Here is a 57,671-nt window from a genome sequence, read left to right as displayed (position 1 = left end):
TTATTCACTCGCACGACACCGCTGGCATGGCCACCATGTGCCAACTCAAGGCCATCGAAAACGGTGCCGATCACATTGACACCGCGATCTCCAGCTTCGCTTCCGGTACCAGCCATCCGGGCACCGAATCGATGGTCGCTGCTCTTAAAGGCACCGAATATGACACCGGCCTGAACCTGGAGCTGTTGCAGGAAATCGGCTTGTACTTCTACGCCGTGCGCAAGAAGTACCACCAGTTCGAAAGCGAATTCACCGCCGTCGATACCCGCGTTCAAGTCAACCAGGTACCGGGCGGGATGATTTCCAACCTGGCCAACCAGTTGAAAGAGCAGGGCGCCCTGAACCGCATGAGCGAAGTGTTGGCGGAGATCCCGCGGGTTCGCGAAGACCTCGGCTTCCCACCGCTGGTGACCCCGACCTCGCAAATCGTCGGCACCCAGGCGTTCTTCAACGTGTTGGCCGGCGAGCGCTACAAGACCATCACCAACGAAGTGAAGCTCTACCTGCAAGGCGGCTACGGCAAAGCGCCAGGCACCGTGAACGAAAAGCTGCGTCGCCAGGCGATCGGCAGCGAAGAAGTGATCGACGTGCGTCCGGCCGACCTGCTCAAGCCGGAAATGACCAAGCTGCGTGCCGAAATCGGTGCCGTGGCCAAGTCTGAAGAAGACGTGCTGACCTACGCCATGTTCCCGGACATCGGTCGCAAGTTTCTCGAAGAGCGCGCAGCCGGCACCCTCACACCAGAGGTGCTGTTGCCGATTCCGGAAGCGGGCGGCGTGGCGTCGGTCGGCGGTGAAGGCGTGCCGACCGAGTTCGTCATCGACGTTCACGGCGAAACCTACCGCGTCGACATCACCGGTGTCGGCGTCAAGTCGGAAGGCAAGCGCCACTTCTATCTGTCCATCGACGGCATGCCGGAAGAAGTGGTGTTCGAACCGCTCAACGAATTCGTCAGCGGTGGCAGCAGCAAGCGCAAGCAAGCCACAGCACCGGGCCACGTCAGCACCACCATGCCGGGCAACATCGTCGATGTGCTGGTCAAGGAAGGCGACACCGTGAAAGCCGGCCAGGCCGTGCTGATCACCGAAGCGATGAAGATGGAAACCGAAGTCCAATCGGCCATCGCCGGCAAAGTCACCGCCATCCACGTGGCCAAGGGCGACCGGGTGAACCCGGGCGAGATCCTGATCGAGATCGAAGGCTGAGTTAACAGCCTCGATAGACCGTTTTAAACCTCGGGGGGGCATGTGCTCCCCTTTTTTCGCCCGGGATTCCACCTGCCAAATGTGGGAGCGAGCCTGCTCGCGATAGCGGAGTATCAGCCAACCATGATGCTGAATGTCACACCGCATTCGCGAGCAGGCTCGCTCCCACAGGTTCTGCATCAAGTCAGTGGCTTTATCAGAATGCCATTCGCCATTGCCCCATCACACCATGACTGCGGCCGTCATGGCCGATCTCTCCGTTGTAACCGACACCCAACGTATGCCGTGTCGAAACAGCCAGCTCCAGCCCTGCATCAAGCGTCAGGCTGTCGCGATCCAGAGCGGCGCCTTCGACGGTATAAGTCCTGCCGCCGGTTACTAGTCTTTGATGAGTCCTGCTGTCGACATCACCGTAGGTGTGTTTCCAGCCGGCACTGAATCGTGGCGTCAGTTGCATGCCGTTATCCAGCGTATTGAGCTGTGCCAGGCGCAGGCCGAAGGTGCTGCTGACATTGTGCTGCGTTTGCCCGTGGACCTGCAGTGCCGCTGCACCTCCTTTCTCGGTATAGCTGTTGCGCTGATAACGCTGGTATCCGAGGTTGGCAAAGGGTTCGGCGCTGATATTGCCGCTGCCGAGGTTGTAACCGATCTCTGTAAAGGCTTGTTGAGTGCTGGCGTCGTAACTGCCTTTCGGGCGATCGCTGAAACCGTTGAACGCTACCCGCCGTTTGGTGCTGCCATCATGGTTGCTGTGAGTTGCGCCCAGGCGCAATGCCAGCGGACCGCCTTGGCGCAGGGCGTAGGCACCCAGGTGCCAGCTGTCCAGGTCGCCGTTCAGTTGGCTGCCGTCCAGACGGGTCAGCGATTTACCGCCGATCACGCCCACTCGCCACTGCTCATCGACTGCCCAATCCGCGCCGAGCACCAAACCTTTGGTGGAGTGTTGCAGAGTGCTGCCGCCCCGGTTGCGATCCAGCGTGCCTGCACTGCCCAACGCTTGAACCCAGAGCCGGCCGCTGGTTTCGCTGTCTGCCGCAGCACGCGGCACTAGCGCACTTAGACCATCGGGGTTATCCAGTTGGCGCATGGCTGCCAACATGCTGGCGCTGACCGGATGAACACTGCTTAACGTGGCATTGGCCAGATTGGCGTTGCTGCCTGCGGCCAGTTGTTCAATGGCCCGGGCGGCGGTGGCTTTGTTGGCGCCAAGCAGGGCATTGATAGCGGCGTTCGTCGAGGAGGGAGGCATGACAGCTACGACAGTGGGCTGGGGGGCAGGAGATTGCGCCTGAGCAGTGCCGGATGGTTCGCTGGCAGGCGGTGCAAGCGAAGCGGTGATGGACGTTTGCGCGACGTTCAGGCGGGTGACGGCAGTTTCGGTAGCAGGAGTAGGAACAGTGGCTGCATTTTCAATGTCAGGTGGTGAATTTGGAGCAGTGCCGGAGGCTTCAACGACATAGGTCAGATCCGGAGCAGTGCTGACGTTGTGTATCGTGTCAGATGACAACTCTGCTTGTGGAATCTCTTTTGGCTCATCAATGCTGTTGGCGAATTCCCGGCCGTTTTCGGTTCTGGCGGCGCTTTCAAGCGGCACCTTATTACGAGTGAGGATAAAGCCAACAGTCTTTTTCTCGTATTGAAAGGTTGGGGCCATGAAGGCCAAGTCATTGATAACCTTGCCAAATTCGCCTTCGATTTTGTCGGCCTTAATAATGGTGTGCTGGCTACTCAATGGGTATTCACCCGGCACAGTGACGATTTTCAGTGTGGCATTGCCAAGTTTGGCGGTGCCGTCGACCTGGATCGTTTCGCTGTGACCATCGGCATTCACCTCGTAGGCCAGTTCGGCAGTGTTTTGCAGATCGAGATTGCCACTTATCCGCGGTGCACCGTGCATCGCATTGACCTCAAGCCGACCGGCGACCAGCAAGTGACCGACTTGCCCATTGCCGCGAAAGGTCGCTTTTTTATCAACCGACACTTGGCCGAAAATGTGCCCGCGATTAGTTAACGCAGCTTTCTCCTTCACTATGGCGCCTTCGGAGAAGTCACCTGTCCCCGTCAGAGTCCACTCGCCTCGATTGACGTGCAGGTAGTTAAAATTCCGGCTTTCCCCCAGTTCGCCACCGCTTATGACATCGAGTTGCAATGCGTTGGTACCGCCGCCGCCATCGACCACCCCATTGAAGCGTCCGCGTCTGCTGACCGTGACCAGATCATTGGAATCACCCAGTTTTAATGCGACACCGTCAGAACCTGATTCTGTCTTGGTTACCGGTGTTTTAACGGTGACTGGATCATTGATGAGTGTCTCGATCCGTGCCATGTGGTCAGCGAGTGACGGCGGGATGGTGGTTGGCTGTTGAGCATTCGCGGAAGTGGCGTGGCCGAGGGCGAGGGAAATCGCCAGAGCCATGTAATGCGGTCGAAAAGTGTGTCGGATGGGCATCGGGTTCAGCCTCTCGTAAAGGAGACCAAACTCTAAAATCGATGCCAATGCCCGGATGCCGGGCATTTCCGAGTGTTGCGCAAGGCGCAGAGACGTCGCTTGTAGCCGAATCAATAACGGGCTTTGATCCTGTACTGATTCACCCGTCCATCAGGCGTCTTTCCTTACAGCACTTCAGGACGTGTCCGTTGGCGAAATATCAAAAGCTCGTCTAGCACTGCCCAATCAATCCGCGGCGGTGGGTTGGATGCGCTGAATTGGAGGGAAAATTCGGCACTGGTGCATCAACCTCCGGCCATTCAACTTAAACCCTGACAGGCTTGTAAGGCATAAAACCGCTTGGCTGATTCATTAGCACTCCGCCCATAAAGCTGTATATTTATACAGCTTTATGGGCTTTCGATATCTGGGCATTTTCTCTAACCGGATCAATTGCCAATTGTTGAATATCTTTTTTTAACGCAACATCGCGTAACAGCGATAGGCGGGACGCCTGGACCTTCAAAGCAAGGTAGAATCGCGACCCGCAATGGGGGGTGTATGGCAAAAGAGGCGCAAATCACATTCGCTGAGTTGGATGATCCATTCGCTTTGGAGGCGCCGATTCAATCATTGGCGGCTGCTCGGACGATGGCTCGTACAATGTCGAACACCTTTCCAGCAGACAATCAGCTTGTCTTGGCCAGAACCTTTGGTGCTCGAGTTATTGAGGCTTGGTGGCGTGGTCTTACCGAGCATGAGATCGTTCCTCAAGAGCTTCGAGCACCCATCGCTGCATTTGAGACTTCATCGCTCTCTGACTCCGCCAGTTTTCTAGCGGAACAGATTGGTTTGGCTGCAGCCAAGTTTGATGCTGAGACGGCGGCTTACCAAATCGGTCTCACCTACACCAGCATGCTTCCTGTGGAACACCGTGGTGAGTACGGTATTTTCTACACTCCGCCAGCTTTGACCTCCCGGCTCATAGATCAGGCTTCATCGGCTAATGTTGATTGGGCTAAATGTCGTGTTCTGGATCCGGCGTGTGGCGGCGGTGCATTCCTTGCGCCGATCGCGCAGCGAATCATGGAGACGCTTGCTCATTGCAGTCCAAAGTTGCTGTTGCAAAGCATTGGTAACCGTTTGCACGGCTTTGAAATTGATCCGTTCGGTGCCTGGCTGAGCCAAGTTGCGCTAGACGCTGTGTTGCTGCCAATCAGTCGTCCTTCTGGCCTACGGCTCCCAGTCATGGTCACTGTTTGTGATTCATTGCGCCATAGTCCAACCAAAGACGGGTTTGATTTGGTCATTGGGAATCCCCCGTATGGTAGAGCGAAACTTGATGCCGAGACACGAGAGCTATACAAACGCTCGCTGTACGGACATGCCAACCTCTACGGCCTATTTACTGATTTTGCGATTCGCCAAACCAAGCCTGGTGGTTTGATCGCTTATGTCACACCGACTTCATTTCTTGCGGGAGGTTATTTCAAAAATCTTCGTGCGTTGATAGGCCAGGAAGCACCTCCAATTGCAATTGATTTTGTCGCTGCTCGCAAAGGCGTGTTTGATGATGTACTACAGGAAATGGCACTCACTACCTATCGCAGAGCTGGAGAGGCAGTACCAGTCGCGGTTTCTGAGATCACGTCGTCTGAAGGAGTGATCAAAGCTAGAGATACGGGTTCGATTACTCTCCCGAAAAATCTCACCCTGCCATGGTTGCTGCCCAGAAACTCTAGTCAAACTGAGCTTGTAGCGAAGCTTGTTAATATGCCTTACCGCCTTGCTGATTGGGGGTATGGGGTCAGCACAGGTCCATTGGTCTGGAATCGTCATAAATCACAATTGACCTATCAACCGGGCAGTAACCGGTTACCACTGATTTGGGCTGAAGCCATTACTGCCAATGGCGAATTCATTTTCCGCGCAGAAAAAAAGAACCATGCTCCGTATTTCGAGCTGAAACCATCGGATCAGTGGTTGGTAACGACTCAACCTTGTGTTCTCTTGCAACGCACTACAGCTAAAGAGCAGAGCCGTCGTCTCATTGCGACAGCCTTACCCATCGCGTTCTTGCAGGCACATGGTGGTGTTGTTATCGAGAACCACATCAATATGGTCAGACCGGTAACTGACGCTCCAAAAGTTAAAGCTTCAGTGCTTGCCGCTTTTCTAAATAGCGGGGCGGCTGATCGTGCGTTTCGTTGTGTTAGTGGTTCCGTGGCAGTTTCAGCTTATGAGCTGGAATCATTGCCGCTGCCCGCGCCGTCAGCCTTGAAGGAATTAACGAGGCTAGTGGAGTCCGGTAGTTCAAAGGAATCCATCGAATCTGCTTGCTCCAAGCTTTTTTAAGGAAGAAATAGTGTTACCACCCTATGTCTCACGAGCATTGATATCTGAAAGGTTGCCTCTGATCTTTCCGGAAGGAACGCCTAACCGTTCTTATTGCACACGCGAGCTGGCGGCGAGCACAGTTTTCGCGATGCTTTACATCGGGGCAGTTGAGGGTGCAGATGTCTGGCTTGGACCTGTACATGTTTACCGAATGACGGATATGCAGGCGGAAGATTGCTGCGAGGCTGCTCGTCTGAATTATCGTGCGAATTTGCGAAAAAAAGCCTTTCAGATCCCGGGTAACCGTTGGTACGCCGACAATACTCGTGAGCCTATTCGCGACGAAACTTTGCGGGAAGGTTTATTGGTAGTGGGCGCTGTACTCGAGCGCGCGGATGTACCTACGACATCAGGGGTTCCTCGCTATGCGCTCAAGACTGACCTGGCAGCTCTTTTTGATCCAGGCCTTGTAGAAGAGGATTTGAGCGCCGCTATTTTGTCGTGGCAGGGAAAACATCTCTCCCGTAGCGCAAGAGCACGTGTATCGCTAATGCGGGCAGGGACATCAGGGAAGGAAGGAGTCTTGGTCTACTTCCCGAATGGGGACACTCGTCGCTTAGTGTCAGGACCTAGCTCTGATATCTCGAAAGCAGTTGTTGAGGTTTTTGCTACTAAGTTCTTGGAAAGTCCGGGTGTCATCTGGCTCAGTGAATCAGGAAATAAGGTTGCCCATCCTGATCTCAAGCTGGCATCAATGATTGGCCTCGATATAGAAGCTCAAAAAAATCTACCGGACTTGATTCTGGTAGATCTTGGTCCGGTCGAACCATTGATCGTATTTGTTGAAGTCGTGGCCAGTGACGGAGCCGTTACGCCGCGCAGGCAAGACGCGTTGTATGCGATCACTGACAAAGGTGGGTTCAGTCGATCACAAGTCGCTTTTGTTACCGCTTATGCGGATAGGGAAGCCGCCGGGTTCAAAAAAACAGTAACCGGTTTGGCTTGGGGATCTTTTGCATGGTTTATGTCTGAGCCCGAAAATCTCGTACTGCTACAAAATGGCGTGAGTCGACTATCGAGCCTTAACGTATTCGTCACTGAACCAATATAGTCTCAGAGGACATTCGCTTGCGCGGGACACAGAATCAATAGTGGGGAGTTCTACTCCCCCTGTTTCAATTGATCACGGTTTATTTTTGCGGTCTGACAACTCAGCGCTTATGCAAATACGCCTTCCCATAATGCCGCTCCATCCGCGCTTGAATCAGCTCCAACCCAATCGACATCACCCAATAAATAACCGCCGCCGTCGTCAGCATCTCGATATAGCGATAGCTCGAGCGCCCATACGATTGTGCCAAAAACATAACCTCCCAAACCCCCATCACCGAAATCAATGACGAGTCCTTGAGCATGGAGATGAATTGGTTGGTGGTGGGCGGGATGATGGTGCGCATGGCCTGGGGCAGGGTGACGCGCCAGAAGATCACGGTTTCGCGCATGCCCAGGGCCAATGACGCTTCACGTTGGCCGTGGGGGACACCGAGGATGCCGGCGCGGAAAATTTCACTCAGGTAGGCGCCGTAGTTCAGCGACAGGGCGATGATGCCGGCGGCGATGGCGCCGGGCACGATACCGAGTTGCGGCAAGCCGAGGTAGATCAGCAGGATCTGGATCAGCAGCGGTGTGCCGCGAAAGAATGAGGCATAGAAGCTCGCGATACCGAATGCCACCGCGCTTTTCGATAGCCGCGCCAGTGCAGTAATGAAGCCCAGCAGCGATGACGTCACGATTGAGCACAGGCACAAGAACAACGTCAGCGCTGCGCCTTGAAGAAAGCCGTTGGGTGCCAGGTGCAGGCCGATCAGGTTCGGCAGTTTGTCGAGGATGATCGAGAACTTCAGGTCGAAGCTCAGGAAGAAACTCGCGAACAAGCCAAACATGGCTGCCCAGGTCAGGTACAGCCGAGTACGGAATCCGAAAATCCGTTGCAGCAACGACTCAGCCACCGGTTGCGGCGGCTGAGGTGGTTTGGGGAAAGAAGTCATTTGCTGATGTCGGCGCCGATCCATTTTTGCGACAGTTTGCTCAGGGTTCCGTCTTGTTTCAACTGAGCGAAAACTTCACGCACTTTGGCGTCCCACTGGGCGTCGCCTTTTTCGATGGCAACCGAGTTCGGCTCCGAGTACAGCGGCTGGCCGGCGAGTTTGAAGCGCTTGTCTTCATTCAGGCGTGGTTGGGCGGTGACAAGGTTGGTGAGGATCGCATCCAGACGCACTCCCGCACCCAGGCCCAAATCCTGGAAGGCCACGTTGTCGGTGTCATACGGGGCGATCTGCACGTTCTCGAACGGGTACTGCAGTTGGGTGTCTTCGGCGCCTTCGATTACCAGGTTTTTGTTCAGGTAGCTTTCATAACTGGAGGCGCTGGTGAGGCCGACTTTTTTGCCGCTCAGGTCCTTGGCGTTGTGAATGCTGTCGTTCTTGGCGTTGACCACGATCACGGCAGGGGACGCGTAGTATTCAACCGGGAAGTCGAAGACTTCGGCGCGGGCCTTGCTCGGGGTCATGGAGCAAATGCAGATGTCATAACGCCCGCTCCAGCGACCGGCGGCGATCACATCCCAGGACGGCGTTTCGAGACGCAGCTTGACGCCCAGTTTGTCTGCCACGGCTTTGGCCACATCGACGTCGAAACCGTCGAGTTGGTTTTGATCGTTGAGGAACGAGAAGGGCGGATAGCTTTCCATCAACACGCCCACCAGTTCTTTCTTTTGCTCGATGCGATCCAGAGTAGCGCCCGCAAAGGCTTGGGTAGAGGCAGCCAAAATCGTCAGGCCCAGGGCCAGCAGTGGTTGAAATTTCACAGTTGATCCCTGAAAAAAAAGAGGTTGTTATTAACCGGGTGGTGCGTATTAAATAGTTATAAGAACGACTCTGATAGTGAGTTATTTTCATAAGCTTATGAGTGAAAAGCATATGGGCGCAAATGCGGTAATTCTGGATGGCGGCATGGGTCGTGAGCTGCAACGCCGCGGGGCGCCGTTCAGGCAGCCCGAATGGTCGGCGCTGGCCTTGAGCGAGGCGCCGCAAGCCGTAGAGGCGGTGCACGCGGCCTATATTGAAAGCGGTTCTAACGTCATCACCAGCAACAGTTACGCGGTGGTGCCGTTCCATATAGGCGAAGAGCGTTTTGCGGCTGAAGGCCAGGCGCTCGCGGCGTTGGCCGGTGAACTGGCCCGTCGTGCAGTCGATGCGGCAGGCAAACCGGTGCGCGTGGCCGGTTCATTGCCGCCATTGTTCGGCTCCTACCGCCCCGACCTGTTTGACGCCGCGCGGGTGACTGAACTGCTGACACCTCTGGTCAATGGCCTGGCGCCCCATGTCGACCTGTGGCTGGCCGAAACCCAGAGCTCGATTGTCGAGGCACGGGCGATCCATGCCGGACTGCCAAAGGACGGCAAGCCGTTCTGGCTGTCGTTTACCCTGAAGGATGAAGACACCGACGAAGTGCCGCGTCTGCGTTCGGGTGAGCCCGTGGCCGAGGCCGCTGCGGCGGCAGCTGAGTTGGGTGTCGAGACCTTGCTGTTCAATTGCAGCCAGCCCGAAGTGATCGGCGCGGCGATTGATGCGGCGCGGGAAACTTTCGAACGCTTGGGGGTGACGATTCACATCGGCGCGTACGCCAATGCCTTCCCGCCGCAGCCGAAAGAGGCCACGGCCAATGACGGCCTGGACCCGTTGCGCGACGATCTCGACCCACCGGGTTATTTACAGTGGGCGGCAGATTGGCAGAAGCGCGGAGCCAGCCATTTGGGCGGTTGCTGCGGGATCGGGCCGGAGCATATTGCGGTGCTCGCCCAGAAATTGGCGTGATGCCATTCGCGAGCAGGCTCGCTCCCACATAGATCTTCAGTGAACACGTGTATTGTGTTCGACAACGTTCCAAGGTGGGAGCGAGCCTGCTCGCGATGGCGTCCGTCCGGGCGCCAAAGATTACTGGCGGCACTCCGCCAACGTTTTCAACTGCCCCGATTCCGTCTGGTTTTCATCGGACAGCCACCGCTCGAACCCAGCGCCAATCGCCGGCCATTCCGAATCCAGAGTCGAATACCACGCCGTGTCTCGGTTCTGACCCTTGACCACCATGTGCTGGCGGAAAACCCCTTCAAAACTGAACCCCAATCGCTCGGCCGCGTATTTGGAGCGGGCATTGCCGTTATTGCATTTCCATTCCAGACGCCGGTAACCCAAGGCAAAGGATTCCCTGGCCAGCAGGTAAACCGCTTCGGTACTTTTTGGTGAGCGTTGCATGGCTGCGCCGAAGGTCACATGGCCGATCTCGATGCGGCCCTGAGCAGGGACAATCGACATCAGGCTGAGAATACCTTGCACCTCGCCGCTGGCGCGGTCGATCACCGTGAAGAAATACGGGTCGCTGTTGGCCGCGTGGTTGTTCAGCCAGTCGTTGAACGCGCTGCGCTCCGGGAATGGACCGTAAGGCAAATAGTCCCAGAGTTTCGGATCCGAGCCCGGGCCTTCGAGGGCTTTCCACAAGCCGTCGGCGTGACGGGGCGGGTCAAGTTTTTCCAGGCGAATGAAACGCCCTTCGATCAGCTGAACCGAGGGCGGCGGAACGCCTTTCCAGTCCGCGAGTGAAGTCGACATGCTGCTCTCCTTGAACCTTATAGGGCGTGGCGAAACTGGATGAAGCCGGGACGCTCGGCGATGCGCTCATAGAGCTGGATCGCGGTGGCGTTGGTTTCGTGGGTCAGCCAATGAACCTTGCAGCAGCCATCGGCCTTGGCCGTGGTGTAGACGAATTCGATCAGTTGCCGACCGACACCGGTGCCACGGGTTTCTGGCGTCACCAGCAAGTCTTGCAGATAACAGGAGTTCTCGATGCTCCAGTTCGAGCGGTGGTAGATGAAATGCACCATGCCCACCGCTTTGCCATTGGCCCAAGCCAGCGCCCCATGGGTCGGTTCACTCGGGTCGAGCAGGCGCTGCCAGGTGCTCTGGGTGACTGCATCGGGCAATTCGGTGTTGTAGAAGCGCAAGTAGGCTTGCCACAACGGCAGCCAGGCAGCGTGATCGTCGGCGGTGACCTGGCGGATGTCGATCTGACTCATGTGGGTTCCTTAAGGCATCAAGTGGGCGAGGGCCTGGTCGTGCACATCAGGGCTGGCGGCCAGCCCCTCGCGCACACCGGCGATGTCTGCAGCATTGCGGTTCTGGCTGAGCTTGCGTTTGCCCTCCAGACGCTGGATCGGCAAGGCAAAACCGACGATGGCCTTGAGCATGCCATCAATGTAGTCGGTGGGGGCATCGGCGACTTTCCATGGATTTGTGCGACCCGACTCATGGCGATCAGTCAGCGTGCTGACCAGATTGCGCAGGCGATCGGCGTCAGTGAACACTTCGGCCATGCCATAGGCATGCACGGCGACGTAGTTCCAGGTCGGCACGACTTTGCCGTGTTCGGCTTTGCTCGGGTAAAACCCCGGGCTGACGTAAGCATCCGCACCGGCAAAAATCACCAGCGCCTCGGCGCCGTTTTGCAATTCCCGCCATTGCGGATTGGCCCGGGCGAAGTGGCCGTATAGGGTGCCATTCGGGCCTTGATCAACATTGAGCAGCAAAGGTAAATGACTGGCTTGCAGGCCTTGCTCACCGTGGGTGACCAAGACCGCGAGACGAGTCCCGAGAATCTGCTGATGCAGTTCATTCAAATCATCGATGGCGAAAGAACCGGGCGTGTACATGGAAGTTTTCCTTGGCGAATGCCTGCATCCTAGGCAGGCTATTGGTCTGTTGTAAGAGCCATTAATGACCAATTTCATAGGTCCATTATCATGTCGAACACGCCACTTCCTTCTTCATTCAACCCCGCGGGTATCGAGCTTGACCGCCGTCAGGGCCTGAGTCGTCAGCTCTATCAAGCGCTGCGGGTGCGAGTGCTCGACGGACGATTGACCAGCGGCACACGACTGCCAGCCAGTCGCGATTTGGCGGCGGCGTTATCGATTTCCCGTAACAGCGTGGTCCGTGCCTACGATCAGCTTTACGCTGAGGGCTTCATCGAGGGGCGCGTGGGTGACGGGACTTATGTCGCGCAATTGCCTCAAGCCGCGGTATCGGTGAAAAAATTATCCACAAAAGTATCCACAGGGTTTTCAACAGGGTTACCCACAGCCTTACCCACAAATTGGCTGGATTTACCTGTGGTTTCATCCAGTAAAGTTATCCACAGTGGTGCTTTGGGCAGGGTTGAAAAGAATCATTTGGCCTTGCCTCCCAGTGGTCCGCCTCGGGCATTTCGGGTTGGCGTTCCGGCCTTCGATCTATTTCCTTTCGAGGTCTGGGCCAAGCTGAACGCGGCTTTCTGGCGTAAGCCGGATTTACAGCAACTGTGTTATGGCGATCCGGCGGGTGATGAACGCTTGCGCGGATTGATTGCGGCCTACTTGCGCAGCTCAAGGGGCATGCAGTGCTCGGCTGAGCAAATAGTGATCACCAGTGGCGCGCAACAGGGGATTAGCCTTTGTGCACAGTTGCTGGTGGAGCCTGGCGATGGAGTGGGCATTGAAAATCCGGGGTATCAAGCGGCGGGTCATGCCTTCGCTGTAGCCGGCGCGCGATTGCACGGGATTGCGGTGGACAGTGAGGGCATTGATTGTGCCGAACTGGCCGGGATTGAGAATTGCCGTCTCGCTTATGTCACGCCATCCCATCAGTACCCGACCGGTGTCGTCATGAGTCTCGCGCGACGCCTTGAATTGCTGGCTTGGGCCGAACGCACGCAAGGCTGGATCATTGAAGATGATTACGACGGTGAATACCGTTACAGCGGCGCGCCTCTAGCACCTTTGGCTGCACTGGATCGTCACGCCCGGGTGCTTTATGTCGGGACTTTCGGCAAGGTTGCGTTCCCGGCGTTGCGGCTGGGGTATCTGGTATTACCGATGGGGCTGGTCGAGGCATTTTCCCGGCGGCGTGCGGTAGACGTGCGGCATTCGGAAGTCAGCACGCAAGCGGTCATGGCCGAGTTCATGGCGACTGGACATTTTCAACGGCACATACGGCGTATGCGGCGTGCGGCGTTGATCAGACGCAACGCATTGCTTGCCGGCTGGCCTCGAGATATTCCTGGTGTTGGTGTTCCGCCGAATGTCGCCGCAGGTCTGCATTTGACGATAGCGGTCAACTCTCAAGCTCGGGAGCAGGAGTTGATCGAGCAGGCCGCCAGTGTCGATGTTGAAATCAATGCACTAAGCAACTACTGGTTACCGGATTCGCAGCGTCCGGTGGACCAGCGTGCAGGACTGGTGCTGGGTTTTGCGGCGGTGCCCGAGGCGACAATCAATGCAGCGCTCGGGCGTTTGGTCAAAGTCTGGCGTTCATAGCGTGACAATAACGTTCCACGCTTGCCCTTCAGCGTTCTTGCACAGGCTCAAGATCCAGAAACAGTTTGCGCAGGACCGGATCGTCTATTTTTCGCAGTACGCCATCGATCGGTTCGAAGGTACTCAACGCTACTTGCTGGTCGGGTGTAAGTGTCTTGAGATAGTCATCTGAGACTTTCAGATGGGCTGTACTGGGGTTGTCGGCCGGGCTATTGACGGTAGGGTAATGGAAGTGCGCGACCCAAATGGGCTGATGGGTATTGGCCTTGTCGAAAATCCGGTATTCCTGAAAATAATCTCCCAGTTGTTTGGTGCGGATCCGCCCTTGTTCATTGCGACTGACATCGATCTGCTTATTCTCTTGCATCCATTTGAAGCTGCTTTGTGTGGGCTTGCGTTGTTTATAAAGGTTCGCTCGAACACTGACCCCTGCTTTACGCATTCTGTTGGCATCGTCAATCAGTTCTCTGCTCAGTGTGGCGACGGGGGGCGTAGTTCCCGTGGCAGCTTTGATTCTGGTCATGGCTTGTTCCACGCTTGCAGCGGTTTGTTCAAGTCTCAGGGCTTGCTGATCGAATAGATCCTGCATGTCAGCGGGTATACGCCTGGGCCGAAAAGCGTCTTTACGGGTACGTTCAATAAACTGATTACTTTCCAGGTTCACATCAAGAGCGCTGGCGATGATCTCCATGTCTTTCAAGGGTTGTAGCGGCTGTTTGGGGATTACAGGTATGAATGGCTTTAGCGGATCTTCCGTGGCTTTTGCTGCTTCATCGTCGCCAGGCTTGCGCGGCCGGCTCTTGCTGACCTTGACTGTCTGGCGCGAGGGGGCTGGACGGTTTCGCCTTGACGGATTCTGCTGTGGCTCAAGCGCTTGTTCCGGCAACAAAGACTGGATCTGACTGTGTGCCAATTGTGCAAACTCTTCGATAAGACTTCGCAGATGGTCGATTTGATTTCGCTTAAGCAGGTCAGGGTAGGTGTCCGGTAACTCCTGGAGGCGTTGCTCTGCATCGGCAAACACTTCGACAAAGGAATGGAGTTCTTCGATGCGAACCTTCAAGTCAATACTGGCGTCTGTACCTTTTACCAGCTGGGCGACTTGATGAGCGGCCCGGCCGGCACTCACGACAATGTCGCCGATGGCATTACGCGCTTCGGGCATCGCTGGACTCGCCTGTTCTTGCAGGCAAAGTTCCTGCGCCATGCCGATCTCATTGGCTTTCAGTTCCAGTGCCGTGAAAGAAGGTAGCAGTTTGCGAATATGTAGAGCCTCGGTAATACCAGGCCTTCCTGCGGCTTTCATCCCTTCAAGTACGGTGTGCGAAATCGACAGTTTGTTGACCATTTCGTGGCTCAAATCTGTCGCCAGCTGAATGGTGTCGACATAGGTTTGCTGCGAAACGACCGCTTGGTCTGCGGCCTGAGCCAGTTTTTGGGTGGCCTCGATATATCGATTTTTCTTTGTGACGAACCAGAGCGACAGATGCCTCTCCAATTCGGTGCTCAGACGCAGCAAGTCATAGGTGTAACCTGTCGTCCCGCCGAGGTTGCGCCACTCTTGCAATTGAGTGAGTGCTTGCTGATACGTATCAATCATTGCTTCAAGTTTTTGCGAGTACAGCTCCGATATCCGATCGAAGTCGGCACCCTTGGCTTCGAGTACCTCCGCTTGCACTTTTTCCATCTCGATTTTGTCCAACGCTTCCTGGGTTCTGAATGACTGCAAGGCTGTTTCCAGTTCATGCTTGCGCCGTTCTTTTGCGGCTTTGAGGGCTTTAAGACGACCTTTCGGTGACCCTCCTCGTAAACGCAATCTCAGGTCCAATACCCACTGGCCAGTTCCAGTGCGGGCCAGTAGCGGGCCATCCCGGTAGGGTTCATCGAGGGCCACAATGGTGACCTGGTCGTCGCCGTCCACCAGGACGTTGAACCAGCGCTCACCCACTTGTGCGTAATTCCTGTCGTTAAGCTGGTAGAGATAGGGAACGGCTTCGTTCACGATTGCCAGGTCGGCGTCGGCGAGGTCGGGCGGCGTGACTTTGAGCGTGTCCAGATAGGAGCTCAATGCGGAAGGGCTGCGCCGTGGGACCGACCCAGATACTTCGAGCGAAGTGCAATGGTCCATTGGCAGTTCTCCTGAAAGCGGCACAGGGTTGAACGTGACAGTTGCGTGAGCGGGCTCGGGCTGAATCTCCTTTTCTATCGATAACTTCTCGATTCGCGGTTTATCGGAGAGTGTTCTGCGTCGCATCACCGCATGATGGGTGAGGATTATCCCGATGGTCAGCAGAACGTCTCCGATTGAGGTCCATTCAACGAAACGATCACCTCGTTCACGGGCATCGAGTGCCTGTTGTATCGCATTGATGGATTGCCAGACCCAGATAGCAGTGCCTATCGCGCCGCTGAACATGTTCGTGATGACCTCGAACAGAGCCCAACTGCTGTCTTTCAGCAAGCTCCAGCGTCGTTCGGCATTTGACTGCGCTTGCCGATCGGCCAGATCGACCAACGCCTTGGCATTGCTATTGAACAGCGTCGACAGGATGTCGCCGGTTATTTCGATATTTTCAAAAACCACACGCCCGAAGCTGTCCAGTCGTTGCAACGGGTTGATGACCTGTTCGGCGATTAGCCACGGAGAAGGCAGGCCGACCGGGAATACGTATTGAGCATATTCAAAACTCAATGTTTTATCAGGCAGCCAGGCGAGCACCGAGTCTCTGAGTTCGCCGGGTTGGTGCAGCGCATACAACAGATTTTGTCGGGAAGGAAACTGAAGCAAGGGTTGATCCAGCAACGGACGATACAGTAGGCAGGGGTCGTTTTCGGCCTCTCGAGGGCTGATGATGAACATGTTCGTGACGCTGTCGCTGACGCTGATCAGGCGATGCTGTGGCGTCATCGATAGCGGATATATCGCAATGGACTGCACGGTGTCAGTGTCAGGATTAAACAGTTCGCAAATGTACCGATAGCCCTGTTCATCGATTCCCGCTTCTTTTTTGACCTTGCCTTCAAGCGCCAACAGCGGCAGCAATAATTGCAGCTGATCGCGATAGAAATCTTTCTGACGTCGGGATTCGACAGGATCGTCTATCAACTTGCGTTTGATCAATTCGGGATAGGCCTTGCCGATGTTGACCTGGGTCGACATGTCCGTGAGGAACTCGGATGTTAGCCAGTCTGGAACTTGCTCTCCCTGTTTGAAAAAAACGGTGGCCCTATAGGGCGCTTCGTTCTCCAGGGCAAATTCGGCAAGCGTTTCTGTGCGTTGATCCAGAGGGTTGGGCAGTATGAGGTTATCGACGGTGAAGCTATTGGTAACTTTGATCCGCAGTTCATTCAGTGAAAGGTTCGCGGCCCCCACCGCACGAGAATCCTTGATGATCGCTTCACACATCCGGCGCTGGGCATAATCGGTAATGGCAGGAATCTCGCCTTTGGCCGCCTTGCTTTCGGGGCGGCGATATAACTTGCCCAATGCCGTGATGTAACGTCCGTAATCTTGTATATCGTCAACCGATGCCTCGCGCAGCCAGTCAGGAATCGCTGTTTCCAATTGCTGGTATCGTGCATGCTCGGTTTTATCGAGCCCGGATTCGGTCTCTTCAATGGCCGTTGGATCAAGGAACCTTAGCGTATCAATGGCATCGAGCTGCGATGACACCAACGCCCAGGCCATGTGATCGAAGATGTTACCGTCGGGCTCGTATAGTCGCCATTTCGGAGTGCGCCCTGCCAGTTGTGCTCCCAGGCGAGCGGGAAGCAAATCACCCAATTGCGCCATCGAGCTGAACGACTCGTAACCGCCCTCGATCGTGTACAGCACTAACAATTCACGCTGGCGATACGTTGCCTTGAGCACCAAGGCGCCTCCGATCAAGAGATGGCTGGCCACTTCATTCTCCAAGGCATCGACATCGATCAAACACGCCTGGATTGCTGAAAAGTCGCTGTTTACATGCTTGCGCGTGGCTTTGTCGGGATCGATGAAAACTTCGCGGGCCATGGCGCACTCATCAGCGTCCCAGCCTTTGACTTTCCGCACATTCAGGGCTTTGCGCAACGAATTGGAAAGCTCCTCCCAGCGAGCGATTTTGTGTCCTTTGCTGTTCCAGAAATCCAGTTGCCGGGCTTGAAGTTCGACAAACAGCAAAGGTGCCAAATCGTTGAGCATTCCGGCAACTTCCTCAATGCTCACCGCAAGATGAACGGGGTTTCGGGCCTCTGGCTCAAGCGTGAGAAAGTGTTCTCCTTCGATGTAATTGGCCCTTGCTCCATAAAGACCTTGGTGAACCAGTGCATGCGTGAGTGATTCGAGTGTTGTGGGGCCGGCCTCGACCTGATGGTCCACTACACGCCATTGCGGTGTGGCGACGAGGGTGGTGTCGGGATCGATATCCAGTTTTGGATAAAGCATTTTCAATGACTGGCGTAGTTGGTGCGAAGCCACTTCATTGAGCGTTGGGCCGTGGCTGATCTGGCTGACAAGTTCACTTTTTTCCAATAGTGGCGTTGTATCGTTGGGCAGTTTGTTTTCGGTCATGGTCGCTTCTTCGATGCTGGGTTTCAGGACGAACAAGGTCCTGGCTGGCAACGAAAATAAGGCGCGTCAGGTACGACCGTGCGGTAATTAATTATCGGCAGGCCAAAAAAAGACCCGCACACAGACGGGTCTCGAATGGAGTCGGGTGAAGGTTTCAAGTGCCGGATTTTATTTTGGTCCAGGCCCGGGTCCGCGCCCGCTCGGCATCGCGAGGCAATGGTTGCAGGGTGTAGAGCGTGCTCATTGCCGCTTCGGTCGGGTACAGGTTCGGGTTGTTGCGAATCGCCGGGTCGACCATTTCCGTGGCGTCCTTGTTCGGGTTCGGGTAGCCGACGAAATCGCTGACCGGTGCGATGACCTGGGGTTGCAGCAAGTAGTTGATGAAGGTGTAGGCGTCTTCCGGGTTTTTCGCGCCTTTCGGGATGGCGAGCATGTCGAACCAGATCGGCGCGCCTTCTTTGGGCAGGCGCATGTCGACGATCACGCCATTCTTGGCTTCCTTGGCACGGTTGGCGGCCTGGGAGAAGCTGCCGGAGTAACCGACCGCGACGCAGATGTCACCGTTGGCAATGTCGGCCATGTACTTGGACGAATGGAAGTAGGTGATGTACGGGCGAATCTTCATCAGCAGCGCTTCAGCCTTGGCGTAGTCCGCCGGCTTCTTGCTGTTGGGGTCCAGGCCCAGGTGTTGCAGGGCCAGCGGCAGGATCTCGGACGGCGAGTCGAGCAGGGCCACGCCGCACTGCTTGAGCTTGCTGATGTTCTCTTCCTTGAAGATCAGGTCCCAGGTGTCCACCGGTGCGTTGTCGCCCAAAGCCGCCTTGATCTTGTCCGGGTTGAAGCCGATCAGGATGGTCCCGTACATGTATGGCACGGCGAATTTGTTACCCGGGTCGTTGGCTTCGATCAACTTCATCAGCTTCGGATCGAGGTGATTCCAGTTCGGCAGTTTGCTGCGGTCCAGCGGCTGGAACACCCCGGCTTCGATCTGCTTGGCGAGGAACACGTTGGACGGCACCACCACGTCGTAACCGGAGTTGCCGGTCAGCAGCTTGGCCTCCAGCGCTTCATTGGTGTCGAAGATGTCGTAGACCAGTTTGGTCTGGGTGTTTTGGGCTTTGAAGTCTTCCAGCGCTTTGGGGGTGATGTAGTCGAACCAGTTGTACACCCGCAAGGTGCGTTCTTCAGCGTGAACAGCACCATTGAGTAACGTGGCGCATAACACTGTGGGGAAGAGCACCGGCGCGATAAAACGCTTGAGTCGGTTCATTTGTTCTAATTCCTCTGGGCACTTTCAAAACCTTCGAGAACGTTCACGGCATTGATGCCGATTTCTTCCACCGCGTAACCGCCTTCCATCACGAACAGCGTCGGCTTGCCGAGGCCCGCGATGCGCGCGCCCATCGCCAGGTAATCGGGGCTGTCGAGTTTGAATTGGGAGATCGGGTCGTCCTTGAATGTATCCACACCCAGGGACACGACGATGATGTCGGCGCCGTACTTTTCGATCTCTTTGCAGGCCTGCTCCAGCGCCGCGCTCCAACTGTCCCAGCCTGATCCGGCGGGCAAAGGATAGTTGAAGTTGAACCCTTCGCCAGGGCCCTCACCGTGTTCATCTTCGTAGCCGAGGAAGAATGGAAACTCGGCTTCCGGATGGCCGTGGATCGAGGTGAAGAGCACATCGCTGCGCTCGTAGAAAATCGATTGGGTACCGTTACCGTGGTGGTAATCGACATCGAGGATCGCGACCTTTTTGTGGCCTTGATCGAGGAAAGCCTGAGCGGCGATGGCGGCGTTGTTGAGGTAGCAATAACCGCCCATCAAGTCGCTGGCGGCATGGTGCCCGGGTGGACGGCACAGGGCGAAGGCACTGCGCGCTCCACGCTGGATCACCGCTTGAGCCGTGAGGGCAACTTGCGCCGCGCTATACGCCGCTTGCCAGGTGCCGGCGGTAATCGGTGCGCCGCCGTCGAAGCTGTAATAGCCGAGCTGGCCGTGCAGGCTGGTGGGCATGATCCGGCGCAAGGTGCGGGCCGGCCAGGTATAGGGCAGCAAGTCGCCGTCTGTTTTGAGTTCGGTCCAGCGCGCCCAGGCCCCTTTGAAGAAGTCGAGATAGTCGCGGCTATGGATGCGCTCGATCGGCCCGAGGCCGAAATCCTCCGGCGCCTCGACCGGGCCGAGACGGCGGTACTGCACGCGTGCCAACACATGGTCGGCGCGCGAGGGCATTTCGAAGCACGGCATCAATTGCCCGTCCATCAATTCACAACGGCCGTGGTGCAGGTGGTGATCGTCCGAGTAGATCGTCAGCATTCTTGTTCTCCGCAGGCAGATTCGGTTGCATACAGTCTTGCGGCGGGCAGCGTTTGGGAGAACGGCAGGAAAGGCCAAAAGGGGATCGATATGGCCAAAAGATTTGACCGAAATTCGCCCCTTAATGGCACGCCGGCACTTCAACATTGGGCTTGGAAATGCCGAACCTGTGGGAGCGGGCTTGCCCGCGAAAGCGGTGGTCCAGTCAATGGAGATGCGTCGAATGTACTGGCCTCTTCGCGGGCAAGCCCGCTCCCACAGGGGTTATCGGTGTGGCCGGAACTGGCTGGGCGCCACACCACTCCAGCGCACAAACGCATGGCGGAAGCTCGCGGTCTCGCTGAACCCCAACGCCTCGGCAATCCGATAGATCGGCAATTGATCTTCGCAGAGCATTCGCTTGGCCTGCTCGAAGCGCAACTCATCGAGCAGTTCCTGATAGCTGCAACCCAGGCCCTTCAGATGTCGACGCAGAGTGCGCGCCGAGCAGTTCAGCTGTTCCGCCAGCCCATCCAGACCCGGAGCCGCGCTCAGTTGCGCCGCGAGTAGTTGGCGGATACGCCCGAGCCAGGCCTGACGCCCGGTGAATTCGGTGTTTTGCTTGCGGCAACGCTCGGCCATGGCCTGATGCGTAATGGCGTCGGCCAGAGGCAGGGGTTGTTCGAGCCAGTGTTTATCGAAGGCAAAGGCATTGGATACAGCATCGAACTGCAAGGGGCAGTCGAAACGCTCGGCGTAGCGCGCGTGATAGTCCGGCGCCGGGTGTTCGAAGCGGGCGCCGAGCAGAGGCAGAGGGTGGCCGAGCAAGTCTTCGCAGGTGACTTTCATCGAGACCAGGCAAAACTCGACATTGAACGGTGCCAGCGCCGGATTTTCCCGATAGTCGCCGGCAGTGAGCCAGATGCGTTCGCCATCTTCTTCCAGGCTCAACTCGAACAGTGTTCCCAATAGCGCCGGATAGTGCAGCGCCAACCGCAAGGCGTCACCTAAAGTGGCGCTGGTGAGTAAGGCATACCCGAGCATGCCATAGGAAGAAACGTGCATCCGCCGGCCCAACTCCAGGCCGATATCGTGGCGTAACGCGACGGCGTTGGCGCAAACCAGCATCTCTTGGTTGGTGGTAATACGCGTATCCGCCCGGCTCAGATCCGCCGCATTGATGCCGCTGCCGGCCAGCAATGCATCACTCGAAAGGCCTTCGGCCTTGAAGGTGTTGAGCACCAGGGAGACGGCGTTGAGGGTGGTGAGATGGGAGTGGAGCATGGGGGCTTCCCGCGTTGGGCGTGCCGGAATGGGAGCAAGTTATATGCCGGTATGACCCGACCCTGTAGGAGCGAGGCTTGCCCGCGAAGCTTTTGGCGCACTTGAGGACGCCTTCGCGGGCAAGTCTCTCTCCTACAAATTGTTGTGTTGTGTCAGCTGAGTTCGCCGCACAGGTCGAGTTCAACCAGCCGCCGCACTTCAGTGGTCTCAAGCCCTGCACCCAGCAGCCCATGCAACTTGCCAAACGCCGCCTCGCGAGTCATGCCGCCACCGGACAACACACCGGCGTCACGCAAGCGGCTGCCTGCCTCGTACACGTCGAGCTGCACGCCACCTTCATGACATTGCGTCACCGCGACCACCACCACACCTTTGTCCCGCGCCCGTTCCAGGCTGGCGAGAAACTCGGGGTTGTCGCTTGGCCCGGTACCGCTGCCATAACATTCCAGCACCAGACCCTGAATACCACTGTTGAGCAGGCCATCCAGTTGATCGGCACCGATGCCTGGGAACAGCGGCAGCACCGCGACCTTCGCCAGCTGTTTAGGCTGGTTGTAGTTCAGCGGCTCAGGTATCGAAGACGCTTTCACGCCACCACCCTGACGCTCCAGCCGCTTGAACGGATGACGACCGAAGCTGCGCACTTTCGCGCAACGGGTCGGGTCGAGCAGTTCGCCGTGGAAGTACAGATGAACGCCCGGTGCGAGGCCTTGGCCAAGAGCAACCAACGCACCGCTGAGGTTTTCCCAGGCATCGCTGTCGGTCACGCCGGCCGGCAGCATCGAACCGGTGAAGCACACGCGGGCGTGCAGACCGAGCAATTGAAAGCTCATGGCCGCGGCGCTGTAGGCCAGGGTGTCGGTGCCGTGCAGGATCAACACACTGTCGCAGCCCTGCACATCAACGGCATCGACCACCGCTTCACGCAGTTGCTGCCAGTAGGCGGGCGTCATGTTGGCGCTGTCGATCAGCGGCGACATCTCGCGAAAGCGCCACTGCGGTACCACCAGTTCGGGTTGGCTGTGCAGATACTCGCGCATCTGCGCTTCGAAACCGGACGCCGGGGCCAGGCCGTGAGCACTGGCTTGCATGCCGATGGTGCCACCGGTGTACAGCACCATGACGTGCTGGGCAGCAGGAAAAGTCGAAGGGTTCATGGAGGTTCTCCGAAAACGATGTGGGAGCGACGGTGCGACGATTCGACCTGCTCGCGATGGACCGGGGTCGCGCTCGACTGATGTGGTCTCAAGCTCGAACCAAAACGGCAGCATCAAAAAAGCTGCCACAACATACGACCGAGCATGACGCCGGTCGCAAGCTGTGTCACGCCGGGCGCAGGGGATGCGCCCGGTTTTTTACCGATCAGCGTTGCGCTGCGGTCACGCCTTGCGGCTCGGCTGCGGCCGTAGGAGCGGCGGCTGGCGGATTGGCTGGCCAGGCTTTCAGGTCCAGGTCCAGATCCGGGAACTTGCTCGAATCGAACACTGGGGTCTTGATGCCGGCAGCACGCTGGTCATCGTAGTCACGCAGGATGCGCATGCCGACCTTGAACAGCAGGAACAGCGCAATCAGGTTCACGAACGCCAGCAGGGTCATGGTGATGTCGGCGAACGCGAACACTGTGCTGAGGTTTTCGATGGCACCCCAGAAGATCAGTACCAGTACCAGCGCGCGATAGGCGATCAGTGCCTTGCGGTTTTCGCCGATCATGAAGCGCAGGTTGTTCTCGCCCAGATAGTAGTTGTAGAGAATCGAGGTGAATACGAACAGCGCCAGAGCCACGGAGATGAACATCCGACCCCACTCACCGACTACGGCAGCCAGGGAGTTCTGGGTCAGGGCAATGCCGTCGCCTTCGAAGCCCGGGGTGTAGAAGCCCGACAGCAGGATCAGCAACGCGGTGCAGGTGCAGATCACGAAGGTGTCGAGGAACACGCTGAACGCCTGAACCACACCTTGCGAAACCGGATGCTCGACCGAGGCCACAGCGGCGACGTTCGGCGCACTGCCCAGGCCTGCTTCGTTGGCGAACACGCCGCGCTTCACGCCCATGACGATGGCGCTGCCGATCAGGCCGCCGAACGCCTGGTCCAGACCGAAGGCGCTTTTGACGATGGTCATCAACATGCCCGGAACGTGGTCGAACTGCAGCACGATCACGTAGATGGTCACGCCGATGTACACCAGGGTTTTCACTGGTACCAGCAGGTCAGCGACCTTGGCAATCCGCTTGATACCGCCGATGAACACCAGACCCAGCAATACCGCCAGGCCCAGCCCGGTGTATGTGGTGTCGAGGCCGAAGGCATTGTTCAGCGAGTGGGTTACGGCGTGGGCTTGCAGGCCGTTGAAGGCAAAGCCAAAGGTGATCAGCAGCAGGAACGCCATGATCATCCCCAGCCAGCGTTTCTGCAGGCCGTGCTGAATGTAAAAGGATGGGCCGCCGCGGAACTGACCTTCGGAGTCGCAGCGCTTATAGAGCTGGCCGAGGGAGCATTCGAAGAAGCTGCTGGACATGCCGACCAGCGCGGTCACCCACATCCAGAACACCGCACCGGGGCCACCAAGGGTCACGGCAATACCGACACCGGCGATGTTACCCGCACCGACGCGGCCGGCGAGGCTGAGCATCAGGGCCTGGAATGAGCTGAGCTGGCCAGCGCTGCTTTTCAGGCTGTCACGGAAGACCGCGAACATGTGAAAGAAATGGCGGAACTGAACGAAACGCGAGCGGATCGTGAAGTAGCTACCGAGCCCGACAATGAGCACGATCAGTACTTTCCCTGAGAGGAAGTCGTTGATGACTTCGAGCATGGATTTTTCCTCGCTGTTTTTTGTGGGTGCAGATGCTGGAGGGTCCGACATATTGCGTTACACCCGCTTGCGCGTGGCTCAGCAGGTGGATCGACGTTCGTTCCGGTTCCATATCGCGGGATTGTTATTAGTTCGGGTTTCGCATGGGTTTGGGCTCGTTAACGACGAGCACTCACGCGAAGAGGGCCGGCACTATACATAAGGAGAGTGCCGTCCGTCTGCACGATTGTGGTGCAAGCGACGAAACGAGAGCGCTGCAAAATAAAAAAATTGCAGCCTTCGGCAGCTTCTACAGAGGGTCTCAAACCCCGGGGAAGCTGACGAAGGCTGCGATCTTGGTGGCACTTAAAACATTCAACATGTTCGGAAAATCCGCGAGAGGGTTAAAAAAAAGGGCTTGAGGGAATAAATCCCCAAGCCCTCAAAAGGTGAGAGGTGTCTAGTCCCTCGACCTGGTGAGCGTGGCTCTTCAAAAGAGCCTGCGTTTGGTTAAGCCTTCAGAGGCACCAGACGCGGAGCAATCATGTTTTCCGGGCGCAGGATGTCGGCGAGCATTTCGTCGTCGAGCAAGCCTTCTTCGCGCACCAGTTCCAGCACGCCGCGGCCGCTTTCGAGGGCGATACGGGCGATGCGGGTGGCGTTTTCATAGCCGATGTACGGGTTCAGCGCGGTGACCAGGCCAATCGAATGCTCGACCAGTTCACGGCAGCGCTCTTCGTTGGCGGTGATGCCGACGATGCAGTGTTCGCGCAGCATGTCCATGGCGCGTTGCAGCAGGCGGATCGAGTCGAAGATCTTGAAGGCGATCAGCGGTTCCATCACGTTCAGTTGCAGCTGACCGCCCTCGGCAGCGATGGTCAGTGCCAGGTCGTTGCCGATGATCTGGAAAGCAACCTGGTTCACGGCTTCCGGGATAACCGGGTTGACCTTGCCTGGCATGATCGAACTGCCTGGTTGACGTGCTGGCAGGTTGATTTCGTTGATGCCGGTGCGTGGGCCGCTGGACAGCAGACGCAGGTCGTTGCAGATTTTCGACAGCTTGACTGCGGTGCGCTTGAGCATGCCGGAGAACAGCACGAAGGCGCCCATGTCGGAGGTGGCCTCGATCAGGTCGGCGGCCGGCACCAGCGGTTGACCGCTGATCGTTGCCAGACGCTGAACGGCCAGTGCTTGATAACGCGGGTCGGCGTTGATGCCGGTACCAATCGCGGTGCCGCCCAGGTTCACTTCGGTCAGCAGTTCAGGCGCCAGGGTTTTCAGACGCGCCAGGTCTTCGCTCAGGGTGGTGGCGAAGGCGCGGAATTCCTGGCCCAGGGTCATCGGCACGGCGTCTTGCAGTTGGGTACGACCCATCTTCAGAACGTGGCTGAATTCTTCACCTTTGGCGGCGAACGACTGGATCAGGCTGTCGAGGCTGGCCAGCAGCGCGTCGTGACCCAGCAGCAGACCCAGACGGATCGCGGTCGGGTAGGCGTCGTTGGTCGACTGCGCCATGTTCACGTCGTTGTTCGGATGCAGGTACTGATATTCGCCTTTGCTGTGGCCCATGGCCTCCAGCGCGATGTTGGCGATGACTTCGTTGGCATTCATGTTGGTTGAAGTGCCAGCGCCGCCTTGAATCATGTCTACCACGAATTCTTCGTGGAAATCACCGCGGATCAATCGGGCACAGGCTTCGCTGATGGCAGCGTGCTTGGCGTCGCTCAGGTGACCCAGCTCGCGGTTGGCGTCAGCGGCGGCCTGTTTGACCATCGCCAGACCGACAACCAGTTTCGGGTAATGCGAAATCGGAACGCCGGAGAGGCGGAAGTTGTTCACCGCTCGCAGGGTCTGGATACCGTAATACGCTTGAGCAGGTACTTCGAGTACGCCAAGCAGGTCTTTTTCTGTGCGGAAAGATGCAGCGGAGGACATGATAGAAATCATCTCGATAGGGACCCGGTCTGTGCCGGAACACTGCAAATGCTAGGCTGGTGAACTATTTTGGGCCAATGCTGTTAAACACTAGCCTATGCACATTCGGCATAATGCCCGTGTGACGCCGCGTGTACCGCGAGCGTGTGACCTAAATTGGTGCGTGTCCGGGAGGGCGTGATGAATCTGGAAAGTAAATGGCTTGAAGACTTCAGTGCTCTGGCCGCCACCCGTAGCTTCTCCCAAGCGGCTGAACGACGCTTCGTGACCCAGCCTGCATTCAGCCGGCGGATCCGCAGCCTCGAAGCCGCGCTGGGGCTGACACTGGTCAATCGCTCCCGCACACCCGTCGAGTTGACAGCGGCGGGTCAGCTGTTTCTCGTTACTGCGCGTACTGTGGTCGAACAATTGGGTGAAGTGTTGCGCCATCTTCATCACCTGGAAGGCGGGCAGGGCGAGGTGATACAAATCGCTGCCGCTCACTCCCTGGCGTTGGGTTTTTTCCCGCGCTGGATCGCACAATTGCGCAACGAAGGATTGAATATAGCCACGCGGCTGGTGGCCACCAACGTCGGCGATGCGGTGCATGCGCTGCGTGAAGGCGGATGTGATGTGATGCTGGCGTTCTATGACCCGGACTCGGCGATGCAAATGGACCCGGAGATTTTCCCGTCACTGCATCTGGGCGATACTGAAATGCTCCCGGTCTGTGCGGCCGATGCCGACGGCAAGCCGTTGTTCGACCTGGAAGGCGAAACCAGCGTGCCTTTGCTGGCCTATAGCGCCGGGGCATTTCTCGGGCGTTCTGTGAATTTGCTTTTACGTCAGCGAGCGCTGCGATTCACCACCATTTATGAAACCGCCATGGCCGACAGCCTGAAAAGCATGGCGCTGGAAGGGCTGGGTATCGCCTGGGTGCCGCAGCTAAGCGTGCGCGCCGAACTGGCGCGCGGTGAATTGGTGGTCTGCGGCGGCCCGCAATGGCATGTGCCGCTTGAGATTCGTCTGTATCGCTGCGCGCTGGTGCGCAAGGCGAATGTGCGGTTGCTGTGGCGCAAACTTGAAGGTGGGGCGGCGGGTTCTGCGTCCTGAATGACCGAAGGGAAAACCGAGGCTTTCGCTATGTCGGGCATCTTTGGCTATTTCAAGGGAATCTGCTGAGATGGTTGCGAATGTTTTCCCGGTTTTTTTCGCTGAAGTGGTAGTCATTCCCTCGGAAAGCGGAGCCAACATAGTCAACGGACATTATTGAGTCGTTCCACCAGCCGTTATAGACGACCTCGGAGTCTTCGTGTGTCGCGCGGAACATATGGCCAATTTCGTGTGCAGGGACTCTATAACTACTGATTGATGCCATTCCTACCCGACCGCCAACGTCCGCCGCCCCAGCATAACTGCTGTTTATGCTGTGACGGGTCAACAACAGGAATTTATCGAGATCATAATTATAAGGTCGGGTCTTCTCCACTGGCGCAATGACCGCCTTGTCGATGCGTTCCCACCAGCCGTCCACCGCTGCTTCAAGGCTATCGTTCTGATAAGGATAATCGGTAACTCCTGGCTCATTCGATTTGAACAAGATCAGCACTCCTCGTCCGGAAATATCCTCGAGTTCGGTTTTTAGCCAGGCAAAATAATCACTGTAAATTTTTTTCTCGTCATATTCCGCAAGATCGTCGTGTAGAAAAACCATTATAAGAATCGGCTTTTTCGATGAGAGTGTTTGTTTGTTGTTACTGTTCGAGTCTGTCATATGAATATCCTTTTCAAGGTTTTACTTAAATGTTTAGTGGTTTGTCGGCAAGTTTAGAGTGTTCTCGGGGCTACATTCTCAGTCGGTCGTCTTGCCAGTGGCGGCCCATCAGCGAATAGCTATGGAGCGTCACTCAGGAACGACTTGATGAGTTCCCGATTACCGTCACTATAGCGATAGCAGTTGGACAGTCCGGGAGTAACATCGCGCATAAAGGTTTCACACCACCAACCGTTATATTGAACCTCGGAAAGTTCATGGTTAGCGGTAAGCATATGTCCTAGTTCATGGCCGACTATTTGTTTTCCAATCAGTGACGCGATACCGAACTGTTGCCCAAGGCTCGCGACCCCCAGAACTTTATTGTCGATTGCATTATTGGTCAACAGCAGGAATTTTGTGATTCTGTTGTAGGGGAGGTTATTGTCGTCGCGATAGTTTCGGGCAAGCGTTTCCCATCCGCGATAGGATATGTCACTGGCAGCCTTGTAGGAATAATTCGTATAAGGAGGCATATTACGTATGAACTCTACGGAAACGCGCCGGCCTGTCACTGCTGTGACTTCTTTGATCCAATCGAGAAAATAACTATGGAAAATCGAGTCGATGGCCGACTCGGGAATGTCATCATGAACAAATGCAAAAACAAAAATAGGCCGTTTTTCCATGGTTATGGTACTAAAACCTTTAGGGGTCATGAGCGTTTCCGAGTTGGCAGCAGGCCAAGGTCTATCCATGACTGTCGTTGCATGGCTCATTTGAGTTGTTAATTGAAAAATTGTTAAGAAGAGCATGAATCTTATTAGTTTGGACATGTAGAAAATCTCACATTTAATGCGTCGATAGCGGCATTGTTGTTTTTCAGGTGTAGTTTGATGTAGTTGAATGAGGGAGCAGTTTTCTGCGTTGGGGTATATTAATAATGCATGGCGATTTATTTGTAATTGCCAGTTGTATTTCAGATGATGTTTTGTTCAAGGTTTTTTTGTGAGGTAATTGGATGCAGAGTGGCTGACTTTTGAGTCAATAAAACCATCCGCTTATGATCGGCACCCGTCGTATGACAGATGGTCGTCATAGGGGCTGTTTATCCGCTTCATTGAGGTATACTGCGCGGCCTTTGGCCGGTTCGCCCGGCCTTAAATTCGTACAATCAAGCCACGCCGGATTTCCTGCGTGGCTTGTTGTTTTTTGACGCGCCTGCGGGCGCCCAGAGAGAAGAGGCACGACGATGAGCGCACTGGTTGGCGTGATCATGGGCTCCAAGTCCGATTGGTCCACCCTTAGCCACACCGCCGATATGCTGGAAAAGCTCGGCATCCCTTACGAGGTGAAAGTGGTCTCTGCCCACCGCACCCCGGACCTGCTGTTCCAGTACGCCGAAGAGGCCGAGGCCCGTGGCATCGAGGTGATTATCGCCGGTGCCGGTGGCGCGGCCCACCTGCCAGGCATGTGTGCGGCCAAGACCCACCTGCCGGTGCTGGGCGTACCGGTGCAGTCGTCGATGCTCTCGGGCGTCGATTCTCTGCTCTCTATCGTGCAGATGCCCGCAGGCATTCCGGTCGCCACTCTGGCCATCGGCAAGGCCGGCGCGATCAACGCAGCGCTGCTCTCGGCGAGTATCCTCGGCGCCAAGCATCCGCAATTTCATACCGTGTTGAAGAAATTCCGCGCTGAGCAGACAGACAGCGTCCTGGACAATCCAGACCCACGCATCGCCTGAGGTTGTTGACGATGAAGATCGGTGTAATCGGTGGCGGCCAATTGGGTCGCATGTTGGCACTGGCGGGCACTCCGCTGGGCATGAACTTCGCTTTCCTGGACCCGGCGCCGGATGCTTGCGCAGCTGCATTGGGCGAGCACCTGCGGGCCGATTACGGCGATCAGGATCACCTGCGTCAGTTGGCCGATGAAGTCGATCTGGTGACCTTCGAGTTCGAAAGCGTCCCGGCCGAAACCGTGGCCTTCCTGTCGCAATTCGTCCCGGTGTACCCGAGTGCCGAAGCGCTGCGCATCGCTCGCGATCGCTGGTTCGAAAAGAGCATGTTCAAGGATCTGGGGATTCCGACTCCCGCGTTCGCCGACATCCAGTCGCAAGCTGATCTGGACGCCGCCGTGGCTTCCATCGGTCTGCCGGCCGTGCTTAAAACCCGCACCCTGGGTTACGACGGCAAGGGCCAGAAAGTCCTGCGCAAACCTGAAGACGTAGTCGGCACTTTTGCCGAGCTTGGCAGCGTCGCCTGCTTGCTGGAAGGCTTCGTGCCATTCACTGGCGAAGTCTCGCTGATTGCTGTGCGTGCTCGCGATGGCGAAACCAAGTTCTATCCACTGGTTCATAACACCCACGACAGCGGCATTCTCAAGCTGTCTGTGGCCAGCACCGATCACCCGCTGCAAGCGTTGGCTGAAGATTACTCCAGTCGCGTACTCAAGCAGCTGGAGTACGTCGGCGTGATGGCGTTCGAGTTCTTTGAAGTCGACGGCGGCCTCAAGGCCAATGAAATCGCCCCGCGCGTGCACAACTCCGGGCACTGGACCACCGAAGGCGCCGAGTGCAGCCAGTTCGAAAACCACCTGCGGGCCGTCGCCGGTCTGCCGCTGGGTTCGACGGCCAAGGTCGGCGAGAGCGCGATGCTCAACTTCATCGGTGTCGTGCCGCCAGTAGAGAAAGTGATCGCGATCGACGACTGCCATTTGCATCACTACGGCAAGGCTTTCAAGGTCGGCCGCAAGGTCGGTCACGCCAATCTGCGCTGTGCAGACCGTGAGACGTTGGCTGCGCAGATCCTCAAGGTCGAAGCGCTCATTGCCGAATAGTTTCATGTGGCAGCGGCGGAACCTTCAGGGGCCGCCGTTCTCTGATGGCAGGATGCCAAAGTCTGTCTAGGCTATAGCCAACTCAATCAGAGGGAAATGCCATGGGAATTATCGGAACCATCTTTATCGGTTTGATCGTCGGCCTGCTGGCTCGGTTTTTGAAACCGGGCGATGACAGCATGGGCTGGATCATGACCATCCTGCTCGGTATCGGCGGTTCGCTGGCGGCTACTTATGGCGGCCAGGCCCTGGGCATTTACCACGCTGGCGAAGGCGCAGGTTTCATCGGTGCGCTGGTGGGCGCGGTGGTATTGCTGGTGATCTACGGTCTGATCAAAAAAAACAGCTGATTGAAGTGATAAAGCCCTCTCTGCGTCCTCGCTGGAGAGGGCTAGAATGCTCGGCATTGCCATCGTCACATTGTCCTATCCTTTGCCGAGCACTTTCATGCGCCGTCTTCTGTTGACTCTTCTCTTCCTGGGCAGTGGTTTGGCCCATGCCGGCGAACTGCCGGAAACCGACTGGCTCGAACTGATGCCCAAGTCGGACCAGAAAGCCCTCGAGGCCATGCCCGAAATCGATCACAACTCCCCGGAAGCCAATGGCACCTTTACCCAAAAGGGTGGCATGAAGCAGAGCAAGGGCTTGCCGGCGGTGATGTACTCGACCAAAACCGTGCCGTCGATGAACGACAAACACATCCGCATCGGTGGTTATCCGGTACCGCTGGAATCCGACGCCAAGGGCCGTAGCACGTTGTTCTTCCTTGTGCCGTACCCGGGCGCTTGCATCCACGTGCCGCCACCGCCACCTAACCAGTTGGTGCTGGTGCGTTATCCAAAAGGCTTGAAGCTGAATGACATCTATACACCGCTATGGGTGACCGGCACGCTGAAGATCGAAACGGTCAACAACGACCTGGCGGACGCGGCCTATGCGCTGGATGCAGCGCAGGTGCGGGTGGTTAAAGAGTCGGATTTGTAGGCATACAAATGTGGGAGCGAACCTGCTCGCGATGGCGGTTTAACAGTCAACATTGATGTTGGATGTTATGGCCTAATCGCGAGCAGGCTCGCTCCCACATTGATTTGGTGGTGTTGCTTATAGAGGTTTGCTACCGATGCTCACGCCCAGGGTATGACTCGCCCCCGGTGCCAGCGTCACCACATCACCCAACACATTCGCCGTTTCAATGCACAGCATGCGCTGCCAGCCATCGTCGGCCATGTCGCTGAACGCTGCGGCGCGGTCGATCCAGGGGTTCCAGATCACCGCAGAGCGCGAACCGCTGCTGGTCAGTTCGATGCGTCGTTCCCAGTGCGGGTCAACGATGCTCAGCTTCGGCGGGGTATTGAGATAGATGCGGTCGGTCTCGCCGGTAAAACGCAGATCACCGGTCTGGGTGACGGTTTTCCAGTCGTCCAGGGTTTCGATATAGCTCAAGCCATCCAGCCCTTCAACGTGCACGTTGCGCACATCGCTGACCGCGAAATAGCTGTGCAATGCCTGGCTGATCGTGACGTGTTCGGCGCCCTTGTTTACGCTCGTCAGGCTGATGTGCAACTGCTCATCCAGACGAATGCTCAGTTTCAAGTCCACCTGATGTGGCCATCCCGGCAGACCGTCTTCGGGGTAGGGCAGGATGAATTCCACCTTCAGGCTTTCGCCCTCGGTTTCGATGCCACCCAGTTCCCAGTCCATCGCCCGCACCAGCCCGTGGGCGGTTGGCGGTTCCTGGCTGACGCGCATGGCCTGGACGCTCTGCGGGTTGCGCGACAGGTTACCGAACCATGGCCAGCACACCGGCACACCGGCGCGGATGCTTTTGCCGGCCTTGAACACCGCCTCGTCGTTGAGCCAGATAAGTGGCGGCTCGCCGGCCAGTTGATAGCTGAGAATGTGCGCGCCTTGTTGGGCCACCAGCAATTCGGCCTGACCGTGGCGGATGCGCCAGCAGTTCAGTTCATCCAGTTTCACGGCTTCAACGTTGGGCGTGCTCATGGGGCAACTCTCGATCAGGAACAGGACTGCAATGGACCGCAAAACGGTCGCCGGGTTTAACGCCCACTTTTTTTACGGACTCTGGTTTTTACCAGCTCCGGTTCAACGAGCTCTGGGCGGAACCGAGCGAGTGCGGCCGCTGCCGTCGATGGCGACGAACACGAAGACGGCTTCGGTCACTTTACGCCATTCGCTGGACAGTGGATCGTCGCTCCAGACTTCGACCATCATCTGAATCGAGCTGCGGCCGATTTCCAGGGCCTGGGTATAAAAGGACAGCTGAGCACCCACCGCCACCGGCACCAGGAACGCCATGCGATCGATCGCAACGGTGGCTACGCGACCACCGGCAACCTTGCTGGCCATAGCGGTACCGGCCAAATCCATCTGCGCCACCAACCAGCCGCCGAAAATATCGCCAAAGCCATTGGTTTCACGCGGAAGCGCGGTGATTTGCAGGGCCAGGTCGCCTTGCGGGATTGGATCTTCTTGTTCGAGCTCTATCATGCCGGGGGTGCCTCTGACCCGTGACTCTTCATATATGTAGCGGGTGAATAGCCGTCTTACGGCTCCGCGTGCAAAGTGCCTGCGCTCGGTCATGCTGCGTTAAAAACAGGCTCGGACGCTCATTTACAGCAGTAAACTCAGCGTCCTCGCCTGTTTTTGCCTTGCCTGACCTTCACTCGGCGACTTTGCACACTGGAGCCTTGGAAAAACGATTCAGCCCCGAACATACTACGTTCGTCACGTTTTTCGTAAGGCGCCTAAAGGGAAACTCTGCGAAATCGGCTGACAGGTGCCAACGACGGTTTCGCACAGCAACCCCTTACAAGCCGTTGCAATGTTACGAGTATATCGATCGGTTGACTCCGAGACGACCATCCGGTTCTCATTTTGACCGTCAAATACGTGCCTCTATGTGCTTTTTCGAACAATTTGCTATCGTGCCGAACCTGCCCAAGCCTCTGCCAGCGTTGTTGAGGTTGCAGATCCGACTATAAGAGAAGCCCTTGCCATGACCACAGCGCCCTCGAGCATCGCGCATCCCAATCAATCTGCACGCCCGCTGACCCGCAACGACTATAAGACGTTATCGCTGTCTGCCTTGGGCGGCGCGCTGGAGTTTTACGACTTCATCATCTTTGTGTTCTTCGCCACGGTGGTCGGCAAACTGTTCTTCCCTGCCGATATGCCCGAGTGGCTGCGCCTGATGCAGACGTTCGGCATCTTCGCCGCTGGCTATCTGGCGCGGCCGCTGGGCGGCATCGTCATGGCGCACTTCGGTGATCTGCTGGGGCGCAAGAAGATGTTCACCTTGAGCATTTTCATGATGGCAGTGCCGACCCTGATCATGGGCTTGCTGCCGACTTATGCGCAGATCGGTATGTGGGCGCCGATCCTGTTGCTGCTGATGCGGGTGATCCAGGGCGCGGCGATTGGCGGTGAAGTGCCCGGGGCTTGGGTATTCGTTTCCGAACACGTGCCGCAGCGGCACATCGGTTATGCCTGCGGCACACTGACCTGCGGTCTGACCGCCGGTATTCTTTTGGGCTCGTTGGTCGCCACCGCGATCAACAGCATTTACACGCCGATTGAAGTCGCGGATTACGCCTGGCGGATCCCGTTCCTGCTGGGCGGTGTGTTTGGCCTGTTCTCGGTCTACCTGCGCCGCTGGCTCCACGAAACCCCGGTGTTCGCCGAATTGCAATTGCGCAAAGCGCTGGCCGAAGAAGTGCCACTGCGTGCCGTGTTACGTGACCATCGCGGTGCGATTCTGATTTCCATGCTGCTGACCTGGCTGCTGTCCGCCGGCATCATCGTGATCATTCTCATGACCCCAACCGTGCTGCAGACCGTCTACCACTTCGCGCCGACCACCGCGTTGCAAGCCAACAGCCTGGCCATCGTGTTCCTGAGCCTGGGCTGTGTGGCCTCCGGTGCATTGGCTGACCGCTTCGGCGCCGGCCGGGTATTCGTGTTCGGTAGCGCCGCGCTGCTGATCAGTTCGTGGACGTTCTATCACAGCCTGTTCAACCATCCCGAGTGGCTGTTCCCGATGTATGCCCTGACCGGTTTGCTGGTCGGCACTATCGGTGCGGTGCCGTACGTGATGGTCAAAGCCTTCCCGGCGGTGGTGCGGTTCAGTGGGTTGTCGTTTTCCTACAACCTGGCTTACGCGATTTTCGGTGGCCTGACGCCGATGGTGGTGACGTTGCTGCTGAAGGAAAGCCCGCTGGGGCCTGCCTATTATGTGGCGATTATTTGTGGTGTCGGGATTCTTGTGGGTGGATATCTCTGGAAGAAGGGGCGATAGGCCGACGCTTTCATCGAGTGTACTGACCCCATCGCGAGCAGGCTCGCTCCCACATTGGTTCTGTATTCACCGCAGACCCCCTGTGGGAGCGAGCCTGCTCGCGATGAAGGCAACGCGAATCATCTTGTAAAACCAAATGCTGGCCTTTCATCCAATTGTCATATTTCAGCCATAGAGTGTTCACACGGCCTGCTGATACTTGGCCCCGACTTAACACACCTATCTGCTAGGAGTAAGGCATGAAACTGAAGCGTTTGATGGCGGCAATGACTTTTGTCGCTGCTGGCGTTGCGACTGCCAACGCGGTTGCCGCTGTTGACCCGTCGATCCCGAGCTACACCAAGACCACTGGTGTGTCGGGCAACCTGTCCAGCGTCGGCTCCGATACCCTGGCCAACCTCATGACTCTGTGGGCTGAGAATTACAAAAAAGAATACCCGAACGTAAACATCCAGATTCAGGCCGCTGGCTCCGCCACTGCGCCACCTGCGTTGACTGAAGGCACCTCTAACCTGGGCCCGATGAGCCGCAAGATGAAGGACACCGAACTGGCTGCCTTCGAGCAGAAGTACGGCTACAAGCCAACCGCTATCCCGGTTGCCGTCGACGCCCTGGCTGTCTTCGTGCACAAAGACAACCCGATCCAGCACCTGACCATGGAACAGGTCGACGCGATCTTCTCCTCGACGCGTCTGTGCGGCGCCAAAGCTGACGTGAAAACCTGGGGCGACCTGGGTGTGACCGGCGACCTGGCCAACAAGCCAGTGCAACTGTTCGGTCGTAACTCGGTATCCGGCACTTATGGCTACTTCAAGGAAGAAGCCCTGTGCAAAGGCGACTACAAGCCAAACGTGAACGAACAACCAGGCTCGGCTTCGGTCGTGCAGTCGATCAGCTCCTCGCTGAACGGTGTGGGTTACTCGGGCATCGGCTATAAGACCGCCAGCGTGAAAACCGTGGCCCTGGCCAAGAAAGGCACCACTGAGTTCATCGAAGACACCGAAGAGAACGCCCTGAACGGCAAGTATCCGCTGTCGCGTTTCCTCTACGTATACGTCAACAAGGCCCCGAACAAGCCTCTGGCCCCGCTGGAAGCCGAGTTCGTGAAACTGATTCTGTCCAAACAGGGTCAGGAAGTGGTTGTGAAAGACGGCTACATCCCGCTGCCAGCCAAGGTTGCTGCAAAAGCACTGGCTGACCTGGGTCTGCAAGAAGGCGCCAACGTCGCAAAAAAGTAAAACCCTAGGTCTGGGGTAAACCCGGACCTGTGTAGGAACTGTCGAGGGAACCGAGGCTGCGATCTTTGATCTGGCTTCCCAACTGCAAGATCAAAAGATCGCAGCCTCGGTTCCCTCGACAGCCTACACACTCCCCAAATTTCCGATCCACTGCCAGTTCCCACCGGCGGCGGATTTGTTGCGTCACTGCATTGTCATCTTTCTGTCATACAGGATCGCTAGGGTGTGCGAATGAATGATCTGGCCAACTCCACCATGACTACAAATCCCCCCAAGCGAATTGACTTCAATACGCCTGAGCTGCAACGCAAGCGCCGCATTCGTGCGCTGAAAGATCGCCTGACCCGCTGGTACGTCCTCGTCGGCGGCCTCGCCGTTCTTGGCGCAATCACCCTGATCTTTTTCTTCCTCGGTTACGTCGTCGCGCCGCTGTTCCAGGGTGCCGACCTGACCGCCAAAGACGCCATCACGCCCGCCTGGATGCAAGACGCCGGCAAGCCGCTGATGATCTCCCTCGAAGAGCAGAACCAGGTCGCCATGCGGGTTTCCGACAAGGGCCAGGCTTTGTTCTTTGATATCGACACTGGCGCTGAACTGCGCCGCGTCGACCTGCCGATTCCGGCCGGCACCAGCGTGACCTCCATCGGTGAGGATCAACCCGGTCATCCATTGGTGGCGGTGGGCTTGTCCAACGGCCAGGCGCTGGTGTTCCGTCACACCTATAAAGTCAGCTACCCGGAAGGCAAGAAAACCATCTCGCCGGCCATCGAGTACCCGTACGGCGAAACGCCGGTCGCACTGAACGAGGCGGGCGGAGCGCTGGAGCACGTCAGCCTCAACGCTACCGAATCGACCCTGCTGCTGGCCGGTTCCACCGGTGCGCAGCTACATGTCATGTCGCTGACCAGCGAAGAAAACATGATGACCGGCGAAGTCACCAACGAGCAGAAGCGCATCGAACTGCCGCAAATGACCGAGCCGGTGAAGAACATCTTCGTCGACCCGCGTCAGCAATGGCTGTACGTGGTCAACGGTCGCGCTCAAGCCGACGTGTTCAGCCTGCGCGACAAGAGCCTCAACGGCCGCTACAAGTTGCTTGAAGATGGCAATGCCGAAGTGACCGCCAGTACTCAATTGCTGGGCGGCATCTCGCTGATTGTCGGCAACTCCAAGGGCGGTCTCGCCCAGTGGTTCATGGCCCGCGACCCGGATGGCGAGCTGCGTCTGAAGCAGATTCGTACCTTCCAGATGGGCACTGCGCCGATCGTTGAGATCACCGCCGAAGAACGTCGTAAAGGCTTCGTTGCCCTCGACGCGTCCGGCAAACTCGGCGTATTCCACAGCACCGCTCACCGCACTTTGCTGGTAGACCAGGTGGTTGATGGCCAAGGCCTGTTCGGTTTGTCGCCACGGGCCAACCGCGTGATCGTGGAGCAGGGCGGCAAGCTGCAACCGTTGCTGCTCGACAACCCGCACCCGGAAGTCTCGTGGAGCGCGTTGTGGAGCAAGGTCTGGTACGAGAACTACGACGAGCCTAAATACGTCTGGCAATCGACCGCAGCCAACACCGACTTCGAACCCAAGCTGAGCCTCTCGCCGCTGACCTTCGGTACCCTGAAAGCTGCGTTCTACGCGATGCTGCTGGCCGCGCCACTGGCCGTGGCCGCGGCAATCTACACCGCGTACTTCATGGCCCCGGGCATGCGTCGCAAGGTCAAACCGGTGATCGAGTTGATGGAAGCGATGCCGACGGTGATCCTCGGCTTCTTCGCCGGCCTGTTCCTGGCGCCGTATGTGGAAGGGCATTTGCCCGGCATCTTCAGCCTGCTGATGCTCCTGCCGATCGGCATTCTGGTGGCGGGTTTCGTCTTCAGTCGCCTGCCTGAGTCCATCCGCCTGAAAGTGCCGGACGGCTGGGAAAGCGCGATCCTGATCCCGGTGATTCTGTTTGTGGGCTGGTTGTCGCTGTACATGAGCCCGTACATGGAAACCTGGTTCTTCGGCGGCGACATGCGCATGTGGATCTCCCACGACTTAGGGATTACCTACGACCAACGCAACGCTCTGGTGGTCGGTCTGGCCATGGGCTTCGCGGTGATTCCGAACATCTATTCCATCGCCGAAGACGCCGTGTTCAGCGTGCCTCGTGGCCTGACTCTGGGCTCCCTGGCCCTCGGTGCCACACCGTGGCAGACCATGACCCGCGTGGTGATTCTCACCGCCAGCCCGGGCATCTTCTCGGCACTGATGATCGGCATGGGCCGTGCGGTCGGTGAAACCATGATCGTGCTGATGGCCACCGGTAACACCCCGGTCATGGAAATGAACCTGTTCGAAGGCCTGCGCACCCTGGCGGCCAACGTCGCGGTGGAAATGCCCGAATCGGAAGTCGGCGGCAGCCACTACCGCGTGCTGTTCCTCTCGGCGCTGGTGCTGCTGTTGTTCACCTTCATCATGAACACCCTCGCGGAACTGATTCGTCAGCGTCTGCGCAAGAAATACTCGTCGCTTTAACAAAGGTAGAAGTCTGTGAAACAGAACTCCCTGAATGGATGGTTCAAGAGCGGCGCCCCGGGCGTCTGGATCAGCGGCGGCGCGGTGTCCATTGCGGTCATCATGACCATTGGCCTGCTGGCGGTGATTGCCGTGCGCGGTCTGGGTCACTTCTGGCCGGCGGACCTGATCCACGCCAGTTACGACGTGCCGGGCCAAGCCAATCACCTGGTCATAGGCGAAGTGGTGCAGAAGGAAGAAGTGCCACGCGAGCGCCTGAAAAGCGCTGGCCTGCCGGTGCCCGATCAGGGCCCGGAGTTCATGACCCGCGAGCTGATCAAGGTCGGCAACCGTGATCTGAACGGCACCGACTTCACGTGGATTGTCGGCGAGTGGCTGACCAACCAGAAAACCCCACCTGAGCTGATGACCATTGAGCGTCGCGAGTGGGGCAACTTTTACGGCTACCTGGTCAACGTTAAACAGGACGGCAAGGTCATCGCTGAAGGCGAGGCCGCATGGCCTGAGTTGCAGGCGCGTGTCGATCGTGTCAACCAGCTCGCCGCACAGCTCAAGAGCCTGGAAAAAACCGACATCGGCGCGATCAACGCCGGACTGGAGCGTGTGCGTCTGCACGGTCGCAAACTGGAGCTGGCCGGCCATCTCGACGCAGCCGCTCAAGCGGACCTGGAGTCCGAGCGCGCCGAGTTGAATGCCCGTTATCAGGAAATTGAAGCGCGCCTGAATGATCTGCACGCGCAGTTCAACCGCGACAGCCTGACCGCTCGCGACGCGAACGGCAAAGAAGTCGAAATCGGTATCGGTAAAGTGGTTCACGCCTACCAGCCGAACGCCATGGGCACCTTCACCAAGATCGGCTTTTACTTCAGCAAGGTCTGGGAATTCCTCAGTGATGACCCGCGTGAAGCCAACACCGAAGGCGGGATTTTCCCGGCGATTTTCGGCACCGTGATGATGACGTTGATCATGGCGATGATCGTGACGCCGTTCGGCGTTCTGGCGGCGGTTTACCTGCGTGAATATGCGCGGCAAGGACCGATGACCCGGCTGATCCGCATCGCGGTGAACAACCTGGCGGGTGTTCCGGCCATCGTTTACGGCGTATTCGGTCTGGGCTTCTTCGTCTATGTGCTCGGCGGTTCGGTCGACCGGTTGTTCTTCCCTGAAGCGCTGCCGGCGCCGACCTTCGGTACGCCGGGCCTGCTCTGGGCGTCGCTGACCCTGGCGCTGCTGGCGGTGCCGGTGGTGATCGTGGCCACCGAAGAAGGCCTGGCGCGGATTCCTCGCACCGTTCGCGAAGGCTCGCTCGCCCTCGGTGCAACCAAGGCTGAAACCTTGTGGAAGATCGTGCTGCCAATGGCCAGCCCGGCAATGATGACCGGCATGATCCTCGCCGTGGCCCGTGCCGCCGGGGAAGTGGCGCCGCTGATGCTGGTGGGTGTGGTGAAACTGGCGCCGTCGCTGCCGCTGGATGGCAACTACCCGTACTTGCACCTGGACCAGAAGATCATGCACTTGGGCTTCCACATTTATGACGTCGGTTTCCAGAGCCCGAACGTCGAAGCCGCGCGGCCGCTGGTGTATGCCACGGCGCTGCTGCTGGTGCTGGTGATCGCGACATTGAACCTGTCGGCTGTTTATATCCGTAACCATCTGCGCGAGAAATACAAAGCGCTGGATAGTTGATCTAAATGTGGGAGCGGGCTTGCTCGCGAAGGCGGTGGGTCAGGCAACATTGATGTTGAATGTGATGACCTCTTCGCGAGCAAGCCCGCTCCCACACTAGCTCGCGTTTGATCGAACAATTATTGGGCATGCCGTGAAACGGCGTCCCGAACCGAATTTGTTAGCACAGGGAGCCTCCCATGCAGCACGAAGCACACACTCACGGCATCAACATGTCGGCCTTGGGCCGCGACAAACAGAGCCTGAGCCTCGAGCAGGAAACCGTGGCCATCGAAGTGCCAGGCCTGAGCCTGTTCTACGGCGACAAACAAGCGCTGTTCGACGTCAGCATGAACATCCCGAAACAGCGAGTGACCGCCTTCATCGGCCCGTCCGGCTGCGGCAAGTCTACGCTGCTGCGCACCTTCAACCGCATGAATGACCTGGTGGACGGCTGCCGCGTCGACGGCGCGATCAACCTCTACGGTCACAACATCTACCGCAAGGGCGAGGACGTGGCCGAGCTGCGTCGTCGCGTCGGGATGGTGTTCCAGAAGCCCAACCCGTTCCCGAAAACCATTTACGAAAACGTGGTTTACGGTTTGCGCATCCAGGGCATCAACAAGAAACGCATTCTTGACGAAGCCGTCGAGTGGGCATTGAAAGGCGCGGCGTTGTGGGATGAGGTCAAAGACCGTCTGCACGAGTCGGCCCTTGGCTTGTCCGGTGGTCAGCAGCAACGTCTGGTGATTGCCCGCACCATCGCCGTGGAGCCGGAAGTGCTGCTGCTCGACGAACCGTGCTCGGCACTCGACCCGATCTCGACGCTGAAAGTCGAAGAGCTGATCTACGAACTGAAATCCAAGTTCACCATTGTTATCGTGACCCACAACATGCAACAGGCCGCGCGGGTTTCCGACTACACGGCGTTCATGTACATGGGCAAACTGGTGGAATTCGGCGACACCGACACCCTGTTCACCAATCCGGCGAAGAAGCAGACCGAAGACTACATTACCGGTCGTTACGGCTAGCAAGCGGTTGTTACTCACTGAACTGACGCTGCGGTCCACCGCACCTTACCGGACGCTCCAAGGACGCCAACATGATTAGTAAAGAAGGCCTTACCCATCACATCTCCCAGCAGTTCAACGCTGAGCTCGAGGAAGTGCGCAGCCACCTCCTGGCCATGGGCGGTCTGGTCGAGAAGCAGGTCAACGACGCGGTCACCGCGCTGATCGAGGCCGACTCCGGCCTAGCCCAGCAAGTGCGTGAGATCGACGACCAGATCAACCAGATGGAACGCAACATCGACGAAGAATGCCTGCGCATTCTGGCCCGTCGTCAGCCGGCGGCGTCGGATTTGCGGTTGATCATCAGCATCTCCAAGTCGGTGATCGATCTGGAGCGCATCGGAGACGAAGCCACCAAGATCGCCCGTCGTGCCATCCAGTTATGCGAAGAAGGCGAAGCGCCGCGCGGTTACGTCGAGGTTCGCCACATCGGCGACCAGGTGCGCAACATGGTTCGCGATGCCCTGGACGCATTTGCCCGCTTCGACGCCGATCTGGCGTTGTCGGTGGCGCAATACGACAAGATCATCGACCGCGAATACAAGACCGCACTGCGTGAACTCGCCACCTACATGATGGAAGACCCACGCTCTATCTCGCGGGTCTTGAGCATTATCTGGGTGCTACGCTCGCTGGAGCGGATCGGCGACCACGCGCGCAACATCTCGGAACTGGTGATTTACCTGGTGCGTGGCACTGACGTGCGTCACCTGGGCCTCAAGCGCATGAAAGAAGAAGTTGAAGGCACAAGTGCCGAAACCGCTAATGTTCCGGGCAAAGCTGACGATAAGTAAGATTGCCCAAGAAAAGCGCCCGGCCCTTTGGCCGGGCGTTTTTGTTTGTGTGCGGCTCTCGAATTGAAAAGCCGAATTGAAAAACCGAATAGAAAAGCAGCACCCGCGAACGAAAAGTCCCGGCGTGACTGAAGAGTTTTGGCAAAGTGCCATCAGCCAGCGTTATGCTTGCCGGGATTTTTAAAGGGGTGTTGGATGAGCAAGATCAGTGTGTTGGTCGTGGACGATGCGTCGTTCATTCGTGACTTGGTGAAGAAGTGCCTGCGCAACTACTTCCCGGGGATCCGGACCGAAGATGCAGTCAACGGCAAAAAGGCCCAGGCCATGCTGGCCAAAGAAGCGTTCGACCTGGTTCTGTGCGACTGGGAAATGCCGGAAATGTCCGGTCTGGAGCTGCTGACCTGGTGCCGCGAGCAGGAAAACCTCAAGACCATGCCGTTCGTGATGGTCACCAGCCGTGGCGACAAAGAGAACGTCGTCCAGGCGATTCAGGCCGGGGTTTCCGGCTACGTCAGCAAGCCGTTCACCAATGAGCAGCTGCTGACCAAGGTCAAGCAGGCGCTGAACAAGGTTGGCAAGCTCGACACCTTGATGAACAGCGCGCCGACCAAAATGAACTCGGCATTCGGCAATGATTCCCTTAGCGCGTTGACCGGCGGCAAGGCTGCCTTGGCTACCCCATCGGCAGCCGTCGTCAACCCGTTCGCCAAACCCGTCGCCGCAGCGCCAGCCCCGGCAGCCGCACCGTCTCGTGGCCTGCTCAATAGCCCGCCAGTCAAGGCACCTGCCGCCTCCGCCGCATCGGCCGGCGGTCGTGGCCAAGGCCAGCTGCGCCTGCCCAGCGGCACTCAGCAATGCGTGATCAAGGCCTTGAGCATCAAGGAAGCGCTGCTGGTGGTGAAACGCACCGACACCCTGCCACAAGTCCTCGACAGCGCCGTGCTTGACCTGGAACAGGGCGACAACGCTGAAATCGCCCGCCTCAACGGCTACCTGCATGCCATCGTCGCCTATGAGCCGAAACCTGACAGCGACTGGCTGCAACTGACTTTCCGCTTTGTCGACCAGGATGCGCAGAAGCTCGACTACATCTCCCGCCTGATCGCCCGTGGCACGGCGCAGAAGCATTTCGTACCGGGCGCGTAAGCCTGGCGTCGCCTGACCCAAAGCCATCGCGAGCAGGCTCGCTCCCACATTTGAAATGCATTCCAATGTGGGAGCTAGCCTGCTCGCGATGGGGCCATTGAATTCGCCGCACGTCTCCTGAACCGCCCATCTTGAAACATCTGTCGACTACGCGGGTCCATTTCAGCTGCTAGGCTCCTTCCCAGGCCTTACTCGACAGAATCTTGCCCATGCTCGCGCGCCTGCTGTTTTTCTGTGGTCTGTTCATGGCCTCCACCTCGGCTGTGGCCATGACGATTTACCGGTCTACCGACGCCAGTGGCGTGGTCTCTTACAGCGACCGCCCCACCAAAGGCGCGAAGGTGTTCGTTTTTCGGGACCGAATGGTCGAGCGTCTTGAGCGGCAGGTGTACCTCGATATCAAGAAGCAGAGGGGCATGGACAGTGTATTCGTGCGCAACGACCTGTATGCGCCGGTCGAGATCGAGCTGAGTTTTTCTGGGCTGAATAACGTCAGCGGTGCGCCAAGTCGACCGATCCGTCGGGTTTTGCCGGCGCGCAGCAACATTCGTCTGGCGCTGCTCAAGGCGACGAAGGCCGGAAGGCCGCTGGCGTATACCCCAAGGTTCGAATATTCCCTGGGCGACCCCGCAGGGGCCGCCATGGCCTATCGATATCCGTTGCCTTGGCGTGGTGGGCCGTTTCGGCTAAGTCAGGGCGCCAATGGCCAATACAGCCACTACGGGCCGAAGAACCGTTATGCGATGGACATCGCGATGCCTGAAGGCACGCCGATCATCGCGGCGCGCGGCGGGATGGTAGTGAAAACCGAGAATGGCCAGACCGGGCGCGGCAACGATCCGTCGGGCAATTTCGTGCGGGTATTGCACGATGACGGGACCATGGGCGTGTACCTGCACCTCAAGAAAGGTTCGGTCAGCGTACGGGAAGGTCAGCGAGTGGTGGTGGGCAGTGCGCTGGCGCTGTCGGGCAATACCGGCAACAGCAGCGGCCCGCACCTGCACTTCGTGGTGCAGCGCAATACCGGGTTGGGGCTGGTGTCGATTCCCTACCAGTTCAATCAGCCGGTAGGCGCGTTGCCCAACTTTGCGTTGGGCAAGCAGTGATGAGTTGTCTGGTCTGACGCATTCGCGAGCAAGCCCGCTCCCACATTTGATCGGCGTCGAACCCTATTTATGTGATCGACGCATAACAAGTGTGGGAGTGAGCTTGCCCGCGAAGGGGTCAACACGGATCCGGTCAGGGATCGCTTAGTCCAGCATCAACACCTTGGCCAAAATGATCTTCGGCCCTTTCATCTTCTTGATGATGATCCGCAAGCCTTCGACTTCCAGCACTTCTTCCTCCTCCGGCACCCGTTTCAGGGTTTCGTAGACCAGCCCGGCGAGGGTTTCGGCTTCGATGTGGTCCAGATCGATGCCCAGCAGGCGTTCAACCTTGAACAGCGGCGTATCGCCTCGAACCAGCAACTTGCCCGGCTGATACGCGAGGATCCCGCGTTCGGCCTTGCGGTGTTCATCCTGAATGTCGCCGACCAGCACTTCCAGCACGTCTTCCATGGTCAGGTAGCCGATGATGTTGCCGTCGGCTTCCTCGACCACAGCGAAATGCGAGCCGCCCTTGCGGAACTGTTCCAGCAACTGCGACAGCGGCATATGGCGAGATACGCGCTCCAGCGGCCGGGTCAACTCGGCGAGGTTGAACGACTCGGGAATGTGATCCAGTGCGGCCAATTCAAGCAGCAAATCCTTGATGTGCAGCAGGCCGACGAACTCCTGGCGCTCGCTGTCGTACACCGGGTAGCGGCTGAATTTGTGGCGACGGAACATCGCCAGAATTTCCTTGAGCGGCGCGTTGAATTCCAGCGTCACCAGATCTTCCCGGGAGTTGGCCCAGTCGACCACTTCCAGCTCGCCCATTTCCACTGCCGAGGCCAAAACGCGCATGCCTTGGTCGCTCGGATCCTGGCCACGGCTGGAGTGCAGGATCAGTTTCAGTTCTTCACGGCTGTAATGGTGCTCGTGATGCGGGCCGGGTTCACCCTGGCCGGCGATCCGCAGGATCTGGTTGGCGCTGGCGTTGAGCAGGTAAATGGCCGGGTACATGGCCCAGTAGAACAGGTACAGCGGCACGGCCGTCCAGAGCGACAGCAGCTCGGGTTTGCGGATGGCCCAGGATTTCGGGGCCAGTTCGCCGACCACGATGTGCAGGTACGAAATGATAAAGAACGCCGTGAAGAACGACACGCCTTTGACCACTTCGGCGGACTCTACGCCGAGCACTTCGAGCACCGGCTCGAGGAGGTGTGCGAACGCCGGTTCACCGACCCAGCCAAGGCCCAGGGAGGCGAGGGTGATACCCAATTGGCACGCCGACAGGTAGGCATCGAGCTGACTGTGCACGGTGCGCAGGATGTGCCCGCGCCAGCCGTGCTGTTCAGCGATGGCTTCGACCCGGGTCGAGCGCAATTTGACCATGGCAAATTCCGCCGCAACGAAAAAGCCGTTGAGCAAAACCAGGATCAGAGCAAAAAGAATCATGCCGAAATCGGCGAATATTGTTGCGAGGGTCAAGCCAGGGGAAGGGTCCATGATGGAGTTTTGCGGGTTCCGTGTATTCGAAAGGAAAGAAAAAGTGCGCCTGAAGGGCAGGCACAAGTCAGCCAATGTAGCGGCTGACTCTTGGCTTGCCTAGTGGCGAGTGCTGGCCGGTATCAATCGGTGGCGCTGATAACACGGGATTTAGTGACCTGGGCTGGCGAAAAATGGCAAGTAAACGTACTGCCATGACCTGGCACACTGCTGATTTCCATACGTGCCCGATGGCGCAACAACACATGTTTGACGATGGCGAGCCCCAGCCCGGTGCCGCCGGTGTTGGAGTTGCGGCTGGAATCAACGCGGTAGAAGCGTTCAGTCAAGCGCGGCAAGTGTTTGCTGTCGATGCCGATACCCGAATCTTGCACACTCAAATGCGCGCCTTGATCGTCACCCCACCAGCGAATGCGGATATTGCCCTCGGCCGGGGTGTATTTCACTGCGTTGAACACCAGGTTGGAGAACGCGCTACGCAATTCGGCTTCGCTGCCTTTGAGCAGAATCGTCGGATCGGCTTCCAGGCTGATGTGCTGATTGCGTTGACCGGACAGTTGCTGAGCGTCGCCCTTGATCGATTGCAGCAGGCTGTCGATGGACACCGGTTGATTGTCCGACGGGTAATCGGTGGCTTCCAGTTTGGCCAGCAGCAGCAAGTCGTTAAGCAACGTCTGCATGCGCCCGCCTTGCTGCTGCATCTGCTGCAGGGCACGGCTCCAGCGCGGGTTCACTTCCTCGACGTTATCGAGCAGGGTTTCCAGGTAGCCGCAGATCACCGTCAGCGGCGTGCGCAGTTCGTGGGACACATTGGCGATGAAGTCTTTGCGCATCTGTTCCAGCTGATGGATACGCGTCACGTCGCGCACCAGCATCAAGTGTTCGTTGTTGCCGTAGCGGGTGATGTATAGCTGAATACGCAGGCGATCATTAATCGGCGAGGGGATTTCCAGTGGCTCGGCGTAGCTGTCCTGCTCGAAGTACTCCTTGAAGCGCGGATGGCGCACCAGGTTGGTCACGGGCTGGCCACTGTCCTGAGGAGTCTTGAGACCGAGCAGGGTTTCGGCGGCGCGGTTCCACCATTCCAGGTTGCCGTCGCTGTCGAGCATGATCACTGCGTCTTTCAGCGCAGCGGTGGATTCCTGGACCCGGTCGATCACCGCTTGCAGGCGCCCGCGCACCCGTTGGTCGCGGCGTTGCAGGTGGTAGATGCTGTCGAACACTTCACCCCACAGGCCGTAGCCGTCGGGCGGTGCTTCATCGGGTTGGTGCAGGCGCAGCCATTCGTGCAGGCGCAGTAACTGCTTGAGGGTCCATGCCAGGTAAAGGCCCAGGCCCACGGCGAGGCTCCAGCCGTAGTAGCCGGAAATCAGGCCGATCACCAAGCAGGCGGTGACCAGCAACAGCATGTGGCGAATCAGGGTGCCATGCCAGTTTTGGTTCACGGAAAATTGCGTCCTTGTCAGCGAGTCTGGCGCAGTCGGCTCAGGCCTTGGTGGAAAACCGGTAGCCAGTGCCGCGCACGGTTTGTACCAGATTTTCGTAGGCATCGCCGAGGGCTTTGCGCAGGCGACGGATGTGGACATCGACGGTGCGCTCTTCGACATAGACATTGCCGCCCCAGACCTGATCCAGCAACTGGCCACGGGTGTAGGCACGTTCCTGGTGGGTCATGAAAAACTGCAGCAAACGGTACTCGGTCGGGCCCATCTCGGCAGGTTTGCCGTCAATGGTCACGCGGTGGCTGATCGGGTCCAGCAGCAGGCCGCCGACTTCGATCGGCGCTTCGCCGTCGGTCGGGCCGGCGCGGCGCAGCACGGCTTTCAGGCGCGCCACCAGCTCGCGGGGGGAAAACGGTTTGGTGATGTAGTCGTCAGCGCCGACTTCCAGGCCCTGGATCTTGTTGTCCTCTTCGCCCTTGGCGGTGAGCATGATGATCGGGATATCCCCGGTCAGCTCATCGCGCTTGAGACGGCGAGCCAGCTCGATGCCGGAGGTGCCGGGCAACATCCAGTCGAGCAGGATCAGGTCCGGTTTGCGGTCGACGATAATGGCATGGGCCTGCTGCGAGTTCTCTGCCTCCAGGCAGTCGTAGCCGGCCATTTCCAACGCAACGGCGATCATTTCGCGAATGGGCGTTTCGTCGTCGACGATCAGAATGCTCCTGCCAACCATGCGTTAATCCTCTTGTCATTTAACTGTCTTGCGCCGCATTAGATAACGGAATTATTGCAGTCGTGTGACAGTATTTTAGCCGTCCTGCGATTGTCGCGATCCTGAACTAAGCTCTAAGTCCGAATCCTGACAACCACAAGAGGAAGGTTTCCATGAATCACATTGCTCAATCCTGGAAGGCCCTGCTGGTCACGGCTGCGCTAACGCTGCCGTCCCTGGCCTTCGCCGCCGAGCCGGCGATGATGAAAGACGGGATGATGGTCGATCATAAGGGCATGACGGTGTACACATACGACAAGGACTCAGGCGGTAAGTCGATGTGCAACGGCGAGTGCGCTGAATACTGGCCGCCAATGATGGCACCGGCGGGCGCCAAGCCCGAAGGCAAGTGGAGCACGATCAAGCGTGACGACGGTAAGATGCAGTGGGCCTATGACGGCAAGCCGCTTTACATGTTCATGAAGGACAAAAAACCCGGTGACATGGCAGGCGACAATATGAAGGACGTCTGGCACGTCATGCGCGAGCATAAATAAGCGATTCGCCTGCGCCGTAAACAGTTCGCAGCCTGCGGTCGCTCCATCCCCCTGTTGGAGCTGGCGCAGGCTGCGATCTTTTCCAACGGTCAACGCAGCGCGTAATCCAGCACAATCCCGACAAAAATCGCCAACCCCGCCCAGTGATTGTGTAAAAACGCCCGGAAGCAACGCATCCGGTCCTTGCTGCGGGTGTACCAGAACTCCCACGCAAAACAACCCGCCGCCGCCAGCAGCCCGAGGTGGAACCAGCCACCGAGATGGAATTTCGAGCCCGCCAGCAGCAGGCAACCCAACGCCAATCCTTGCAGGGTCAGAATGATCGCCCTGTCGGCATCGCCAAACAGAATTGCAGTGGATTTCACGCCGATCTTCAAGTCGTCATCGCGGTCGGTCATGGCGTAATAGGTGTCGTAGCCCACGGTCCACAACAGGTTGGCGATCCACAGCAACCAGGCCACCGCCGGCAGTTCACCGGTTTCGGCGGTAAACGCCATCGGCATGCCCCAGGAGAATGCCGCGCCCAGCACCACTTGCGGGTAATAGGTATAGCGCTTCATGAACGGGTAAGTGAATGCCAGGGCCAAACCGCCCAGCGACAGCCAGACTGTCGCCGCGTTGGTGCACAACACCAGCAGGAAACTCACGCCCATCAGCACCGCGAAAAACACCAGGGCTTCTTTCGAACTGATCTTGCCGCTCACCAGTGGCCGCTGTTCGGTGCGTTTCACGTGGCCATCGACCTTGCGGTCCGCCCAATCGTTGATCACACAACCGCCAGCACGGGTCAGTACCACGCCGAGCACGAAAATCACGATATTGGCCAACGAAGGCGAACCTTCACCGGCAATCCAGAGTGCCCATAATGTCGGCCACAGCAGCAAATAAATGCCGATCGGCTTGTCCATGCGAGTCAGCTGAATAAAATCCCAGGCCCGAGGGTTCAAGCGGTTCAGGGACTTGAGCAGGCTCTGGTACATCAGCAATTCTCCGGATGGGCGCGGGTGGCGTTCCACAAGGTCGGCAGGAAGATCTCGGCCACCAGCACGCTCAAGGCACCGCGGTCGAAACGCGAGCGCCGGCCCCACAGTTCAGGCGACTGAGCGTCCACCGGCAACCATGCCTGAGGATAATGACAAACTTCGATGGCCCGGCGCTGAAAAGCCTGATCGCAAAACAGCAATTCGCCCAGAGAGCGGCTGCCCAGTTCGTCCATATGCAATCCATCACCCTGCAACGCGCTACGCGCCGCCACGCTGCGGGCAAACACCCAGGCTTCTCCGTGGCCGCGCAGATACACCTCGCGCACCCAGCCTTCACTGCCCTCGGCCAGCTCCAGCGCAGCACATTCGTCGACGCGTAGCGATTGCCAGCCTTCGAACAGCGGTGTGACGCTGAAGCCATCATTCGACAGGCGGATCAGGCGCCGGGTCAGCGATCCTTCGTCGAACAGCCAATCGAGCGTAGAGGTGTCGGGGAGGGGCATCAGTTGGCTTCGAGGGAGCCAGATCAGCGTCGGGGAGGGGGCTTTTGAGTGCGGCACAGTGAGTCATTATTGGCAGCAAATGAGGCGGCGAGCTTAACATGTCAGGCACCGATTTTGATTGACCGGCCTGCCGTTGCGCCGAACAGGCTTGCATCTGCCGGGTCCGATCAGTACAAAACGCCCCTGAGCCGGACGGCAACGCTTCACCGATCGACCGTTCGCGCCGGCAAAAGCCTGAATCCTGAGGAAGTACCTGAATGAAAAAGTGGCAATGTGTGGTCTGCGGCCTGATCTATAACGAAGCCGAGGGCTGGCCGGACGACGGTATTGCAGCGGGCACGCCGTGGCAGGACGTGCCGGAAGATTGGCTGTGCCCGGACTGCGGCGTGGGCAAGATGGATTTCGAAATGATCGAAATCAACTAAGAATCCAAGGAGTAAGGGAATGAACGCACCTGTCGTGATCGTCGGCACTGGGCTGGCTGGCTACAACCTGGCCCGGGAGTTTCGCAAACTCGATGGCGAAACCCCGCTGCTGCTGATTACCGCAGATGACGGACGCTCCTACTCCAAGCCGATGCTCTCCACCGGCTTCGGCAAGAATAAAGACGCCGATGGCCTGAGCATGGCCGAACCGGGCGTCATGGCCGAGCAATTGAAAGCCGAAGTGCGCACCCACACGCGCATCAGCGGTATCGATCCGGGCCACAAGCGCCTGTGGATCGGCGAAGAGGCGGTGATCTACCGCGATCTCATCCTGGCCTGGGGCGCGGAAACCGTGCGGGTGCCGATCGAAGGCGACGCGGCGGATGCCGTTTTCCCGATCAATGATCTTGAAGACTACGCACGCTTTCGTGCGGCTGCGGCCGGCAAGCGTCGAGTGTTGCTGCTGGGCGCCGGTTTGATCGGCTGCGAATTCGCCAACGATCTCATCCTCGGTGGTTACGAGGTGCAACTGGTTGCACCCTGCGAACAGGTCATGCCGACCTTGCTGCACCCGGCTGCGGCCGCTGCGGTCCAAGCCGGGCTAGAAAGCCTGGGCGCACGCTTCCACCTCGGGCCGGTGCTCAATCGCCTGCAACGAGTGGCTGATGGCCTGGAAGCGCATCTGTCCGATGGCCAGGTCATTCCTTGCGATGTGGTGGTGTCGGCCGTCGGTCTGCGTCCGCGCATCGACTTGGCGGCCGCTGCAGGGCTGCAGGTCAACCGTGGTGTGGTGGTCGACCGTCATCTGAAAACTTCTCACGCCAACATCTATGCCTTGGGCGACTGCGCCGAGGTCGACGGGCTGAATCTGCTGTACGTCATGCCCCTCATGAGCTGTGCGAGAGCGCTGGCCCAAACCCTCGCCGGCAACCCTACAGCAGTGATTTATGGCCCGATGCCAATCACCGTGAAAACCCCGGTCTGCCCATTGGTGGTTTCGCCACCGCCACGGGGCGCGGAGGGCGTCTGGACGGTCGAAGGGCAGGGCGCGGACATCAAGGTGTTGTGCCGCGACAGCGCTGGAAAATTGCTGGGCTATGCCCTGACAGGCACGGCGGTGATGGAAAAACTCGCTCTGAACAAAGAGCTTCCAGCCTTGCTGGCGTAAATAGCGGTCGTTCTGTCGGAATCACCCCGCTTTTGCTCCCACAAAGGTCGCGGGGAGACTGGCGCCGCTCTAAAGCGCGTGCCATTCTCACTCCCGTCTGCCGCAGAGTAGAGCACCTGCGGCGCCTTAGGCGCTGTTCCAACGAGAACAGCACGGACATAACAACAAAAAACCGTCAAAGGGGCTTCACTAATGCGTAAACCAGAACTCGCCGCTGCAATTGCGGAAAAAGCAGACCTCACCAAAGAACAGGCCAACCGCGTTCTCAACGCCGTTCTCGAAGAAATCACCGGCGCTCTGCACCGCAAAGACAGCGTCACGCTGGTGGGCTTCGGGACTTTCCTGCAACGCCATCGCGGTGCACGTACGGGTAAAAACCCGCAGACCGGTGAGCCAGTCAAAATCAAGGCCAGCAACACTGTTGCGTTCAAGCCAGGCAAATCGTTGAAAGACAGCGTTAATCCATAATTGCTGCAAGTACCTCAAACACTGAGGGGAAAACGGTAATGAAAAGAATGGGCACGCCGATTGGATCGGGTGCCCATTTTTTTAGCTTTTCCGGCACACAGATTGAGCTTTCTTTTTCATCCGTATCCTGCTCGGTTTCTTCGACGCGTCGGCCCTAGAGCTCTCGGCCTTGGTCAGGCTTTTTTCTCTAAATAGAACTTCAGGTATTTTTTTGGTCTTTCTTGAAAGGCTCGTGCCTTACCGAAGCTATAAGCATTTCATATGATAATTCTGTATTTATGATAGACGTCCTGCTTGACACTTGATCGCTATAAGGGGCGTCGGATTTCTAACGGCCTACTCTAGGATTTCCACTGCAGTCTCTCCTTCAAAGGTTTGGACGGCCGTTCGATAAATGACCGTCCAACTATCCACTGACGATCTTCTAAGAATATGTTTTGAGCCAAACACATATAGGGTGTCGCCAAGTGAAATTTTTTCTTTTATATGCTGCGCTGAGGGTGAGACTAAAAATTGATGTAAGAAGACCATGGGTTGGCCCTGGTGATACAACCAAGCTGGTTCGCCCACCCATACAGGTTTTTCATTCAAACACAGGAACTCATTTTCTAGACGTTCAGCTAGCCATTTTTTTATTTTTTGGGGCGCCTTGCTCGACGTATTCGTTGTAAAGGCCCCTTGCAAAATCTTCTGCACCTTCGGCCTCCATCGACGCGGATTGCTTTTCTGCAATCTCCATCGCAGCGCCCCAGAAAACGTGAAAATCCGTCAACCCGCTCATGTCTTCTCCTGTAAAGCCTGATTTACCATTGTCCGGTGGTTTTTATAACTTTTACCAAGTCCCATCCCGTATGGCGGTACTTGTCCATTGACTCATGCCCCCAAGGTGTTGCTTTAGTCAGGTTCCAATCCTCGTGAGCGACTTTCGATCCGGCGCGCTGGGGAATGTACTGGTGGTTCAGTTCCATCGATACATCTATTCGAGCTGTCTTACCGACACGCCCGAGCCGTCGGTTCCTCGCACTGTTGCGGTAGCGGACCTCGACCCTCATTCTCGGTGCTTTACCGGCCGCCATCCGCGCCAGGTTTTTTGCGGAATACTTGCCTGGTGGAGCTTTACTTGCTGCTTTTTTCCAGTGGCCTTTCCTTGCAGTACCCCAACATTTCCATCCCCATGGATCCACCCAAGCAATCGGATTCGGCGCGTATTGGTATAGGTTGAGTTCCCCTTCCAACCCAATCGGATCCGGCGTCGTAAACCGCCCCACATCCGGATCATAAAACCTGAACGTATTGAAATGCAGCCCCGTCTCCCGGTCCAGGTACTGCCCCTGAAACCGCAGGTTCTGCTCTTCAATGTAGTACGGCTCGCGCACCTCTTCTAACGTGTTGCCCCACACTCGATAAGTCGCCTGCCAGACGTTGTGGCCGTCCGCTTCGGTGAGCTGTTCCGGCAGGCCGTTGAGGTCGTTGTGGTAATAGCGGATTTTTTGCAGCGGGCCGGTGCCGTCGACGCGGGCGAGGGGTTCGTAACCTTCGTCTTCGTAGAGGTAAAGGCTGGTCTGTTGGTGGCGATGCTCCTGCAACAGACGCAAGCCCTCCCAAGTGAAGCGGGTTTCACCGAGCAGGTAGCCGTTGGTGTCGTGCTCGGTTTTTTTAATGCGCCGGCCCAGCGGGTCGTAGGTCATCCTGAGCACGCTGCCGTTTTCGTTGCGCACTTCAATCAACCGACTCTCGGCGTCGTAACCGAAGCGCTGCAGGCCCCGTTTAGCGCTGCGTTTTTCGATCATCCGGCCAAATGCATCGTAGCGGTAACGTTTATCCTGATAGGTCAGCAGTTTGTTGTGTACCACCAGTCCGGCGCCGGGTTGGGGGCCGTCCAGCAGGTTGGCGGCGGCGTCGTAGGCGAAGGTTTCGCGCTGGCCGTGCAGGCTGTCCTGACTGGCGATGATGCGGCCGGTGGCGTCGTAGTGCAGCAGTTGGCGATGTTGCGCGGCGGGTTGCTGGTCGAGTTTGTCGATCAGGTTGTCGGCGGGGTCGTACTCGAAATGTTTCTGCACCACTGCCGGCATCAGCGATGGCTGGCTGGTGTGTCGGCGTTGGCGTGAGCGTAAACGGCCGCTGCGATCGTATTCGCTGCGGGTGCTGATCTGGCCTTGGGTGCGCAGCACTTCGCGGTGCAGGCGATCGCGTTCGAAGTCGCTGATGATCTGGCCGTCGAGGTTGATCTGGTGCAGGTGGCCGCTGCCGTAGTACAGGCGGTTGATCCAGCGGCCGTCGGGCAGTTGGGCCTGGATCAGGTTACCGAGTTCGTCATAGTGGTATTGCAGGCTGCCGGCCGCGCTTTGTTCTTCGAGCAATTGGCCGAGGGCATCGTAGGCGAAGCTCAGGGTTTGTGCGTTGCCGTGGTGGTCGGTGAAGGTGACGGCGGTGAGCTGGTCCAGTGGGTCGTAGGTGTAGTCGGTGCGGCCATCGTCGGTGATTTTGGCGATCAGCCGGCCGACAGCGTCGCGTTTCAGTCGATGAACGATGGGGGCCGGGGGCGTCTCGGGGACGATGGCCAAGCCGTTGCCGTAAGGCGCCGGAACAGCCGTGACCGCAGCGACGTTATCCAGCAGGTCATAGGTGTAGCGTTTGGCGCTGCCATCCAGATCCTGTTGTTCGGTCAGTCGATCGCCCGCATCCCAGGCAAACCGATAACTTTCGCCGTTCTCGTTGATCAGCGCTTGCAGCCGCCCGTAGCTGTCATACCCGAACTGCACTTGGCGGCCATGGGCGTCGGTGCGCTGACGCACCTGGCCGCGACGGTTGTGTTGATAGAGCGTGGTGTGCCCGGCCGGGTCGGTATAACCGGTCAATTGGCCGCTGACGTCGCGCTGATACTGCTCGGTGCGCCCGTCCGGCAATTGGCTGCTGAGCAACCGCCCTTGGGCGTCGTAGCTGAATTGGGTGCGCTCGCCGAGGGCGTCGGTGATGGTTTGCAGATAGCCGCGGTTGTCGTAGTTGAAGCGCGTCGGATAACCCGAGCAATCGATGTGTTCGATTAATTGGCCGAACGGGTTCCAGCGCAGCTTTTTGCTTTTGCCGGTGGCGTCGATGATCTCGACGACCTGGCCGTGGGTGTCGTAGCGGTATCGGGTGATGTGGCCCAGCGGATCGGTTTCGGCGATGCAGTTGCCGCGCTGATCGTAGCGGTATTGCCAACTATTGCCGGCGGCGTCGGTGTCCATCAGCGGCAAAGCCCAGAGTTCCAGCCATAGGGTCGAATCGCTGCGGCCCAGTGGGTCGGTTTCGCCGATCAGGTTGCCGGCGTCGTCGTAGCTGTAGGCGTAGCGACCGCCCTGCGGGTCGGTGGCGCTGAGCAATTGGCGCTCGTCGTTCCACTCGAACTGCCATGTCTGGCCGAGGTTATCGGTGTACTCGGTAATCTGGTGCTGGGTGTTCCAGCGCCGTGTGCTGACGCGCTGCAAGCCATCGGTAATGCGCGTGACACCGGCGCCGAGGTCATAGTCGAACTGGTAGGCGTCGCCTTCGTCGGTCCAGTGCCGGACCACGCGCCATTCCATTTCCTCGATGCAAGCCCACTGATAAAAACAGCGAAGGCCTGTGGGCAACTGATGCTCGACCATCCGCTGTCCGGCATCGTAGGCGAAGCGCCGTTGCACCTGGCCGGTGGCGTCGCGTACTTCGGCCAGGTTGCCGGCTGCGTCGTAACCATAGCTGACGAGTACTTCGCGGAGTTGGTCGGGGTACAGGCGTTCGATGTGGATCACGCGTTCGCGTTCGCGAATCAGCTCGACTTGCACCAGATCGAAGGTGTCGCGCAGGCGCGCCAACCGTCCGGCGTCGTCATAGTCGAGGTAAATGCGGTTGTCGTTGCGGTCGCCCAATTGATTCAGACGCAACAAAGACGGGTTACCGGGTGTGACGTCAAACAGCCGGTACAGCCCATCATCGCTTTCAATCAACAGTTGTCCATTAACGTGCCGCCGAACACTCAGCCCTTCACCGGCGCTGAACACCGCACCGCCCAACGGAATCGAACCCATGTCGATGCGCCGGCCTTGTTCATCGGTGTAAACCAGCGTTTCACCGCCCTCGGGGTGAGGCAGAATTTCAACCCGCACCTCATAGGACACACTCCAACCCGCCCCGAACAACCCGTCGCGACGCTCGTCGCGGCTGTTGTAGAAGCGCTGCCAATCCATCGGCAAGATGCCCGGTAACACGAAATCCAGCTCTTCATCGCCACCCAGCACCTTGGTCCCGGTCGCCGCATGCACCGGGTTCGATGAACCCATGGCGGCGTTGGCCATCGCGCCCATCGCGCTGCTGACGGCCATCGACGTCGCGCCACCGACCAGCATGCACGGCAGGTTACTCAGGAATTTGCCCTTGCCACCCTTGAGCATCAGCAGCGCGGTGACCGCCAGCCCCACGCCCGGGGTCTTGCCGCTGCGGATCTCGCGCACCACCGCCGAACCGCCGCCAATGGTCACGTTGGAGGAAATCAGTCCGGACGACACCACCTTGGCATCGCAGGTGCTGCGGTCGCCGCTACGCACGGCGGGCTGGCCGTTGATGGTGACTTTGTCCGAGCCCTCGGCCAGAAACTGCGGCGGCATCGGCGGATGCTTCATGCAGACGAGCAGGTCCAGCGGCTTGGGCACGGCACCGGGTGCCGGGGTGGCAACGGTGGGGCGCCACATCTGCGAGAAGAAGCTCTCGGCCATGTCGAGGTAACTGGCTTCGGCTTCCGGCTCGGGTATTTCCAGCTCGGTGCCGGCCGGCGCGACATGGGACGGGATCGCCCCGGCGGCCCGGGCGGCGGGAATGTTGTTGGTGAGGGTGTTGGTGGAGCCGGTGAGAATGTTCGCCTGTACCGTGGGCGGAAACAGCGCGTTGCTGAAACTCTCGCACAGGTTACTCAAGCCTTTGTCGGCCCCAGTCTTGCTCATGGCAAGGCCGACGATCGTGCCCACCACCAAGCCGAGCACGACGCAACCCAATCCCCCGGTGACGACGGTGATGCCGGTGGCCGCCACCACGGCGGCGGTGGCCAGCGCGGTAATCGCGATGTTGGCCGCCACCTCGAGCACGCCGCCGAGGATGTCGGCCATCATCGAGGTGTGGTTGAGTGCATCGCCCAGCCGGGCGGCCCAGAGCGCGTCAGACATGCGTGTTTATCCGACGTCTGGCCGCCGCGTAATCGTTGCGCTTGTGGCGCATTTCGATGCCTTCCATTGCACCTTGCTCCTTGTCCGTTATGGCATGCG

General features: G+C 58.0%; 47 protein-coding genes (2 of these 47 cut by a window edge). 22 read left to right on the top strand and 25 right to left on the bottom strand.

The features are described 5' to 3' along the window. On the top strand, positions 1-1,205 hold the 3' portion of the coding sequence (gene oadA, locus AB4O41_RS16435) for a sodium-extruding oxaloacetate decarboxylase subunit alpha (protein WP_460143948.1). It extends 604 nt beyond the left edge of the window; 1,205 of the gene's 1,809 nt are visible here — the last part of the coding sequence; the start codon falls outside the window, past its left edge; the stop codon is at positions 1,203-1,205. A 196-nt stretch (positions 1,206-1,401) separates the two neighbouring features. On the opposite strand, the gene AB4O41_RS16430 is transcribed toward oadA, so the two are convergent. Beyond that, positions 1,402-3,654, bottom strand: coding sequence for an autotransporter outer membrane beta-barrel domain-containing protein (locus AB4O41_RS16430; RefSeq protein WP_460143947.1), 2,253 nt, complete (start codon positions 3,652-3,654; stop codon positions 1,402-1,404). A gap of 540 nt (positions 3,655-4,194) precedes the next feature. Here AB4O41_RS16430 and AB4O41_RS16425 point away from each other — a divergent pair. Beyond that, positions 4,195-5,988 carry an HsdM family class I SAM-dependent methyltransferase gene (locus AB4O41_RS16425; protein ID WP_460143946.1) on the top strand — a complete coding sequence of 598 codons (1,794 nt, stop codon included), beginning with the start codon at positions 4,195-4,197 and terminating at the stop codon, positions 5,986-5,988. A gap of 10 nt (positions 5,989-5,998) precedes the next feature. Beyond that, positions 5,999-7,081, top strand: a complete 1,083-nt coding sequence (locus AB4O41_RS16420; RefSeq protein ID WP_460143945.1) for a BsuBI/PstI family type II restriction endonuclease — start codon at positions 5,999-6,001, stop codon at positions 7,079-7,081. A gap of 100 nt (positions 7,082-7,181) precedes the next feature. Here AB4O41_RS16420 and AB4O41_RS16415 read toward each other — a convergent pair whose 3' ends face one another. Together AB4O41_RS16415 and AB4O41_RS16410 are read right to left on the bottom strand one after the other, a co-directional pair. Continuing rightward, positions 7,182-8,018 (bottom strand): amino acid ABC transporter permease, encoded by an 837-nt coding sequence (locus AB4O41_RS16415; RefSeq protein WP_460143944.1) that lies wholly within the window; start codon positions 8,016-8,018, stop codon positions 7,182-7,184. Then, the gene (locus AB4O41_RS16410) at positions 8,015-8,836 is read right to left on the bottom strand and encodes an ABC transporter substrate-binding protein (protein ID WP_460143943.1); all 822 of its coding nucleotides are present in this window, start codon (positions 8,834-8,836) and stop codon (positions 8,015-8,017) included. Before AB4O41_RS16410 ends, AB4O41_RS16415 begins: the two co-directional genes overlap by 4 nt. Before the next feature lie 112 nt (positions 8,837-8,948). Between AB4O41_RS16410 and AB4O41_RS16405 the strand changes: the two genes are divergently transcribed. Beyond that, complete coding sequence (locus AB4O41_RS16405) at positions 8,949-9,845, top strand: homocysteine S-methyltransferase family protein (RefSeq protein ID WP_460148362.1); 897 nt, start codon at positions 8,949-8,951, stop codon at positions 9,843-9,845. 120 nt (positions 9,846-9,965) lie between these two features. On the opposite strand, the gene AB4O41_RS16400 is transcribed toward AB4O41_RS16405, so the two are convergent. From AB4O41_RS16400 to AB4O41_RS16390, 3 genes are read right to left on the bottom strand one after another with little or no spacing between them, the layout of a single operon-like run. Next, positions 9,966-10,637, bottom strand: a complete 672-nt coding sequence (locus AB4O41_RS16400; RefSeq protein ID WP_460143942.1) for a GNAT family N-acetyltransferase — start codon at positions 10,635-10,637, stop codon at positions 9,966-9,968. 17 nt (positions 10,638-10,654) lie between these two features. Further along, positions 10,655-11,101, bottom strand: a complete 447-nt coding sequence (locus AB4O41_RS16395) for a GNAT family N-acetyltransferase (protein ID WP_427627409.1) — start codon at positions 11,099-11,101, stop codon at positions 10,655-10,657. Positions 11,102-11,110: 9 nt separating this feature from the next. Beyond that, positions 11,111-11,734: an FMN-binding negative transcriptional regulator gene (locus AB4O41_RS16390; RefSeq protein ID WP_460143941.1), complete on the bottom strand. Its 624-nt coding sequence runs from the start codon at positions 11,732-11,734 to the stop codon at positions 11,111-11,113. 90 nt (positions 11,735-11,824) lie between these two features. On the opposite strand from AB4O41_RS16390, the gene pdxR reads away from it, so the two are divergent. Then, complete coding sequence (gene pdxR, locus AB4O41_RS16385) at positions 11,825-13,375, top strand: MocR-like pyridoxine biosynthesis transcription factor PdxR (protein WP_460143940.1); 1,551 nt, start codon at positions 11,825-11,827, stop codon at positions 13,373-13,375. Positions 13,376-13,403: 28 nt separating this feature from the next. On the opposite strand, the gene AB4O41_RS16380 is transcribed toward pdxR, so the two are convergent. The 7 genes from AB4O41_RS16380 to aspA form a co-directional block, all read right to left on the bottom strand. Continuing rightward, entirely contained in the window at positions 13,404-17,927 is a 4,524-nt protein-coding gene (locus AB4O41_RS16380) for a dermonecrotic toxin domain-containing protein (RefSeq protein WP_460143939.1), read from the bottom strand. Positions 17,928-18,081: 154 nt separating this feature from the next. Continuing rightward, positions 18,082-19,197: a polyamine ABC transporter substrate-binding protein gene (locus AB4O41_RS16375; RefSeq protein ID WP_460143938.1), complete on the bottom strand. Its 1,116-nt coding sequence runs from the start codon at positions 19,195-19,197 to the stop codon at positions 18,082-18,084. Between the two features lie 5 nt (positions 19,198-19,202). Next, the gene (locus AB4O41_RS16370) at positions 19,203-20,240 is read right to left on the bottom strand and encodes a histone deacetylase family protein (RefSeq protein WP_460143937.1); all 1,038 of its coding nucleotides are present in this window, start codon (positions 20,238-20,240) and stop codon (positions 19,203-19,205) included. A gap of 264 nt (positions 20,241-20,504) precedes the next feature. Next, positions 20,505-21,503, bottom strand: coding sequence for an AraC family transcriptional regulator (locus AB4O41_RS16365; protein ID WP_460143936.1), 999 nt, complete (start codon positions 21,501-21,503; stop codon positions 20,505-20,507). Positions 21,504-21,655: 152 nt separating this feature from the next. Beyond that, on the bottom strand, positions 21,656-22,660 hold the full coding sequence (locus AB4O41_RS16360; protein WP_460143935.1) for an asparaginase: 1,005 nt from the start codon (positions 22,658-22,660) through the stop codon (positions 21,656-21,658). Positions 22,661-22,865: 205 nt separating this feature from the next. Next, positions 22,866-24,317: an alanine/glycine:cation symporter family protein gene (locus AB4O41_RS16355; protein WP_367373616.1), complete on the bottom strand. Its 1,452-nt coding sequence runs from the start codon at positions 24,315-24,317 to the stop codon at positions 22,866-22,868. Positions 24,318-24,806: 489 nt separating this feature from the next. Further along, the gene (gene aspA, locus AB4O41_RS16350; protein WP_460143934.1) at positions 24,807-26,231 is read right to left on the bottom strand and encodes an aspartate ammonia-lyase; all 1,425 of its coding nucleotides are present in this window, start codon (positions 26,229-26,231) and stop codon (positions 24,807-24,809) included. 180 nt (positions 26,232-26,411) lie between these two features. Here aspA and AB4O41_RS16345 point away from each other — a divergent pair, with 180 nt between their 5' ends. Further along, positions 26,412-27,323, top strand: coding sequence for a LysR substrate-binding domain-containing protein (locus tag AB4O41_RS16345; protein ID WP_460143933.1), 912 nt, complete (start codon positions 26,412-26,414; stop codon positions 27,321-27,323). A gap of 52 nt (positions 27,324-27,375) precedes the next feature. Here the strand turns inward: AB4O41_RS16345 and AB4O41_RS16340 are convergent, their stop codons facing one another. Together AB4O41_RS16340 and AB4O41_RS16335 are read right to left on the bottom strand one after the other, a co-directional pair. Next, on the bottom strand, positions 27,376-27,984 hold the full coding sequence (locus AB4O41_RS16340; RefSeq protein WP_460143932.1) for a zinc metalloprotease: 609 nt from the start codon (positions 27,982-27,984) through the stop codon (positions 27,376-27,378). A gap of 119 nt (positions 27,985-28,103) precedes the next feature. Then, entirely contained in the window at positions 28,104-28,799 is a 696-nt protein-coding gene (locus tag AB4O41_RS16335; RefSeq protein WP_460143931.1) for a hypothetical protein, read from the bottom strand. 416 nt (positions 28,800-29,215) lie between these two features. Here AB4O41_RS16335 and purE point away from each other — a divergent pair, with 416 nt between their 5' ends. The 4 genes from purE (at position 29,216) to AB4O41_RS16315 (ending at position 31,785) form a co-directional block, all read left to right on the top strand. Next, positions 29,216-29,707, top strand: a complete 492-nt coding sequence (gene purE, locus AB4O41_RS16330; RefSeq protein ID WP_003196369.1) for a 5-(carboxyamino)imidazole ribonucleotide mutase — start codon at positions 29,216-29,218, stop codon at positions 29,705-29,707. Between the two features lie 11 nt (positions 29,708-29,718). Beyond that, positions 29,719-30,801 carry a 5-(carboxyamino)imidazole ribonucleotide synthase gene (locus tag AB4O41_RS16325; RefSeq protein WP_460143930.1) on the top strand — a complete coding sequence of 361 codons (1,083 nt, stop codon included), beginning with the start codon at positions 29,719-29,721 and terminating at the stop codon, positions 30,799-30,801. 101 nt (positions 30,802-30,902) lie between these two features. Further along, complete coding sequence (locus AB4O41_RS16320) at positions 30,903-31,151, top strand: GlsB/YeaQ/YmgE family stress response membrane protein (RefSeq protein ID WP_460143929.1); 249 nt, start codon at positions 30,903-30,905, stop codon at positions 31,149-31,151. Positions 31,152-31,248: 97 nt separating this feature from the next. Then, a complete protein-coding gene (locus tag AB4O41_RS16315; protein ID WP_030132475.1) occupies positions 31,249-31,785 on the top strand; it encodes a DUF3299 domain-containing protein in 537 nt (178 codons plus the stop codon). 117 nt (positions 31,786-31,902) lie between these two features. Here AB4O41_RS16315 and AB4O41_RS16310 read toward each other — a convergent pair whose 3' ends face one another. After that, positions 31,903-32,802 (bottom strand): D-hexose-6-phosphate mutarotase, encoded by a 900-nt coding sequence (locus AB4O41_RS16310; protein ID WP_460143928.1) that lies wholly within the window; start codon positions 32,800-32,802, stop codon positions 31,903-31,905. Between the two features lie 102 nt (positions 32,803-32,904). Next, positions 32,905-33,309 (bottom strand): acyl-CoA thioesterase, encoded by a 405-nt coding sequence (locus AB4O41_RS16305; protein WP_007896491.1) that lies wholly within the window; start codon positions 33,307-33,309, stop codon positions 32,905-32,907. Positions 33,310-33,817: 508 nt separating this feature from the next. Here AB4O41_RS16305 and AB4O41_RS16300 point away from each other — a divergent pair. The 8 genes from AB4O41_RS16300 (at position 33,818) to AB4O41_RS16265 (ending at position 44,652) form a co-directional block, all read left to right on the top strand. After that, positions 33,818-35,116, top strand: coding sequence for an MFS transporter (locus AB4O41_RS16300; protein WP_460143927.1), 1,299 nt, complete (start codon positions 33,818-33,820; stop codon positions 35,114-35,116). A gap of 239 nt (positions 35,117-35,355) precedes the next feature. Continuing rightward, positions 35,356-36,354 (top strand): phosphate ABC transporter substrate-binding protein PstS family protein, encoded by a 999-nt coding sequence (locus AB4O41_RS16295; RefSeq protein ID WP_460143926.1) that lies wholly within the window; start codon positions 35,356-35,358, stop codon positions 36,352-36,354. Positions 36,355-36,834: 480 nt separating this feature from the next. Beyond that, positions 36,835-38,868 (top strand): ABC transporter permease subunit, encoded by a 2,034-nt coding sequence (locus AB4O41_RS16290; RefSeq protein ID WP_460148360.1) that lies wholly within the window; start codon positions 36,835-36,837, stop codon positions 38,866-38,868. Positions 38,869-38,883: 15 nt separating this feature from the next. Further along, the gene (pstA, locus tag AB4O41_RS16285; RefSeq protein ID WP_460143925.1) at positions 38,884-40,554 is read left to right on the top strand and encodes a phosphate ABC transporter permease PstA; all 1,671 of its coding nucleotides are present in this window, start codon (positions 38,884-38,886) and stop codon (positions 40,552-40,554) included. 179 nt (positions 40,555-40,733) lie between these two features. Then, complete coding sequence (gene pstB, locus AB4O41_RS16280) at positions 40,734-41,567, top strand: phosphate ABC transporter ATP-binding protein PstB (protein WP_367373625.1); 834 nt, start codon at positions 40,734-40,736, stop codon at positions 41,565-41,567. 71 nt (positions 41,568-41,638) lie between these two features. Next, the gene (gene phoU, locus AB4O41_RS16275) at positions 41,639-42,400 is read left to right on the top strand and encodes a phosphate signaling complex protein PhoU (RefSeq protein ID WP_008073516.1); all 762 of its coding nucleotides are present in this window, start codon (positions 41,639-41,641) and stop codon (positions 42,398-42,400) included. Between the two features lie 195 nt (positions 42,401-42,595). After that, the gene (locus AB4O41_RS16270) at positions 42,596-43,546 is read left to right on the top strand and encodes a response regulator (protein WP_460143924.1); all 951 of its coding nucleotides are present in this window, start codon (positions 42,596-42,598) and stop codon (positions 43,544-43,546) included. 209 nt (positions 43,547-43,755) lie between these two features. After that, on the top strand, positions 43,756-44,652 hold the full coding sequence (locus AB4O41_RS16265; protein ID WP_460143923.1) for a peptidoglycan DD-metalloendopeptidase family protein: 897 nt from the start codon (positions 43,756-43,758) through the stop codon (positions 44,650-44,652). A gap of 144 nt (positions 44,653-44,796) precedes the next feature. Here AB4O41_RS16265 and AB4O41_RS16260 read toward each other — a convergent pair whose 3' ends face one another. From AB4O41_RS16260 to phoB, 3 genes are all read right to left on the bottom strand, one after another. After that, on the bottom strand, positions 44,797-46,137 hold the full coding sequence (locus AB4O41_RS16260) for a hemolysin family protein (protein ID WP_460143922.1): 1,341 nt from the start codon (positions 46,135-46,137) through the stop codon (positions 44,797-44,799). Between the two features lie 122 nt (positions 46,138-46,259). After that, positions 46,260-47,546, bottom strand: coding sequence for a phosphate regulon sensor histidine kinase PhoR (gene phoR, locus AB4O41_RS16255; RefSeq protein ID WP_460148359.1), 1,287 nt, complete (start codon positions 47,544-47,546; stop codon positions 46,260-46,262). Between the two features lie 76 nt (positions 47,547-47,622). Continuing rightward, on the bottom strand, positions 47,623-48,312 hold the full coding sequence (gene phoB, locus AB4O41_RS16250) for a phosphate regulon transcriptional regulator PhoB (protein ID WP_460143921.1): 690 nt from the start codon (positions 48,310-48,312) through the stop codon (positions 47,623-47,625). Positions 48,313-48,464: 152 nt separating this feature from the next. Here phoB and AB4O41_RS16245 point away from each other — a divergent pair, with 152 nt between their 5' ends. After that, on the top strand, positions 48,465-48,848 hold the full coding sequence (locus AB4O41_RS16245) for a COG4315 family predicted lipoprotein (protein WP_460143919.1): 384 nt from the start codon (positions 48,465-48,467) through the stop codon (positions 48,846-48,848). A gap of 89 nt (positions 48,849-48,937) precedes the next feature. On the opposite strand, the gene ubiA is transcribed toward AB4O41_RS16245, so the two are convergent. Together ubiA and AB4O41_RS16235 are read right to left on the bottom strand one after the other, a co-directional pair. Further along, positions 48,938-49,828, bottom strand: a complete 891-nt coding sequence (gene ubiA / locus AB4O41_RS16240) for a 4-hydroxybenzoate octaprenyltransferase (RefSeq protein WP_460143917.1) — start codon at positions 49,826-49,828, stop codon at positions 48,938-48,940. Beyond that, positions 49,828-50,391, bottom strand: a complete 564-nt coding sequence (locus AB4O41_RS16235; RefSeq protein ID WP_460143916.1) for a chorismate--pyruvate lyase family protein — start codon at positions 50,389-50,391, stop codon at positions 49,828-49,830. The genes ubiA and AB4O41_RS16235 overlap by 1 nt, the downstream gene beginning before the upstream one ends. Before the next feature lie 200 nt (positions 50,392-50,591). Here AB4O41_RS16235 and AB4O41_RS16230 point away from each other — a divergent pair, with 200 nt between their 5' ends. The 3 genes from AB4O41_RS16230 to AB4O41_RS16220 all read left to right on the top strand — a co-directional run bounded on the left by AB4O41_RS16230 (position 50,592) and on the right by AB4O41_RS16220 (position 52,395). Beyond that, positions 50,592-50,759 carry a rubredoxin gene (locus tag AB4O41_RS16230; RefSeq protein ID WP_007896465.1) on the top strand — a complete coding sequence of 56 codons (168 nt, stop codon included), beginning with the start codon at positions 50,592-50,594 and terminating at the stop codon, positions 50,757-50,759. A 19-nt stretch (positions 50,760-50,778) separates the two neighbouring features. Continuing rightward, positions 50,779-51,927, top strand: coding sequence for an NAD(P)/FAD-dependent oxidoreductase (locus tag AB4O41_RS16225; protein ID WP_460143915.1), 1,149 nt, complete (start codon positions 50,779-50,781; stop codon positions 51,925-51,927). A 192-nt stretch (positions 51,928-52,119) separates the two neighbouring features. Beyond that, the gene (locus AB4O41_RS16220) at positions 52,120-52,395 is read left to right on the top strand and encodes an HU family DNA-binding protein (protein WP_003213368.1); all 276 of its coding nucleotides are present in this window, start codon (positions 52,120-52,122) and stop codon (positions 52,393-52,395) included. A 616-nt stretch (positions 52,396-53,011) separates the two neighbouring features. Here the strand turns inward: AB4O41_RS16220 and AB4O41_RS16215 are convergent. The 3 genes from AB4O41_RS16215 to AB4O41_RS16205 form a co-directional block, all read right to left on the bottom strand. Next, on the bottom strand, positions 53,012-53,176 hold the full coding sequence (locus tag AB4O41_RS16215) for a hypothetical protein (protein WP_460143914.1): 165 nt from the start codon (positions 53,174-53,176) through the stop codon (positions 53,012-53,014). 22 nt (positions 53,177-53,198) lie between these two features. Then, positions 53,199-57,572 (bottom strand): RHS repeat-associated core domain-containing protein, encoded by a 4,374-nt coding sequence (locus AB4O41_RS16210; RefSeq protein ID WP_460143913.1) that lies wholly within the window; start codon positions 57,570-57,572, stop codon positions 53,199-53,201. Between the two features lie 87 nt (positions 57,573-57,659). Beyond that, positions 57,660-57,671: the final stretch of a hypothetical protein gene (locus tag AB4O41_RS16205; RefSeq protein ID WP_460143912.1), read on the bottom strand. 267 nt of this gene lie beyond the right edge of the window; 12 of the gene's 279 nt are visible here — the last part of the coding sequence; the start codon falls outside the window, past its right edge; the stop codon is at positions 57,660-57,662.

Source organism: Pseudomonas sp. S2_A02, from assembly GCF_054668495.1.
Note: the sequence above shows the minus strand (reverse complement) of the source record. Positions and strands in the feature narration are given on the sequence as shown.

What these genes read in the sequence shown, in the direction of transcription:
- AB4O41_RS16325 (WP_460143930.1), top strand. Translation starts at nt 29,719, where the DNA reads ATGAAGATCGGTGTAATCGGTGGCGGCCAATTGGGTCGCATGTTGGCA.
- AB4O41_RS16265 (WP_460143923.1), top strand. Translation starts at nt 43,756, where the DNA reads ATGCTCGCGCGCCTGCTGTTTTTCTGTGGTCTGTTCATGGCCTCCACC.
- AB4O41_RS16260 (WP_460143922.1), bottom strand. Translation starts at nt 46,137, where the DNA reads ATGGACCCTTCCCCTGGCTTGACCCTCGCAACAATATTCGCCGATTTC.
- AB4O41_RS16430 (WP_460143947.1), bottom strand. Translation starts at nt 3,654, where the DNA reads ATGCCCATCCGACACACTTTTCGACCGCATTACATGGCTCTGGCGATT.
- AB4O41_RS16220 (WP_003213368.1), top strand. Translation starts at nt 52,120, where the DNA reads ATGCGTAAACCAGAACTCGCCGCTGCAATTGCGGAAAAAGCAGACCTC.
- AB4O41_RS16415 (WP_460143944.1), bottom strand. Translation starts at nt 8,018, where the DNA reads ATGACTTCTTTCCCCAAACCACCTCAGCCGCCGCAACCGGTGGCTGAG.
- purE (WP_003196369.1), top strand. Translation starts at nt 29,216, where the DNA reads ATGAGCGCACTGGTTGGCGTGATCATGGGCTCCAAGTCCGATTGGTCC.
- AB4O41_RS16310 (WP_460143928.1), bottom strand. Translation starts at nt 32,802, where the DNA reads ATGAGCACGCCCAACGTTGAAGCCGTGAAACTGGATGAACTGAACTGC.
- AB4O41_RS16400 (WP_460143942.1), bottom strand. Translation starts at nt 10,637, where the DNA reads ATGTCGACTTCACTCGCGGACTGGAAAGGCGTTCCGCCGCCCTCGGTT.
- AB4O41_RS16230 (WP_007896465.1), top strand. Translation starts at nt 50,592, where the DNA reads ATGAAAAAGTGGCAATGTGTGGTCTGCGGCCTGATCTATAACGAAGCC.
- AB4O41_RS16300 (WP_460143927.1), top strand. Translation starts at nt 33,818, where the DNA reads ATGACCACAGCGCCCTCGAGCATCGCGCATCCCAATCAATCTGCACGC.
- pdxR (WP_460143940.1), top strand. Translation starts at nt 11,825, where the DNA reads ATGTCGAACACGCCACTTCCTTCTTCATTCAACCCCGCGGGTATCGAG.
- aspA (WP_460143934.1), bottom strand. Translation starts at nt 26,231, where the DNA reads ATGTCCTCCGCTGCATCTTTCCGCACAGAAAAAGACCTGCTTGGCGTA.
- ubiA (WP_460143917.1), bottom strand. Translation starts at nt 49,828, where the DNA reads ATGTACCAGAGCCTGCTCAAGTCCCTGAACCGCTTGAACCCTCGGGCC.
- AB4O41_RS16290 (WP_460148360.1), top strand. Translation starts at nt 36,835, where the DNA reads ATGCAAGACGCCGGCAAGCCGCTGATGATCTCCCTCGAAGAGCAGAAC.
- AB4O41_RS16425 (WP_460143946.1), top strand. Translation starts at nt 4,195, where the DNA reads ATGGCAAAAGAGGCGCAAATCACATTCGCTGAGTTGGATGATCCATTC.
- AB4O41_RS16335 (WP_460143931.1), bottom strand. Translation starts at nt 28,799, where the DNA reads ATGTCCAAACTAATAAGATTCATGCTCTTCTTAACAATTTTTCAATTA.
- AB4O41_RS16355 (WP_367373616.1), bottom strand. Translation starts at nt 24,317, where the DNA reads ATGCTCGAAGTCATCAACGACTTCCTCTCAGGGAAAGTACTGATCGTG.
- AB4O41_RS16370 (WP_460143937.1), bottom strand. Translation starts at nt 20,240, where the DNA reads ATGCTGACGATCTACTCGGACGATCACCACCTGCACCACGGCCGTTGT.
- AB4O41_RS16340 (WP_460143932.1), bottom strand. Translation starts at nt 27,984, where the DNA reads ATGACAGACTCGAACAGTAACAACAAACAAACACTCTCATCGAAAAAG.
- AB4O41_RS16245 (WP_460143919.1), top strand. Translation starts at nt 48,465, where the DNA reads ATGAATCACATTGCTCAATCCTGGAAGGCCCTGCTGGTCACGGCTGCG.
- AB4O41_RS16320 (WP_460143929.1), top strand. Translation starts at nt 30,903, where the DNA reads ATGGGAATTATCGGAACCATCTTTATCGGTTTGATCGTCGGCCTGCTG.
- AB4O41_RS16380 (WP_460143939.1), bottom strand. Translation starts at nt 17,927, where the DNA reads ATGACCGAAAACAAACTGCCCAACGATACAACGCCACTATTGGAAAAA.
- phoR (WP_460148359.1), bottom strand. Translation starts at nt 47,546, where the DNA reads ATGCTGTTGCTGGTCACCGCCTGCTTGGTGATCGGCCTGATTTCCGGC.
- AB4O41_RS16360 (WP_460143935.1), bottom strand. Translation starts at nt 22,660, where the DNA reads ATGAACCCTTCGACTTTTCCTGCTGCCCAGCACGTCATGGTGCTGTAC.
- AB4O41_RS16315 (WP_030132475.1), top strand. Translation starts at nt 31,249, where the DNA reads ATGCGCCGTCTTCTGTTGACTCTTCTCTTCCTGGGCAGTGGTTTGGCC.
- AB4O41_RS16270 (WP_460143924.1), top strand. Translation starts at nt 42,596, where the DNA reads ATGAGCAAGATCAGTGTGTTGGTCGTGGACGATGCGTCGTTCATTCGT.
- AB4O41_RS16215 (WP_460143914.1), bottom strand. Translation starts at nt 53,176, where the DNA reads ATGAGCGGGTTGACGGATTTTCACGTTTTCTGGGGCGCTGCGATGGAG.
- AB4O41_RS16390 (WP_460143941.1), bottom strand. Translation starts at nt 11,734, where the DNA reads ATGTACACGCCCGGTTCTTTCGCCATCGATGATTTGAATGAACTGCAT.
- pstB (WP_367373625.1), top strand. Translation starts at nt 40,734, where the DNA reads ATGCAGCACGAAGCACACACTCACGGCATCAACATGTCGGCCTTGGGC.
- AB4O41_RS16365 (WP_460143936.1), bottom strand. Translation starts at nt 21,503, where the DNA reads ATGCTCCACTCCCATCTCACCACCCTCAACGCCGTCTCCCTGGTGCTC.
- AB4O41_RS16405 (WP_460148362.1), top strand. Translation starts at nt 8,949, where the DNA reads ATGGGCGCAAATGCGGTAATTCTGGATGGCGGCATGGGTCGTGAGCTG.
- phoB (WP_460143921.1), bottom strand. Translation starts at nt 48,312, where the DNA reads ATGGTTGGCAGGAGCATTCTGATCGTCGACGACGAAACGCCCATTCGC.
- AB4O41_RS16395 (WP_427627409.1), bottom strand. Translation starts at nt 11,101, where the DNA reads ATGAGTCAGATCGACATCCGCCAGGTCACCGCCGACGATCACGCTGCC.
- AB4O41_RS16295 (WP_460143926.1), top strand. Translation starts at nt 35,356, where the DNA reads ATGAAACTGAAGCGTTTGATGGCGGCAATGACTTTTGTCGCTGCTGGC.
- AB4O41_RS16345 (WP_460143933.1), top strand. Translation starts at nt 26,412, where the DNA reads ATGAATCTGGAAAGTAAATGGCTTGAAGACTTCAGTGCTCTGGCCGCC.
- phoU (WP_008073516.1), top strand. Translation starts at nt 41,639, where the DNA reads ATGATTAGTAAAGAAGGCCTTACCCATCACATCTCCCAGCAGTTCAAC.
- AB4O41_RS16305 (WP_007896491.1), bottom strand. Translation starts at nt 33,309, where the DNA reads ATGATAGAGCTCGAACAAGAAGATCCAATCCCGCAAGGCGACCTGGCC.
- AB4O41_RS16225 (WP_460143915.1), top strand. Translation starts at nt 50,779, where the DNA reads ATGAACGCACCTGTCGTGATCGTCGGCACTGGGCTGGCTGGCTACAAC.
- AB4O41_RS16375 (WP_460143938.1), bottom strand. Translation starts at nt 19,197, where the DNA reads ATGAACCGACTCAAGCGTTTTATCGCGCCGGTGCTCTTCCCCACAGTG.
- AB4O41_RS16210 (WP_460143913.1), bottom strand. Translation starts at nt 57,572, where the DNA reads ATGTCTGACGCGCTCTGGGCCGCCCGGCTGGGCGATGCACTCAACCAC.